The organism is Streptomonospora wellingtoniae (assembly GCF_031845375.1).
Classification (GTDB): Bacteria; Actinomycetota; Actinomycetes; order Streptosporangiales; family Streptosporangiaceae; genus Streptomonospora; species Streptomonospora wellingtoniae.
Genome location: NZ_JAVREK010000016.1, coordinates 56533 through 113846, shown reverse-complemented (window position 1 = coordinate 113846; position 57314 = coordinate 56533). Strand labels below are relative to the sequence as shown.

The following is a 57314-nucleotide window of genomic DNA, read 5'->3' as shown; positions in this document are numbered from 1 at the left end:
CAGTCCCAGCGTCTCCACCAGACTCCGCAGCGTGCTCGCGCGCGGCTGCTTCACCCGCCCCTGCTCGATGTCCCGCAGCGCCGCCACGCTCAGGCCGGCCCGGTGCGCCAGTTCCTGCTGGGTGAACCCGGCCTGCCGGCGGGACGTTCGGACCAGCGCTCCCAGGCCGGACACGTTCATCCATTCAATTCGCGAATCTCAAGATCCGCGCATCGATGACGCGGATTCCGGGGCAGCCGATTACGTCGGTTGGGTGCGCCCTGCCGACTCTCTCGGATATGCGGCGCGTCACCAGGGTGAATTTATCACCATGTGTTGATCCTGCGGTTCGCGCACACCAGGTGGGCTGATCCGTAGCGCGCCAGTACCACTCCCGTAGACCGCGCCATCATGAGCGGTTTGACCTGCAATGTCACCACATTCTGGACGAAGTGCTGCGATCACGACATATCAGCGGGGCCAACGAGACTTGAGGTGGCACAGCGCCACGCGCGCAGCGGGGGGCGTGGCGCAAGGGACATCGTGCCCCCGTGGCCGACCCGGCCACGGCTGCCCGGTGCGACCGGAGGTCATGTCTTGACCAGACACGGTTCCCACCAGGCAGTCGAATCCGCCGACGAGAAGGAGTGTTGATGCAGTCACAGAACCAGAGCACGCAGAAGGTGGACTTCGAGGTCGACGACCTCCCGATGGACGTGTTCTCACTGACCTCGAAGGGCCTCACGGTCGAGTCCCTGACGTCGGCGCACGGCCTCCCGGACAACGGCGCTTCGGGCCCCGAAACCGGTGGCTCGTGCAGCCCCGGCGGGTGCGTCTCCTCCTCCATCGGGTTCTTCGAATAGCGGTCTGACCGGTTGCGCCTGTACTGACGCAGCCCCATGACCCGCCCGCGTTGGTGCGGCTCCACGCCCACCAACGCGGGCCCCACCGGCAAAGAGGGAGACGGCCGCCATTCCCACCGAGAGCCCGCGCCTGATCACTCCCGCGTCCTCTGGGGCGGCCGCGCCAGGTACCGTGGCCTTTCACGCACAGACCCCACCGGCCGTCCGGGTCGCCGGGGTGGCGTTGTCCGCGCTGACCCGGCTGCGCTGCGACACCTCCCACGCGGAGATGCTCGCCTGCCTCGACGCGCGCGACGACCTGGCCGTCGCGGGCCGCCGGTTGTCGGATGAGCTGTACCCGGTGATCGGGGCGCTGGGGGACCACGCGTGCAAGCCGGGGCTGGTGGGGCTCCGCCGCGCCGTCTACCAACTGCGGGTGCCCGGTGAACGGGAGTGGAACCCCGAGATCAGGGCACGGTTGCCGGCTGCGCTCCGCAACCGCGTGACGGCATGGCTCGGCGCGCTGCACGACCACCACTCCCGCCTGGCGGGGCTGCCCGCCACGCTTGAGTCCGAGATCGCCGAAAAGCGGGAGCGGCTACGCGCCGTCACCGACGACCCGCACTTCCTGCGCGCCCTCTCGTTGTCGAGTCCCGCACTGTCCGAAGTACTGGGCAAGTGGCACGCGGACCCGCGGCGCCTTCCGAAACGGCAGAGCATCAGCCAGCTCGTCAAGTACCTTGCCCGTGCGACAACCAAGACCAGCCCGTACAGCACGTTCACGGTCAGCGGTCTCGGCCGGTGGGACCCCGGTGCGGCGGCCACGTGCTACCCGGCCCCCGGAGCCGCTCACTGCGTCCTCGAGCTCGATCGGCCGGCGTTCGAACGCGTCCGCGACGCGCTGGCGAACGCCCCCCGGTTGCTGCCCGAGCTGACGGTCCGCGTCAACCCGAGCGCCACCGTCACCGGTGACGACGTGCGGTTCTTGGCTCCCGACTCCGACGAGCCGGTCATCACGGTCCCGGCGTCGGCGGCCGTCTTGGAAGTGCTCCGCGCCGTACGCGAGCACGGCCCACTGACCGTTGCCGACTTGGGCGCGCTGCTCGGGCGGGACCACGGGAATCCCCAGGCGGCCCGCCGATTCGTCGACAGGCTCCGCACGGCCGGGCTCCTGGAGGCCCAACTGCCCGTGGCCGACCAGGCGGAGCGCCCGTTCGCGGACCTGGCCGGCTGGCTCGCCGAGCACGCCCCCACCGAGTTCACCTCCTGCGGCACGTTGGTCGGCCGCGTCGGTGAAGAATTGGGGCGCGCCATCCCACCGGCCGACCTCGACGGGCACCGCGCCCGAGAGCGCACGCTGCGCCAGGCGTACGCCGCGCTCGACGACGCCGTCCGGGACCTCACCGGGGCAGCGCCGGCCTCCCGGCCGACCGCCCTGCACGAGAGTGCGGTGTATGGCGGCGCTCCCGTGGAGTGCGCCAACCAGGAGTGGGCGCCCGCGCTGCACGACCTGAACATCGCCCGACGATGGCTGGCCCTGCACGACCCGGCCGCGCCACTGCGGCTGGTGCTGGGCTCGTTCCTGCGTGCGCGGTTCGGGCCGCACGCCCGGGTGCCGCTCCTCGACCTGCACCGTGCGGTGCAGGAGGCGATCGGCTCCGACGCGACCGGGTTCGGCCGGGAGCTGAAGTCCGCGATGGACCTCGCGTTCCGGGCGGACCAGTTCATGCGCTGGCCGAGCGGGCTCGACCGGGTGCGCGAGTTGCAGCTCCTTGCGCGGAAGGCGACCCAGGAGATACTCAGCAGCGGCGTCATGGCCGATGGGACGGTCGAAGCGGACCCCGCCCGGCTGGCCGCACTCGCCGAAACCTGGCCCGCGTGGGTGGTGCCTCAGCGTTCGCTGCTGTGCTACGCGCAACAAGTACCGGTGCACGGCGGCCCCCCTTGGCTGGTGATCAACTCGGTGACCACCGGCTATGGCCGGGCGCGCAACCGGATCCACCAGCAGCTGCGAGCGGCCGGTGAGACTCCGGTCCCCCTCGGCGTCACCGAGGCCGAGGAAGGCGTCGTGACCGCGGAGTTCGCCGGTGCCTTCGGTATCGGCCTCAACCGCAAGCAGCCCACGGCCGACTACGAGCTGGACTACCCGGGTGCGGTCACGGCTCGCCCTCAGAACGAGCGGCTCGCGCTCGGTGACCTGGTCGTCACCCTGGACACCGAGCACGACCTTCCCCGACTGGAGTCGGACGCGCTGGGCGCCCACGTCAGGCCGCTGCACCTGGGGATGATGGCCGACTCGCTGCTCCCGCCCGTGGCGCGGCTGATCACACACGTGTTCGGTGGAACGTTCCTCACCAACCCCGAGATGGCCCTGCGCGGCGACACACCGTACGCCGGAATCCCCGAGGAGGTCGTGCGCGGGCCCCGGGTGCGCCTCGGCAGCGTCGTACTGCGCAGAGCCAGTTGGCTCGTGCCCGTCGAGTCGGTCCCGGTGCGCGGCCCCCACGAACAGCACGCCGACTACCTGTGTCGACTGATCGGCTGGTTTCGGGAGCACCGGATCCCAGAGAGGTGCTTCGTGCGACCCCTGACCGCCGCGTTCTTCGACGCCGCTCAGGACCCGGACGCACTCCTGCCCTGGGTGTTCAGCAAGTCCCGCAAGCCGCAGTACGTCGATGCGGCGAACCCCTTCTTGATGGATCTCATTCCGAGGCTGGCCGGCGAACCGCAGACCGGTGCGCTGCTGGTCACCGAGGCCCTGCCCGACCCGGCGGACGCGCCGCACGACGCCGACGGCGAGCAACGAGTCACGGAGTTCGTCGTGGAGGTCTCGGATGCCTGACCACGCTGAGCTCCCCGACGCCGCAGCGGAACCCGGCACGCGCGGGACAGAGCGCCGGGAGACCGAGTGGTTGGCCGCGCACGTGTTCTATCACGCCCCCCTCGAACCCGTGATCACCGATGTCATCAGTCCCCTGGTCACGGAGCTGACCGGGCTCGGGCTCGCGGACGAGTACTTCTTCCTGCGGTACTGGGACAGCGGCCCGCATCTGCGGTTTCGCGTACTGCCACCGGACGGGCCCTCCCGGCACCGCTCGCGCACCCTGGTGGAACGGCGGATCCGGCGTTTCCTCGACACCCGTCCCGCCGCGACCACAATCGACGAGGCCGAGTACCGACGCACGGCGGAGCCCATCGCCCGGTTGGAGAACGAGCCGGGCTACTCCCCACTGCGGCCCAACAACTCCGTCGCGTTCTTGCCGTACCGCCGTGAACGGCTCCGCTACGGCTACGGGGCCGCGATCACTGCCGTGGAACGGCACTTCACCGAGTCGAGCCGGATCGCGCTCGGACTACTGGCCTCCGGTCCCGACCCAGACCAGCGGTTCACCGCGGCTTTCTCGATGCTGACGCTGGCCTGGCTGTGCGGCACGGACGATCCGGCCGCGCGATTGGGCGGCGCGGGCAAGGCGCGTACAAACGTGGGCGCCCTGGACGCGGGCGAACTGGAACGGCTCTGGCACGACCAGCGAGACACCCTGTGCACCCTGATCGAGTCGCTGCGCGCGGTGGTCGCGCGCAGCGACGCCCTCGGGTCCGGCGATCTCGCCGACTGGGTGCGCTCGCTCGATCGGCTGCGGCGCGTGCTCGACGCCGAGGCCGCGGCCGGCCGCTACGTGCCGCCGACCCCTGGAGGCGCCGGCGGGGCTCCCGCGGGCCCCGCCCCGGCGTCACTGCCCGCCATGGACATATGCGCGCACCTGTTCTGCAACCGGATCGGGCTGTCGCTGGCCGGCGAGAGCTACGTCCGGGCGCTGGCGATGCGCGCGATCCGCGAAACCGAAACAGAAACGGGAGGTGGGCCACGTGCCGTGGCAGGCGATTCATGTCCACTACAGTGACGACAACCAGGACCGGCTGATCCTCGACGCGGTGCGCCCGCTGTTCGAACGCGTGGCCGCGGACGTTCCCGAGGCGTACTTCACCCCGCACTGGCGGCGCGGCCCCCACCTGCGCCTGCTGTTCCGTGCCGGCGACGAGGTGTTCCACGACGTCGTGCGCCCCGCCGCCCGGGACGTCGTCGGTGCGTTCCTGCGCGACCGCCCCGCCACAACGAAGCTCGACGAGGCCCGGGTTCTGCCCCTGCACGAGCGGCTGGCCGAACGCGAGGGCGAGAAGGGGCCGCTGCGGCCGTTCCAGCCGAACAACACCCTCACCGTCGAGCGGTACGACCCGCGGCTGCACATGCTGGGAAACCGGGAAACCGCGGAGTTGCAGGCCCGCTTCTACGTCGCGGCGACACCGCTGGCGTTCGCCATGATCGAAGGCACGCCGGATCCCGGCGACCGCCGGCGGCTCGCTTTCGCATTGCTGATCGCGACCGTGCACGCCTTCACCGCGACCGGTCTGGCCCAGAGCTACGCGACCTTCCGCTCCCACGCCGAGGCGTTTCTGGCTACGACGCCCGGCGGTGAGGAGTACCGCAGCGAGTGGGACGCGCAGTACACCCGGTATGCCGAGCGATTCGAGACCGAGTTGGTCGAGGCGCTGGCCACGGTCGACGGGCACCGGGACTCGGTGCCGTTCCTGCGGCAGTGGGTCGACACGATGCGGCCGGTCGAGCGGGACGTCCGCGCCTTGCAGCACGTCGGCACGCTCCACATGCCCCCGGCGGACCTCAGCGCACCCCGTAGTGAGTTCCACCGTGCCCTGGCGGCCTCCCCCGGGGCGGCAGCCGTGTTGCAGGGTCCGGAGTTCACCGTGTTCCGGCAGCTCATCAACTACTTCTACCTGCACCTGACGCGGATCGGGCTGAGCGCCATGGAGCGGAACGCGCTGTGCCACATCGCGGCGAACACGGCCGAGCGGCACTACGGAATGACCGCCCTGGAGATGTTCGCCGCGTCCCTGACGGACACGCGGAGATGACGGTCGAGGTCGAGCTCCTCCAGCTGCGGGCCGGGGTGGACGCGGCGACCGCCGAGTCCGGTGAGACGCACCTCCTCCGCTGGCCCCATGCGGGTGCCCTCGGCACACTCTCTCCATCGCAATGGACCGCGTTGCGACACCTGTCCAGTCAGCAGTGCACCCGGGAAGGGCTACGCCGGCAGGCCGGCGCGAGCGCCGAAGAACTCGGCGAGCTGGTCGACCGGCTCCGGGACGGCGGATGGCTGCGCGTCACGGTCACCGAGGACGAGACCCCGCTCTACACCGTGGAACCGCTGCGCGCGGCGCGCCCGCGCGACGCGGACTACCGGCTCGCGCACGCGGCCCTGTCCCGGTTCGCCGCCTTGGCCCCGGACGGGCACCACCTGGTGCTCGCCGCGCCCGAAGGCGCCTGCGACGTCCGACTGCACGACCCCCGCGTCCTGGCCGTGGTGAGCGGACTCGCCGGGGGAGCGGAGGTCCCCGCGTTGGCCCGGCACTCCGGTGGGCTCACTGAACGCACTGTGCGCCGCCTGCTGGCCGACCTGGAATTCGCCGGTGTGCTCGACCGGGAGGACGACGCGGAACCCGATGACCTGCGGCTGCGTCAATGGAGCCCGCACGAGTTGTGGTTCCACGCGCACAGCCGGCAGGGAGACCGGCGCACGCTCGGAGCGGACATGGGCGCAACTCTGCGGTTCGCCGGGGCCGTCGCCCCGCTGCCCGCGCGACGGAACCCGGTCGGCTCGCCCCTCCCGCTGGACCGGCCCGACCTGGGCACGCTGCGCATGACGGACCCGCCGCTCACGGCGGTGCTGGAGGACCGGGCGTCCCAGCGGGAGCACGACCCCGAGAACCCGATCACGCTCCGCGCGCTCAGCGAGTTCCTGTACCGCTGTACCGGCATCCGGGAACGGGTGGCGCCGGGAGGGCAGGAGTACCTGGGGCGGCCGTACCCCGCCGGCGGGGCCCTGTACGAGCTGGAGTTCTACCCCCTGGTCCAGCGTGTGGACGGCCTCAGCCCGGGACTGTACCGCTACGACCAGAACGGTCACCACCTGGAATGCGTGGACGCGGCACCGGAGGTACTGCGCCGGATGGTGCAGGTGTTCCAGGCGTCGTCGGAGAAGTCGGAACCGCCGCAGGTCGTGGTGGTCGTCTCCGCCCGGTTCGGCCGGGTCATGTGGAAGTACGAGGCGATGGCGTACGCGCTGACGTTGAAGCACGTCGGGGTCATATACCAGGTGATGTACCTGGTGGCCACGGCCATGGGGCTGGCCGGGTGCGCACTGGGCGCGGGCACCGCCACCGACCTCAGCGAGGCGATCGGTGCGGATCCGCTCGCGGAGTCCGCCGTGGGTGAGTTCATGCTGGGCGCCAAGCCTTCATCGGCGGGAAGGGACGCGAACGGATGAAGCTGCTGCTGCGCCCCGACACGTACCGCGTGTCCACGCCGGACGGCCTCTGCGTACTGACCCACCACGGCCTGGTGACGTTCGACGGCGCCTCGATCGCGGCGTGGCTGGACCGGCTGGAACCCTACCTGGACGGGCGGTTCGGCGTCGACGACCTCGTCGCGAACCTCGACGGTGAGCGCGGGCGGATGCTGGAGCAGGTCATCCAGGCGCTGGTCGACGCCGATGTCGTGCGCGAGGTCGAGGACGTCGCGCCGGGCCCGGCCGTCCCGCCGGGGGCCAATGCCCCGGAGGTGCACTACCTCGGATACTTCCTGGACACCGCCACCGCCACCGCGACGTGGCGGCGCTACCGCGACTGTGGCGCGCTGGTGATCGGCCGCGGCGCGCTGGCCGCGGCCGCCGCACGCGCGTGCGAGCGCTCCGGCATCACGCGGGTGTACAGCGCGGGCCCCGACGAGCCGCCGGACGCTCTCGCGAGGGACCCCGGCATCGTGCTGCACGTGAGCGACGACGCCGACCTCACCACGGACCGCCGGTCGCGCGAGACGTGCTCGGGCCCGCAAACGGTCCTCGGGCACGCCGCGGACTTCGGCGACCACGCGGTGCTCGGACCGGTGGGAACCGGGCCGCAGGACCGGGAGAGCGCCCGGCGCCGGATGCTGGGCCTGCGGCGGGAGGTCCCTCCTGGCCGGCCGGCCGATGCCGCGGACCTCGCGGCGGTCGCGAACCAGCTCGTGCACCGCGCGTTCCGGGTGTTCGCCGGCATCGCCGGCGATACCGAACGCGACCGGTTGACCCGCGTCACCTACGACTTGCTGGACTCGACGCACCACGCGTTCCTGCCGCACCCGTACACGCGTCCGGCCACCACACCCGCCCGCGCGCGTTTCGGCGCCGACGTGGGCAAGCTGCGCCGCGGTGCGAAGCTCACCGTCGAGGAGATGTCCCGGCGCACCGCCCCGCTCGTGGACGACCGTGCCGGGGTGTTCGGCGAGATCGACCAGCGCGGCTTCGCGCAGTTCCCGCTGCATGTCAGCGAGGCCACCGTCGCCGACCCGGTGGGGTTGGGCCTCGGCCCGGTGCGGGTGGCGGGCGTCGGCCCGGATTACGCCACCGCCCGCTACCGCGCCGCGATGCACGGCTACGCGGCATACGGCTCGCTCTGCCTGGACCCGCGCCGGCTCTTGGGCCGCGGTGCCGGTGACCCGGACACGTCGCTGGCGGAGCTGCGGTCCGGGGAGGCCGCCGACCGGGTGTGGGGGTACCGGCTTGCCGACGGGCATGTCCTTGAGGTGGACGCCGCGCGCGCCTTTCCCGTACTGGCCGGTGCTGGCGCGGAGGGGTTTCCGGTGTGCGGCAGTGCAGCGGGCTACACCTGGGAGGACGCTGTCCGGACCGCCCTGCTGGACCAGTGCCGCGCGCTCGCGGTCAGCGGTATCGCCGCGTTGGACGAGCCGGTACCGCCGGTGGACGCGGGTGCGGTCGCACGGGATCCCGTCGCTGTCCGCTACCACGCGCTGCTGTGCGCCACCGGGCGACCAGTCGAGACCTACGACCTCACCCGGGTGCTCGATGTTCCCTGCGTCCTGGTCCGCGGCGCCGGGGACGCGGGCGCGGGCGTCTGCGGCGTCGGGGCGTCGACCGCCGAGGCGTTTCGCGACGGGCTGGAGAAGGCGCTGCTGGCCTACCAGTCCGCGGTGAACGCCGAACCGGCCTACGCGCCGCCGCAAGTGCCCGCGCCGCGGGAGCTCTTTCGCGGCACCCGTTCCAGCGCGCTCGACGACACCGCGCTGACCGTCGAGGGGATCGCCGCAGCGCTGCGCGCGCGTGGACGCGAGCCGGTGGTGGTGCCTATGGACCACGACCGCGAAGTGACACAGCGGGTTCCCTACCTAGTACAGGTGGTGCTCGACCATGGCTGACTCCCTCCCTGCGGCGTCGGACCGCGCGGCGGACACGGCGCGCGGTCCGGCCGGGCGTGTACGGGTGACCGGCGACGGGCTGCTGGCGGCGGTCATCGGCGCGGTGTGCGCCCCGGCCGGCGGTGAGCGTCCGGACCTCGCCTGCTTCGTCAGCGACGCCTGGCGGGAGGAATGGGGGGAACGCCAGGACTGGGGACGGCACCGCGGGGTGCCGCGGTTGCCGGTGCGGACCGAGCTCGGTGTCGCGGTCATCGGTCCTCTCGAACGCCCCGGCGTGCCCGGGTGCCTCCGCTGCGCCGACACCCGCCGGGAGCTGGCACGTGAAGACCCGGACGGCGAGCGCACCGTCCGGGCTGCGCATCGCGAGGCACTGTCCTGTACGCCCTCCTCGCTTCTCACCTCGCTGGCAGCGGGCACTGTGGCGGATCTGGTCGCCGCCGAAGCTGCGCGGCTCGCCGCCGAGGAGGAACCCCGTACCGCGGGTGCGCTGCTGCGGCTTGACCTGCGTACGCTCCAGGTCGGCCGGCACCGGTTCCTTCCCGACCCGCTCTGCCCGGACTGCTCTCCACCGGGCGACGAGGAGCCCGTCGCGCTGTGCCCGCGGCCGAAGCCGGCCCCGGACCGCTACCGGCTGCGGCCCGACCTCGATCCGGACGAGTTGCGCGCACGGTATGTGGACAGCGAGACGGGCCTGCTCCGCGGGCTGTGGTACGACACCGCCGCGGGGTTGCAAGTCGTGCACGCGCCGCTGCGGCTCCGAGGGAACCACACGATCCGGACCGAGTTCGGCTTCGGGCGAAGCCGGGACTACCGCACCAGCGAGACCGTGGCGATCTGCGAGGCGCTGGAACGCTTCGGCGGGATGCGGCAGGGCGCCCCGTCCCGGGTGGTGCGCGCACGGTACCGGGATGTCGCCGACCGTGCGATCGACGTCGAGACGCTCGGGATGCACCCCCCGGAGTCCTACGGGCTGCCCGATTTCCCTCTCCGTCCCTTCGACCCGGACCTGGAGTACGGGTGGGTGAGCGGGTACTCGTTCGGCCGGGCCGGCCCCGTTCTGGTACCGGAGCGCGTGGCCTACTACGGCATTCCGGGGCGGGAAGGCCAGGAGGACCCGCTCTTCGTGCTGGACTCCTCCAACGGCGCCGCCCTCGGTAGCTGTCTGGAGGAGGCCATCCTGCACGGCCTCCTGGAGATCGTGGAACGCGACGCGTTCCTGCTGTCCTGGCACGCCCGGATGCCGGTGCCCGCCATCGACCCGGAGTCCGCCGCCGACCGCACGGTCCCGCTCCTCGTCGCGCAGCTCAAGCACGAGCTGGGATACCGGGTGTCGATCTACGACACAACGCTCGACCATGGCATTCCCAGCGTGTGGGCTATGGCCACGCGCCTGGACGGCGATGTTTCACGGCCCCAGGCGTGCTGCGCCGCGGGCGCACACCCGCAGCCGGAACGCGCCATGGTCAACGCGCTCGCCGAGCTCGGCCCGATCCTGGCGAGCCTGGTCGGCCGGTTTCCCGGTCGAACCGAGCACGTGGAGAGCCTGGTGCGCGACTCGGACAACGTGCGAATGCTGGGGGACCACGTGCTGCTCTACGGCGATTCCCGGGTCTACGAGCGGTTCGGATTCCTCGCGGAGTCCCACACCGACGTCCCGATCAGCGAGGCGTTCGGCGCTGACAGGCCGAGGATCGCGGGAGCCGATCTCACTGACGATCTTCTCGCGCTGGTCGCGCGGCTGCGCGACAGCGGACTCGACGTGATCGCCGTGGACCAGACCGCCCCCGAGCACCGCGCCGCCGGCCTGAGCTGCGCCAAGGTGCTCGTTCCCGGGACGCTCCCGATGACCTTCGGCCATCGGTTCCGTCGCCTGCACGGCCTGCCGCGACTACGCGAGATGCCGGCGCGGCTCGGATACGCCCACCGGCCGCTGCTCGACTCCGAGATCAGCTCCCACCCGCACCCCTTTCCTTAGAGGCTCCCGAAGGGGCGTGCTGGGCGCTGCCACGGAGGCTCGAACAACCGCGCCGACTCCTCCATCCGCAAGAATGTCGCAACACGCGTCTTTCCGGCGGAGGCACCAGTGATCGGGGGATCCAGCTATGGAACCGGACGGAGTGGGTCGGCGCGTCAGGGAGGCGCGCCGGCGTGCAGGGCTGACCCAGCGGGAAGCGGCGCAGCTCGCGGACCTGAGCCTGGCGGGACTCCGCGACGTGGAACAGGGGCGCGTCACCCGGCCACGGGAGAGCACGCTGCGCCGGGTCGCTGACGCCGTGGGACTGCCGCACGCCGACGTCCGCGAACTGGTCCGGACCGACCTGAGCAGTGGCCCCCGTGTACGTGTCGACATTCTCGGCCCGCTACGCGTCACCGTCGACGGGCACGCCGTTGGTCCCAGGTCGCAGGCGCAGCGCGTGCTCCTGGGCCTCCTGGCGCTTTCCCCCAACGCAACGGTCGGCCGCGAAACGCTCGTCGAATCGGTGTGGGAGGCGCAGCCACCGCCTACAGCCACGGAGTCGCTCCAGTCACGCGTGTCGCGTCTCCGACGCCGGCTGCACCCACGGCGGCCGGTGCCGCAGGCCGACACCTTCCCGACGCTCGTCTCCGTCGACGGCGGGTACCGGATGGTCGTCCCTGAAGATCAGTTGGACCATCTGGTTTTTCGCCGCCTCGTCGCTCAGGCCAGGCATGCGCGCAGCACCGGGGACCGGCTCGGCGCTCACGGCCTCTACCAGCGTGCCCTGGAGCTGTGGCGCGGGGCTCCCCTCGCCGGCCTCGACCGGCTGAACAGCCACCCCGGTGTTGTCACGCTGACGCGGCAGTGGCACGCGGTCGTGGTCGAGTACGCCTCCAACGCCGCGGCACTCGGGCGCAACCAGGATGCGGTCCCCCTGCTCCTGAAGGTCACCGACGCCGAACCGCTGGACGAGGCGGCGCACGCCGCACTGATGATGGCGCTCGCCGGCAGCGGCCAGCAGGCGGCGGCGCTTTCCGTGTTCGACACGCTGCGGCGGCGCCTCGCCGACGAGCTCGGTACCGGCCCCGGAACGGAGCTCGACCAGGCACACCAGCGAGTACTGCGGCAGGACGTCGGGGCCAGATCCGAGCCGGTCGGTGCTCGTCACCAGCTGCCGCCGGACATCGCGGAGTTCACCGGCCGTTCCGCCGAGCTCGGGGCACTCCACGACGTGCTCGCGGGCCCGCCCGGCAGCGGCCCCGCCATCTACCGCATCTCCGGCATGGGCGGGGTCGGCAAGACCCGGCTTGCTGTCCACGCCGCCCACCGGCTCTTGGCCGCGGGCCACTACGCCGACGTGCAGCTCTACACGGACCTCGGCGGCCGTTCCAGCCGACCGCCCGCCGATCCGGCGACGGTGCTCGGCTCGTTCCTGCGCATGACGGGCGTTCCGGACGACCGGCTACCGCGATCGCTCGACGGGCGAGCGGCGCTCTACCGCGACCGGCTGCGCGGCAAGAACGCGCTGGTGCTGTTGGACAATGCCGACAGCGAGGAACAGGTAGCCCCGCTGCTGCCGGACGGGCCGACGAACTCCGCGCTCATCACCAGCCGGCGGGCCCTGGCGATCAGTGGTGCTCACGCCCTGACGCTGGGCTTGTTCACCCCCACGGATGCGCAGGCTCTGCTTTCGGCCGTCGCGGGAGGCGCCCGTGCGGCCGCGGAGCCGGCCCGCGCCGAGGCGATCGCGGCCCTGTGCGGTCGCCATCCGCTCGCCGTGGCCTTGGCGGCGCGACGCCTGCGCAACCGGCCGGCGTGGACCATGGCCGACGTGGCCGACCGGCTCGCCACCACAGCCGATCGGATCGGTGAGCTCGACATGGGAGGGCGGCTCACCACCACCTTCGACCTCTCGTACAACGCGCTCGGCGCCGATGAGCGGCGCATGTTCCGCCTGCTGGCCCTGCACCCGGGCCCGGATGTCAGCGAGCACACCGCCGCGGCGCTGGCCGCGGTTGCTCCGGCGTGTGCCGGATCACTGCTTGAGCGGCTGGCCCGTGAGCACTTCATCGTGGTGGGCGATCGGGGCCGGTACCTTCTCCCCGGCCTTCTTGCCGAGTACGCGCGGCGGGCCGTCGAGCGGGAGGAAACCGAGTCCGAGCGTGAAACCGCGGTCACCCGGCTGCTCGACTACTACCTCGACACCGCGGCCAGCGCCACCGCGCGGGGGTGAAGACGTCCACACCGACCACGGTGCGATTGGCCGAGGCCAGCGCGGCGTTGTTGCGGCGCGTGGGGAAGCGGAAGTATGAACCCTGACCCACTGGCCCAGGCCGACCAGAGGCCTATCAACGCCTACAGCGGCGCCCGGTGGTCGGAGCTGGTCGCTCTGGAGCCCCACGAGTACCACGAGGTCAACCACGCGATTCCGGTGCGTACCCCGTTACAGGAGACCGCCGGGCGGTTGAGGAAGGCCAAACGCGCCAAGACGCCGGCGGGCAAGCGGTGGGTGCAGTTGCCGCCCTTCGTCGACCGGCTCTACCGGGGGCTGCTGGCACACAGTGCGCGGGCCTACGTCTTCACCGGCCCGCACGGCGGGCATTTACGGCGCGGCAGTTTCCGCGTCCGGTTCTGGCGTCCGGCCTTCGACGGGCGGCCCGCAAGCGGGCAGGCGTGGCTGCGGTCGCCGATCCTTCCCGGGTCACCTTCAACGAGGGGCGCCGCACTCACCGCACCTGGCTGGCTGACGACGGGATCCCGGAAGTCGGGAGGGCCGCGCGGCTGGGGCATCGGATGCCGGGGATGGCCGATGTCTACGAGCACGTCACACCCGCGACCAAGTCCCGGATCCTTCAGGCGCTGACCCGCCGCTGGGAGGACAGCCTCACCGGGCTCGATCACGCAGAGCGACGAAAACTGGGGCCATTTTGTGCCGTAGCCGACCGATGTGCACTACCGGGACGAGGCCGCGTGAGGGTCTGAAACGACCCCCTGAAAAAAGATGATCTCCCAGATATCTCCCACGGCGGCTGACGCCGTCCGTGCAGAGATCTGAGAGACCCAACCTGACCTGCAGTGATGCTGGTGGGCGATACAGGATTCGAACCTGTGACCTCTACCGTGTCAAGGTAGCGCTCTAACCAACTGAGCTAACCGCCCCAAGGGTGGTGGCTGGAGGTGGAGACGGGATTTGAACCCGTGTAGACGGCTTTGCAGGCCGCTGCCTCGCCTCTCGGCCACTCCACCGGACTCATGAGGGGGCTGTGGAGGACCCCCGGATGTCTCCGAGCGGACGACGGGATTCGAACCCGCGACCCTCACCTTGGCAAGGTGATGCTCTACCAGCTGAGCCACGTCCGCGTACGATCGGGCGCCGATCCCTGTCGGGCCTGCGCCTTCGTTCGGTTAGAACTTTAGCGGAAAGTCGGCAGACGGCAAATCGGCGGGCGGGTTGACAGAGGAGGCGTCCAGGGCCGCAGATATACAGGGGGCGTGCAGGGGCGAGACGTCGGCGCTAGCCGGAGGAGTGCGATGGTCCGGTGCGGGAACGCTGTGATGCCGTGGGCGCAGGCGCGCGAGGAGGCGCGCCGGCTCGGGGCGCGGGGCGGGTGTTCCGGCGCGCGCGCCGTCCCGCTCGGCGGCGCGCTCGGCGCAGTGCTCGCCCGCGACCTGACCGCGCTCGTGGGCGTGCCGCCCCACGACGCGGCCGCCATGGACGGCTACGCGGTCGCCGGCCCCGGGCCCGAATGGACCGTGCTGGGGCGAGTGCTGGCCGGAGCCGTCGGCGCCGCCGAAGCGGTCGGCCGACTGCTGCACGGGCAGGCCGTCGAGATCGCCACCGGCGCGCAGGTGCCGGACGGAACGGACGCCGTACTGCCCTACGAGCACGCCGTCGTCTCCCCGGCCGGCGGCGCGCCGCCCGACGGCCGGGAGCGGGTGAGCGGTGAGATCGCGCCAGGCCGACACGTGCGGCGCGCGGGGGAGGACACCTTCGCGGGCGACACCGTGGTCCCCGCGGGGACGACCGTCACCCCCGCTCTGGTCGGTCTGGCCGCTTCGCTGGGCCACGACACGCTCCTGGTGCGCCGCCCGCGCGCGGACGTGCTGGTGACCGGCGACGAGATCGCCGTGTCCGGACGGCCGGGCGCGGGGCGGGTGCGCGACGCGATCGGTCCGATGCTGCCGGGTATCGCCGCTTCGTCCGGTGCCGAGCTGGTGGGTGAGCCGCGGTTACTAAAAGACGGGCTGGAGCCGATGTCGGCGGCGCTGCGCGCGGTCCGCGATGCGGGCACTGACGTCCTCGTGGTCTGCGGGGCCTCGTCCAAGGGACCGGCCGACCACCTCCGAGCCGCGTTGTCCGCCGTCGGCGCGACGGTGGTGGTGGACGGCGTCGCCTGCCGCCCCGGTCATCCGCAACTGCTGGCCTACCTCGGCCGTCCCGGGGTCACCGGTGGTCCAGGCGGGTGGCCGGGCGCCCCCGCCGGTCCGGGGGGCACCGACAATCCCGTCCCCGCATCCGCTGACACTCCCGGAACGGTCGTGGTCGGACTGCCCGGCAATCCCAACGCCGCACTCGCCGCCGCCGCGACGCTGCTCATCCCCGCTCTGCGCGCCATGGCCGGCGGCCCGGAGGCGGACACCGCGCTGCCGCCGTCGATGCGGGTGAAGGGCGCCGTGCAGCCGCACGCCCACGACACGCGGCTCGTGGCGGTGCGCGTGGCCGGCGGTCAGGCCGAGCCCGTCGGCTACGACCGGCCCGGCAGCCTGCGCGGCGCGGCCCTCGCCGACGCATACGCTGTGATCCCGCCGGGCTGGAGCGGACCGCACGCCGCACTCCTGTGGCTGCCGCGCTGATCGGCGGTCGGCTGCTGCGGTCCGGCCCGGGGACATGCCTGGCACTTCGGCTGCGGGGCCCGCTCCGCGAACCCCGCGCGCCGCGTAGCGCACCGTCGGGGGACTGCGCGCGTGCGGCCGCGGCCGGACCGGGATCGGCGCCGTCCGCGGGCGCGCTCCCGCACCTCAGCGGCTCGCGGCCGCCGGACGACCGTGCCGCGGGGCCCTCTCATGCGATTCGGCGCCCCCGACTGGCCTAGACTCGGACCCGAAATCGGTACTCGCAAGGGCTCCGACTTGTAGCCGACGAAAGCCGCGGACCAATGACCTCGTCCCACCTCGACAAAGGCGTGCTGGCCAATCCGGTGCAGCGGCCGGCCCCGCTGCGCGACAGCGTCTACGAGACGCTGCTGGAGCTCATCACGCGGCGGCGGCTGCCGCCCGGACGCCACCTCGTCGAGAACGAGCTCGCCGAGCAGCTGGGTGTCTCCCGCCAGCCGGTCCGCGAGGCGCTGCAGCGGCTCAGCAACGAGGGCTGGGTGGACCTCCGCCCGGGCTACGGCGCGTTCGTGCACCAGCCCAGCGAGAGCGAGGCCGACCAGCTGCTGGCCGTGCGCTCGCTGCTGGAGACCGAAGCCGCCCGGCTCGCCGCGGGCGCCGCCACTCCCGAGGGGGTCGAGCGGCTGCGCGAGCAGTGGCGCGCCGGCATTGAAGGCCTTGAGCGCGGCGACACCGACGCGATGGTCGACAGTAACGCTGCACTGCACCACGGCATTGTCGAGATCGCGGGCAACCAGGTGCTGGAAGGGCTGGCAGGACAGGTCGCGCGGCGGGTGCGCTGGTACCACGGGTTCGTGGTGCAGCAGCGCGGCCGCGAGTCCTGGAAGGAGCACGAGGCCATCATCGAGGCGATCGAGGCCGGCGACCAGGAGCGCGCGGCCGCCCTCATGCATGAGCACACCGAGGCCACCCGACTCGCCTACCACGACCAGGCGCTTGAGGGCGGTGACGGGCTCGAGGGCCTCGCGGAGGACAACGAGGACGCCGAGGCTGCAGAGAGCGAGACCGCCGGCGCCGCCGGGCACCGCTCGGCCGTCTGACCGCCGCGGGCGGGCTCGGGGCGGCGGCTGTCGGCACCGCGGGTGTCGCTGCCCGCCGAGCGCGGTGGGGTCGCCTCCTTGCGGCGCGTCCCCGCGCGTCCCCGCGTCTGCGAGCGCGGTGCGGCGCCGGCGCTGCCTCGCCGAAGACCGCCGCTCCGAGCGCGGCTCCGCCGGCCCACCGCTCCGGAAACTCGAGTGATTTCGGGCGCACGACTGGCGCGAATGTGGTCCAAGACACCACAATGTAGGGCGACCTCTCCGCTGGAGGGGTGGCGATGGCGCGCACGGTGCCGCATCGGTCGATGCCGGCCCCGTCGTCGACGCCGGGGCCGGACAACCCCTGGGTCCGGCCCCGGTCGGCATCGCATGCGGATGGGAACGGGGATGCTGATTCGGCAGTTCGAGTACCTCGTCGCCCTGGCGCGCGAGCGGCACTTCGCGCGTGCCGCGCTCGCCTGCCACGTCTCGCAGCCGGCGCTCTCGGCCGGTATCCGCAAGCTGGAAGCCGAACTGGGCGTGTCCATCGTGCGGCGCGGCCACCGGTTCGAGGGCTTCACCCCCGAAGGGGAGCGGGTACTGCTGTGGGCGAGTCGGATTCTAGAGGAGCGCGACCGCCTCACCGCCGACGTCGACACGGTCCGCGAGGGCCGCATCGGCACGCTGCGCATCGGGGTGCTGCCCGAGGCCGCCGCCGCGTTCGGCTGCGTCGCTGCTCCCTTCGGCGCCCGGCACCCGCGGGTGGCCCTGAGCGTGCGCACCATGTCCGCCGCCGAAATCCAGCGGGCACTCTCCGACGGCGCCCTCGACTGCGCCACGCTGCGCACTCCCCTGGACCCGGCGCGTTCGCGCGGGCGCACGGTGCTCTACCGGGAACGCCCGGTCCTGCTGACCTCCGGCAGCGGGCGCTTCGCCGACCGTGCGGCGCTGGACTGGGAGGAGGTCGCGCACGTGCCGCTGTGCCGCCTGCTGCCCGATCCGCTGTGGCCGCGCGCGGCCGATGCCGTGGCGGCGGCCACCGGCGAGGATCCGGCGGTGCGGGTCGAGGTCGACTCGCTGCCCGCGCTCTACGAGCACATCAGCCGGGGCGGCGGCTGCGCGGTGGTCACCCATTCCTGGCTTGCGCCCGGCGGTATGCCCGACGGGCTGCGCGCGGTCCCGCTGGCCGAGACCGGCGAGGCCACTGGGGTGGGGCTGGTGATCGCCGAGCACCACCCCGAGCCGCTGCTGGCCGCCGACCTGGCGGCCTTCGCCCGTTCGGTGCCGTTGCAGGGGCGCCTCGACGCCTTGCTGCCGGGGTCGGCTCAGGGCGGCCCGGTGCCGGCGCCCCGGGACTCCGGCGGCGGACTTCCCCTGCGGGAGGACTGAGGAGCGCCGGGCGGTGCGCCGCTGCTGGAACTCCGCTGATCATCGATATCGACGGTGGGTGCGGGGTGGGGTCGCTGAGGGCGCACGCCGGAGGGGCGGACGGGGCCTCCCTCGCCCCGCCTGCCCGGCCGCTGCGCCAGAGGTCTGAGTTTACTCGTGAGGAAGCCTGTGACCTGCAAGAACAACAAGTCATTCGGGCGTGTCCAGGGAGTGTCAAGGATCGACCACTATCGTGGTGTACATGGCTTCCAACGACCACCGCGCAGGAAAGAGTCAAAGCACCCTTGATCCAGGCCGGATCGAGCGGGGGTCGGGCGGTGAAGCGGAGTCGGCCAAGTCTGGCTCGGGCAGCAACGGGGCGCCCGTCCAGTCGGTCGACCGGGCGATCACTGTTCTGGAGATACTCGCTCAGCACGGCGAAGCCGGGGTCACCGAGATCGCGGCCGAGTTGGGCGTGCACAAGTCCACGGCGTTCCGGCTCGTCGGGGCCCTGGAGCGGCGCGGACTCGTCGAGCAGCCGGGGTTGCGCGGAAAGTACCAACTCGGGTTCGGCATAATCCGTCTGGCCGGAACCATGGCCGCCGGACTCGACCTCACCCAGCAGAGTCGGCGCGTCTGCGAAGATCTCGCATCCGAGCTCGGTGAGACGGTGAACATCGCCATCCCCAGCGGAGACATGGTCGTCAACATCGATCAGGTCCGCGGGGCCTCGGCGATCGTCAGCCAGAACTGGATCGGCCGGCAGAACCCCCTGCACACGACCTCCACCGGAAAAGTGCTGCTGGCCTACATGCGCGTCCCCGACCAGCGTCGGGTGCTGCGCGGGCCATTGGAGCAGCTCACCCCCCACACAATCACCGACGCCGACACCCTGCAGGCCGAGATCGACGAAATCCTCGAACAGGGGTTCGCCAAGGCGGTCGAGGAGCTGGAGGTGGGCCTCAACGCGGTAAGCGCGCCCATCCGCGGGCTCACGGGCGAGGTCATCGCGGCCCTCAGCGCGTCGGGCCCCTCCTACCGGATGGAGGAGGACAAGCTCCCCGCCATCGGTGAGGCGGTCTGCAGAGCCGCCGTGGAGATCTCGATCCGCATGGGGCACATGGAAACCGCCGACACCTGACCGCACCGCTGCGCCGCCGGACCTACCCCCGCGAGTCGATCTCGCAGCCCAGCGCGGCGGCCACGATCCGGGCGGCGCGCTCGACGACCTCCTCGACCGGAGGTGCGATATCGAGCGTGACGCCCGGTTCGTCGTCGGCAAGCGGCTCCAGGGTGGACTTCTGGGAGCGGAGCAGCGTCTCGGGCATGAAGTGGCCCTTGCGCTCGCGCAGCCGCGCGGCGATGAGCTCGGTGGATCCGTCCAGGTGCAGGAAGCGGACGTCGGGGGCCGCCGCGCGCAGCACGTCGCGGTAGCTGCGCTTGAGTGCCGAGCACGCCATGAGCGTCGACTCGCCGCGCCCGTCGTGCCCGGCGATCCACGCGGCCAGCGCCTCCAGCCACGGCTGCCGGTCCTCGTCGGTGAGCGCCGTGCCGGCCGACATCTTGGCGACGTTGGCGGCGGGGTGGAAGTCGTCCGCCTCGGCGAAGGGCAGGTCCAGGCGCCGCGCGAGGGGCTCGGCGACGGTGCTCTTGCCCGTGCCGGAGACGCCCATGACGACGAAGTGCGTGCCGTGTGCCATTCCTTGCTCCAACCGTGCGGATCTGTGAACGCGCGGTGTACGCGCCCTAATAGTGTTACCAATGAATCGCCGACGTGCTGCGGGCGCCCCCGTGCCCTCGCAGCCGCTGCAGGGCCGAAGGAGACACATGAGCGCCGCCGCCGACCACCGGACCCTGCACAACCGCGTCCTCGCAGAGGTCGGACCCGCGATCGCCGCGGGCGAGTACGAGCCCGGAGCCGTTCTTACCCTGGACCGGCTGGCCCAGAGCTACGGCGTGTCCCGGACCGTGGCGCGCGAGGCCGTGCGCGTGCTGGAGTCCATGCACCTGGTGGTCAGCCGTCCGCGCACCGGCGTGCGGGTGCGCCCGCCCGAGGAGTGGAGCGTCCACGACCCGCAGCTGATCCGGTGGCGGCTGGCCGGACCCGGCCGGATGGGCCAGCTGCGCTCGCTGACGGAGCTGCGCGCCGCCGTAGAGCCGCCCGCCGCCGCGTTCGCCGCCCGCCGCGCGGCCCCCGCCGACCGCGAGTTCCTGCTGGAGCTGAACGAGCGCATGGTCGCCACTGGGCGCAGCGGCGACCTGGAGGCCTTCCTGCGCCTGGACATCGAGTTCCACCGCAGCATTCTGGAGATGTCGGGCAACGAAATGTTCGCCGGTCTGACGGGCGTGGTGTCGGAGGTGCTGACCGGCCGCACCGAGTACGACCTGATGCCGCGCCGGCCCCGGCCCGAGGCGCTGCGCCTGCACACCCACGTCGCCGATGCGATCGGAGGCGGCCTGGCCGATGTGGCCCAGGCCGCCATGCGCGCGATCGTCGACGAGGTCGTTGCGGCCCTGGAGGACGAGGAGGCCGCGGACTGCGGCTGAGGGGGCGGAGCCGCCCTCCAGGGCCCCGGCCTACAGGACCAGGCTCAGCAGCGCCGCCAGCACGAAGCCGACGGTGCCGAGAAGCGTCTCCATCACCGTCCACGTGCGCAGCGTGGTCTTGACGTCCATTCCCAGGAACCGGCCGACCAGCCAGAACCCGGAGTCGTTGACGTGGGAGAGCACGGTGGAGCCACAGGCGATCGCCACCACGATCAGCGACAGGTCGACGGTGCTCAGGCCGCCGGAGGAGGCGACCAGCGGGGCGACGAGCGCGGCGGTGGTCGTCAGCGCGACCGTCGCCGAGCCCTGGGCCACCCGCAGGCACGCCGCGATCACGAACGCCGCCAGGATCACCGGCATGCCGGTGGACTCCAGGCTGCCGGCGAGCGCGTCGCCGATGCCGCTGATCTCCAGCACGCCGCCGAACATGCCGCCGGCCCCGGTGATGAGGATGATCGAGCAGACCGGCGCCAGCGAGTCGTTGGCGAGCTTCTCCAGGTAGTTGCTGGAGAAGCGGCCCGGAGCGAGCGCGACCATGGCCACGAGGGTGGTGATCAGCAGGGCGATGGGCGTCTGGCCGACCAGCACGAGCGCCTGGACCCACAGGGCGTCGCCGGGCACGGCGCCCGTGGCGCTCAGGGTGGTCAGGCCGGTGTTGGCGAAGATGAGCACCATCGGCAGCAGGAGAATGCCCAGCACCGTCGCCAGGCGCGGCGCGCCCTGGGGCACGGTGTCGGCGGCGGGCGCGGTCCGGGCGGCCGTCTTCGAGGCGGTACCGCCGCCCGTGCCGCCGGAGGTCCCCTCTTGGGCGGCGCCGTCCTCGGGCGCGGCGGCGCCGAACTCGGCGGGGGCGGGCAGGTAGAAGCGGCGCCCGGCGTAGAGCGAGTAGAGGTAGCTGGCGATGTACCAGGTCGGCACGGCCAGCACCAGGCCCACGATCAGAGTGACGCCCATGTCGGCCTCGATCTGGCCCGCGGCGGCCACAGGGCCGGGGTGCGGCGGAACGAAGGCGTGCATCACGGCGAAGGCGCCCGCGGTGGGCAGCGCGTAGAGCAGCACGGAGCCGCCGAGGCGGCGCGCGACGCTGAAGACGATCGGCAGCATGACGATCAGTCCGGCGTCGAAGAAGATCGGGAAGCCGAAGATCAGGGAGGCGACGCCCAGTGCGAGCGGCGCGCGCTTCTCCCCGAAGGCGCTGATCAGCGCCCCGGCGAGCACACCGGCGCCGCCGGTGACCTCCAGAAGCCGGCCGATCATCACGCCCAGGCCGACCAGCAGTCCGACGCTGGCGAGCGTATCGCCGAAGCCGTAGAGCATGGTGGGCACGACGTCGTCCAGCGGGATGCGGGTGGCCAGCGCGACGCCCAGGCTGACCAGGACGAGCGCGACGAAGGCGTGCAGCCGCGCCCAGATCACGAGTGCCAGGAGCACGGCGATCGAGGCGGCCGCTATCAGCAGCAGCGGCACCGTGCCGTATGCGGGGTCTATCGGTTCCACGGGTTCCTCCGGGAATGGGGATGAGGCTGGCGCGCGATGTGACGTGCGCCAAGACGGCTGGCGGCAATGGTAATACCATTTGTGAGGACGTGTGATCCTCCCCGTTCGGAATTGTTATCCGAACCGTGCGGCGGACGTCGCCGCCGGTCGCGGGGCGGTCGCCCTTCGACCGCCGGCATCCTCGGCGCGGCCGGGCTTTCAGGTCCGCGCCAGCCGCAGGGTGAGGATCTGGAACGGGCGCAGGGCGAAGGCCACCCGGCCGCCGGAGACTTCGATCGGGCCCTCGTCCAGCGGTTCCTCCAGCAGGTCCACCGCAGCGGCGCCGGCCAGCGGGAACGACGCGCGCAGCGCGCCGCGCACCCGGGCTCCGTGCGCCTCGTACAGACGCACCACCACGGCGCCCGAGCGGTCCTCGGCCAGCTTCACCGACTCGACCACCACGCCCGCGCCCTCCGCCGCCACCAGCGGAGCCACGTCGGCCCCTCCGGGCGCCGCCCGCTCGGGCAGGTTGAGGCGGTAGCCCTCGCGCACGGCGTCGGAGATGCCGGCGCCCGGCACCAGCGCGTAGGCGAAGACGTGCCGGCCCTGGTCGGCTTCGGGGTCGGGAAAGCGCGGCGCCCGCAGCAGCGACAGGCGGAGCACGGTCGTGGTTCCGCCGTCGCGGCGCACCGCGCGGTCCACATCGTGGCCGTAGGTGGAGGCGGTGGCCAGCGCGTGCCCGTAGCCCGGCTCGCCCGCGCGCACCCACCGGTGCCCGCAGGCCTCGAACCGGGCCGCGTCCCAGGAGGTGTTGGTGTGGGCCGGGCGGTGCACATGGCCGAACTGGATCTCGGCCGCGACCTCGGACGCGCGCACATCCAGCGGGAACGCCGCCTTGAGGAAGCGCTCGCGCTCGTGCCAGTCGACCTCGGCGGTGAAGTCCACCCGGACCGACCCCCGCTCCAGTGCGACGACCTGGCGCGCGGTGGAGGAGCCGAAGGAGCGGACCGCCTCCACCGCCGCGCCCTCGGGGGCCTCGCGCAGCACCCGCACCGAATCGGCGGCGGTGAGGTCGGCCAAGGTGCGGCGGTAGAAGGCGTCGACATCCCAGGCGTCCCACGCGTTGGGCAGGTCGCGGTGGAGCTGAAGCAGGTTGGCGGCCGCCCCCGGCGCCAGCGCCTCGCGGCCGCTCGCCGCCTCCACGACAGACGTGACCAGGCCCCGTGCGTCCACCGCCACGCGCAGCAGGCCGTTGTCCAGCACGTAGCCGCCGCCGTCGCGGCCGAGCGCGACCGCCGGCGCCTCCGGGGCCCCGCCTTCGCCCCCTGCGTTCGCGCGCGACCGCCCGCCCATCGCGGCCACGCCGCCGCGCTCGTGCGGACAGGCGTTGAACACGGTGACCGCGCCTGCGCCGCCGCGCTCCCCGGCGCCGGTCCCCCCGGCGAGCACCCGGCGGGCGCCGTCGGCGATCTCCTCCAGCTCCGCCGTGATCCGGACGTAGGCCCGCGTCGCCTCGCGGTGCACCCAGGCGATCGAGGAGCCCGGCAGGATGTCGTGGAACTGGTGCAGCAGGACCCGCTTCCACAGCGCCTCCAGCCGCTCGTAGGGGTAGCGGTAGGCGCCCGAACCCGCGTCCGCGGTGCGCACGGCCGCCGTTGCCGCCCACAGCTCGGCCTCGCGCAGCATGTGCTCGCTGCGCCGGTTGCCCTGCTTGGTGCGCGCCTGGCTGGTGTAGGTGCCCCGGTGCAGCTCCAGGTACAGCTCGCCCAGCCACACCGGAGCCTGGTCGGCGTACTCCGCCTCGGCGGCGGCGAAGAACTCCGCCGGGCTTTCCAGGCGCACCCGCGGCGAGCCCTCCAGGTCGGCCGTGCGCGCCGCCCGCGCCAGCATCTCCCGCGTGGGTCCGCCGCCGCCGTCGCCGTGGCCGAAGGGCACCAGCGAGCGCGAGGCCGGCCCGGCGTCGCGGAACCCGCGCGCGGCGTGCGCCAGCTCGTGCCCGGTCAACTCGGCGTTGTAGGTGTCCACCGGCGGGAAGTGGGTGAACACGCGGCTGCCGTCGATGCCCTCCCACCAGAAGGTGTGGTGCGGGAACGCGTTGTCGGCGTTCCACGACAGCTTCTGGGTGAGGAACCAGCGCGACCCCGACAGCCGCACCAGCTGCGGCAGCGCGGCGGAGTAGCCGAAGGAGTCGGGCAGCCAGACCTCGCGGGTCTCGACCCCCAGCTCGTCGCGGAAGAACCGCCTGCCGTAGGAGAACTGGCGGGCCAGCGCCTCGGAGCCGGGCATGTTGGTATCGGCCTCCACCCACATCCCGCCCACCGGTGCGAACCGCCCCCGGCGCGTGTGCTTGCGCAGCCGGGCGAAGAGCGCGGGGTGGCTCTCCTTGAGCCAGGCGTACTGCTGGGCCTGCGACATCGCGTAGACGAGGTCGGGGTGGTCCTCCATCAGCGCGGTGGCGTTGGCGACGGTGCGCGCCACCTTGCGCACCGTCTCGTGCAGCGGCCACAGCCAGGCGGAGTCGATGTGGGCGTGGCCCACCGCCGAGACGCGGTGCGCGCTGGCCTCGGCCGGGTCGGCCAGCACCGGCGCCAGCAACTCGCGGGCCGAGCCGGCCGTGGCGGCGGTGGAGGCCGCGTCGGTCGGGTCGAGCACGTCCAGGGCTCGCGAAAGGGCGGTGCGGATGCGTGCTCGGCGCGGCGACCCCTCGGGCAGCTCCCGCATCAGCTGGCCCAGCACCTCGGCGTCCATGCTCAGGCCCCACACCTCGGGGTCGAAGACCGCCAGGTCGGCCCGACGCAGCCGGTACAGCGGAGCGGAGCCGGCGGTGGCCGGATCGCCCAGCGGCGTCGGAGCGAAGCCGTCCGGCCCGAGGACCACCGGGTTGGCCGCGGCCTCCACCCGCAGGTCGACCCCCTCGCCGCCGCGCGCCGGCGCGGCGACCCGCACCCAGCGGTTGCGGGGGTTGAGCCCTTTGAGCGGTGTGCCGTCGGGGAGGTGCACCAGCCCTTCGGCGCAGAACCCGGGCCGGTCGGGGTCGAAGCCGAGGTCGAGGACGGCCTCCACAGTGCGGCCCGCCCACTCGGCGGGCACCCGGCCCGTGAAGCGGAACCAGGAGGTCCCCCACGGCGGTCCCCAGGCCTGGCCGACGGCGGCGGGGGAGTAGGGCGCCGCGACGCCCTCGGCGGCCGGAACCGGCCCGCCGGGAGCGTCCCAGCGCTCCACGGTCAGCGGGACGGCGGCGGCATAGACCGAGGCCCACAGGCGTTGGCCCAGCACACGGGTGAGTCGGCGGTCGAGTCGGGCGTGCTCGTCGTGCATGCGGCGCTCCGTCTGCCTGGGCGGCGGCCTTCCGGTACGCTCTCCGCCCCCGCCCGGGAAGTCAAGGTTCACGCCGTGCGGTTCGATACGTTGGACCGGCGCGGCGCGGCGCGCGGGTGGTGCCAGCACCACCGCCGGTTGAAGGGGCGGCCGGACTGACGCGGCGGTGCCCGGTCGAGCAGACTGAAACCGACGGGACACCGGCGTAGGAGAACGGGAAGAGCAGGGCGGATGCACAGGCTGATCAACCAGGTACGCCCGTACCCGTGGGGGGCGCGCACCGCCATCCCGCGGCTGCTGGGTATCGAGCCCGACGGGCGGCCCCAGGCGGAGCTGTGGCTCGGCGCCCACCCCGGCGCCCCCAGCACCGTCGTCACCCCCGAGGGACCCTCCTCCTTCGACGACGTCATCGCCGCCGCACCCGAGGAGATGCTGGGCGAGCGCACCGTCGAGCGGTTCGGCGAGCGCCTGCCGTTCCTGCTGAAGGTGCTGGCCGCCGAGGAGCCGCTGTCGCTGCAGGTCCACCCCGACTCCGCCCGCGCCCGCGCGGGCTTCGACGCCGAGGAGGCCGCCGGCATCCCGGTCACCGCCCCGCACCGCAACTACCGCGACCCCTTCCACAAGCCGGAGCTGGTCCTGGCGCTGGAGCCGTTCGAGGCCCTGTGCGGGTTCCGCGACCCGGCCGCCGCACGCGCCGACCTGGACGGGCTGACCGGCGACCTGGCCGGGCGGCTGCGCGCCGACCTGGGGGCCGCCGGCGTGCACGCCGCCCTGCGCGCCGCGCTGACCCGGCTGCTCACGCTGCCCGAGGATGTGCGCTCGGACCTGGTGGGGGGCTTCGTGGCGGAGTGGAAGCGTCTGGGCGCGGGCGCCCACCACGACACCATCGTGGAGCTGGCCGAGCGGTATCCGGGCGATCCCGGCGCGGTCGCGGCGCTGCTGCTCAACCGCGTCAGCCTGCGCCCGGGCGAGGCGCTGTTCCTGCCCGCGGGCAACGTGCACGCCTACCTTCGCGGCACGGCGGTGGAGGTCATGGCCGGCTCGGACAACGTGCTGCGCGCCGGACTAACCGGTAAGCACGTCGACACCGCCGAGGTGCTGTCGGTCGTGGACTTCTCCGTGCTGCCCATCCCTTTCACCGGTCCCGTGCCCGACCGCGGGCGCACCGAGTTCCGTCCCGGTGTCTCGGAGTTCGCGCTGGCCACCGCCGGGCCGGGGCCCATCAGCACCCGGCTGGACGGCGGCGCGCCGTCGGTGGTGCTGTGTCTGGACGGATCGGCCGACCTGGTCGCGGAGTCCGGCGAGGTCCTGGCGCTGGGGCGCGGCGAGTCGGTGTTCGTGCCGGCGTGCTGCGGGCGGGTCACCGTGCGCGGGGAGGGCCATCTGGTGGCGGCCACGGTCGGCGACTGAGCGGCCGCCGCGGAGGGGCCCGAGGGCGCCGCAGTGCGCGTGCGCCGGACCGCCGGTACGCTGAGACACCCGATCCGACCTTGGCGAGGAGTGCCTCATGACGCTCGAACGTCCCCGAGTCGACGTCGCGCCGGGCCCGCCGCCGGCCGATCTCGAGGTCGCCGACCTGACCATCGGAGAGGGCGCGCAGGCCGGGCACGGTTCCACTGTCGACGTGCACTACGTCGGCGTCTCCCAGTCCACGGGCGAGGAGTTCGACGCCTCTTGGAACCGCGGCGATCCGCTCAGCTTCGTGCTGGGCGGGCGCCAGGTGATCGAAGGCTGGGAGCAGGGCGTGCTGGGCATGCGCGTGGGCGGCCGCCGCCGGCTGGTCGTCCCGCCCCACCTGGCTTACGGCGACCGGGGCGCCGGCGGCGTGATCAAGCCCGGCGAGACCCTGGTGTTCGCGGTCGATCTGGTGGGCGTGAGCTGAGGGCTCGCCCCACCGTCGCGGCCGGCGCGGGTCGGCGCCCCGGCCGACGGGCGCCGCCCGCTCCGCCTGCGCGGGGGCGGATCAGCGCAGCGTCTCGCCGACCGTGACGCGGCCCTTGAGCAGGTCGCGGGCGATGGTTCGGCGCTGGATCTCGTCGGTGCCCTCGAAGATGCGCAGGAGCCGCAGGTCGCGGTACCAGCGCTCGATGGGCAGTTCGCGGGTGTAGCCCATGCCGCCGTGGATCTGCATCATCCGGTCGACGATCTCGTTGGCCTTGACACCGCCGAACAGCTTGGCGATCGACTGGGCGTGGCGGGAGTCGCGGCCCTGGTCGACCTGCCAGGCCGCGTGCAGTACGAGCAGCCGCAGCGCCTCGATCTCGGTCTCGGAGTCGGCGATCATCCACTGGATGGCCTGGCGCTCGGCGATGGCGGCGCCGAAGGTCCGGCGGGTCTGGGCGTAGTCGATGCTCATCTGGAGCATCCGCTCGCAGCCGCCCAACGCGCGGGCCGGCAGCAGGTAGCGGCCCTTGCCGATCCACTGCATCGCCAGTTCGAAGCCCCTGCCGACCTCGCCCAGCACGTTGGCCTCGGGCACGCGCACGCCGTCGAAGACCAGTGAGGCCGGGCGGCGCTCGCCCATGGTGTCGATGGGCTGGGAGGTCCAGCCGGACTCGCGGTCGGCCAGGAAGCAGGTGACGCCGCCGTCGGCGCCGAGGTCGGGGTCGGTCACGGCGAAGACCAGCGCGAAGTCGGCCTCGCAGCCGCCGGTGATGAACGTCTTCTCGCCGTTGATCACCCATTCTGAGCCGTCCTTGACGGCGCGGGCGCGGATCGCCTTGGCATCGGAGCCGGCGCCGGGTTCGGTGATGGCGAAGCACGAGCGGCGCTCGCCGGAGATCGTGGGCAGCAGGTAGCGCTTCTGCTGCTCCTCGTCGGCGTGGAAGAGGATGTTGTCGGCCTCGCCGCCGAACTTGAAGGTCAGGAAGGTGCGGCCGAGCTCGGCCTCGATGAGCGCGGCGGTGACCGCGTCCAGGCCCATGCCGCCGTACTCGACGGGGGTCTGCACACCCCAGAAGTCGGACTTGCGCGCCAGTTCCCGCAGGCCGCGCACCTCGTCGGCGTTCAGCCCCGGCGCGGCGCCTCCGCGTTCGCGGCGCAGCACGTCGTTCTCCAACGGCATGATCTCGCGCTCGACGAAGGTGCGCACCCACGCCCGGATCTCCCGCTGCTCCTCGCTCAGTCCGAAGTCGACCATCCGCCCCAGCTCCCCAATTTACCTAACAGTGTTCGGTTTTGAGCGTAGGCGCTGCCCGCGTCCGCGCGCAAGCCGCCCCCTCGGCCGCGCGGGCGGCACGGTCCGGGCGGGTGCTCGCGCCTGCGCGCACCCGTGCGGCGTGGCAGGATCGCCTCAGGCCCAGTCGCCGCGGACCGCGGCGCGAGCCGATGACGGGAGGAAACGGTGGCCCGACCCAGGACGCCGATGCTGAGCGTGACCGGCATCCGCAGTGCGGCGCTCGCACTCGTCGACCGCGACGGCCTGGAGAGCCTCTCCATGCGCAGGCTGGCCCAGGAGCTGGACGTGCAGGCGGCGTCGCTCTACAGCCACTACCGGACCAAGGAGGACCTGCTCGCCGACATCGCCAACGAGATCATGGCCGAGGTGGACGTCTCGGGGTTCGCGTACGGCGACTGGCGGCACGGCCTGACCGTGTGGGCCCGCTCCTTCCGCGCGGCGCTGGCGGCCCACCCCAACCTGGTGCCGGTCGTCGCCGCGGGCCCGGGCCGCCGCGAGGCCGCGCTGCGCCGCGCCGACGCCGTACACGGCGGGCTGGTCGCGGCGGGCTGGCCGCCGCGCCACGCCACCATGATCGGCGCCTCGACCAAGTACCTGGTGGTGGGGGCGGCGATCAACTCCTTCGCCCGCGGCTTCGACGCCGACGTGCAGGTCTACCGCGACCGCTACCCCAACCTCTCCCAGGCGCACCGCCTCGCCGAGCACGCCGCCGAGATCGACGATGCCAGCTTCGAGCTGGCGCTGTCGGCGTTCCTCGACGGCCTCGGCCACACCCTCGCCGCGCTCGACGGCGAAACCCGTTGATCTTGTAGCTATCGTGATGAAAAACGATTTCCAGTGACGATAGCTACAAGATCGACGGTGGCTTCGGCCGTGCGGCTACTCCAACCCCATGCGGGCGGCCGCGGCGTCCCACGCCGCGGTGCCGGTCGGCTCGTAGCGGCGGGGGCGCTCGGCGGCGTAGACCAGGCGCCTCAGGTCGGCGTGCGAGGCGCCCGGCAGGGCCGCGCGCGCCTGGACGACCAGGTTGCCGATCGCGGTGGCCTCGACCGGACCGGCCTCCACCGGCAGGCCCAGCGCGTCGGCCGTCCACTGGCACAGCAGTTCGTTGCGCGCACCGCCGCCGACGAGGTGGACGACCTCCATGTCCTGGTCCGCCAGCGTGCAGGCGCGCCGCAGCGCGTCGCGGTGGGCCAGGGCCAGGCTCTCCAGCACGCAGCGCAGCAGGCCGCCGCGGTCCCCGGGCACCGGCTGACCGGTCTGGCGCAGGTGGTCGGCGATGCGCGCGGGCATGCCGCCCGGCGCCAGGTAGCGCGGGTCGCCGGCGTCGATCAGGGCGGCGAACGCGGGCGCGGACGCGGCCTCGTTCAGCAGGCCGGGAATGGCGGATTCGTCCAGGCCCCAGTCGCGCAGGCACTCCTGCGCCAGCCACAGCCCCATGATGTTGCGCAGGAAGCGGGTGGTGCCCTCGACGCCCAGCTCGTTGGTGAAGTTGGCCGCGCGCGCGGCCTCGGTGGTCACCGGCGCGTCCAGCTCCAGGCCGGCCAGCGACCAGGTGCCGCACGAGACGTAGCCGAAGCGCTCGGTGCGCGCGGGCACCGCGGCCACCGCCGACGCGGTGTCGTGCGAGGCGACCGCCGCGACCTCGGTGCGGGCGTCGAGACCGGTGTGCTCGGCCGGCCCCGGAAGCAGGGTCCCGATGCGCTCTCCGGGGGAGCGCAGCTCGCCCAACAGGGAGACGTCGATACCGGCCGCCTCTGCGAGCTCCGCCGACCAGCGCCGGGTGGCGACGTCGAGCAGGCCGGTCGTCGAGGCGTTGGTGACCTCGGTGCCGCGCTCGCCGGTCAGCCAGTAGCCCAGCAGGTCGGGGATGAGCAGCAGCGAGCGCGCGGAGCGCAGCTGCGCCGTGCCGCCCGCGGCCGCGAGCTGGAAGACGGTGTTGAAGGGCAGGTACTGCAGCCCGTTGCGGGCGTAGAGCTCCGCGGCGCCGACCCGCTCGACGAAGGCGTGCGCCGTGTGGTCGGTGCGGGAGTCGCGGTAGTGGTGGGGAAGCCCGAGCAGCGCGCCGGACGCGTCGAGCAGGCCGTAGTCGACGGCCCAGGAGTCGACGCCGACCGAGCGCGGCGCGTGGCCGGCGGCCGCGGCCGCCCGAAGGCCGTCGAGCACGCCGTTGTAGAGCCCGCCGATGTCCCAGTGCAGCCCGCTGGGCAGGCGCAGCGGCCGGTTGGGGAAGCGGTGCACCTCGGTCAGCGCGAGCTCGTCGGTACCGACGCGGCCGACGACGACGCGCCCGCTGGAGGCACCGAGGTCGACAGCGGCGAAGACGTCGGAGTGGGACACGGCGGGGCCTTTCCGAGTTGGGGCGGCGGGAGCCGCCGGTCGGTCTGTGCGGGGAAGCGGAGGACGGGCGGGACCGGCGGGCGGGCGCGGCTGTCCCGCCCGCCTCCCCGCCCCCGATCAGCGCAGGAACGCCGCGGCGACCCCGGCGTCGACCGGGACGTGCAGGCCCGTCGTGTGGCTCAGCTCGCCGCAGGTCAGCGCATAGACCGCGTTGGCCACGTGCTCGGGCAGGACCTCCCGCTTGAGCAGGGTGCGCTGGGCGTAGAAGGCGCCGAGCTCCTCCTCGGGCACGCCGTAGACCGCCGCGCGCTGGGCGCCCCAGCCCCCGGCGAAGATGCCCGAGCCGCGCACCACGCCGTCGGGGTTGACGCCGTTGACCCGGATGCCCTCGCCGCCCAGCTCGGCGGCCAGTAGCCGCACCTGGTGGGCCTGGTCGGCCTTGGCCGCGCCGTAGGCGATGTTGTTGGGTCCGGCGAACACCCCGTTCTTGCTGCAGATGTAGACGATGTCACCGCCCATGCCCTGCCGGGTCAGCACCCGGGCGGCCTCGCGGGCCATGAGGAACGAGCCGCGCGCCATCACCCGGTGCTGGAGGTCCCAGTCGGCCTCGGTGGTCTCCAGCAGCGGCTTGGAGATCGACAGCCCGGCGTTGTTGACCACCAGGTCCACCCCGCCGAACGCGAGCACGCTGTCCCGCAGCGCCGCGGCGATCTGCTCGGGCTCGGTGACGTCGACCGCCACCGGGACGGCGGTGTCGGCGCCGCCGAGCTCGTCGGCCGCCTCGGCCGCCGCGTCGGCGTCGCGGTCGGCGACCACCACACAGGCGCCCTCTGCCGCCAGGCGCCGGGCCGTAGCCCGGCCGATGCCCGATCCGCCGCCGGTTACCAGTGCGACCCGGGTCGCCAGCGGCTTGGGCGCCGGCTTGCGGCGCAGCTTGGCCTCCTCCAGTTCCCAGTACTCGATGCGGAACTTCTCCGACTCCGGGATCGGGGAGTAGGAGGAGAGGGTCTCGGCGCCGCGCATCACGTTGATCGCGTTGGCGTAGAACTCGCCCGCGACCCGCGCGGTCTGCTTGTCGGCGCCGAAGGAGAACATGCCCACGCCCGGCACCAGCACGATCGCCGGGTCGGCGCCGCGCATCGCCGGCGAGTCCGGCTCGGCGTGGCGCTCGTAGTAGGCCCGGTAGTCCTCGCGGTAGGCGGCGTGCAGTTCGCGCAGCCGCTCCAGCGCGTCCTCGATCGGTGCGTCGGGTGCGGCGTCGAGCACCAGCGGGCGCACCTTCGTGCGCAGGAAGTGGTCGGGGCACGAGGTGCCCAGCGCCGCGAGCCGCTCCAGCTCGGCGCGGGAGACGAAGTCCAGGACCGCCTCGGAGTCGGTGTAGTGGCCCACCTGCGGCCGGTCGGTGGAGGCCAGCCCGCGCACCGCCGGCAGCAGCGCGGCCGCGCGCTCGCGCCGCTCGGCCTCGGGCAGCGGTTCGCGGCCCGCGACCACCGGGCCGAAGGGGTGGGCCCTCTCGGCGCCCCGTTCGGCGATGAAGCGTTCGGCGGTGCGGATGATCTCCAGCGAGTTGGCCTCGCACTCCCGGGCCGTCTCGCCCCAGGCGGTGATGCCGTGGCCGCCCAGCACCACGCCGACGGCCTGCGGGTTGTCCCGCTTGATCGCCGCGATGTCCAGTCCGAGCTGGAAGCCGGGACGGCGCCAGGGCACCCATGCGACCCGGTCGCCGAAGCACTCGGCGGTGAGCTTCTCGCCGTCGGCGGCGCAGGCCAGCGCGATGCCCGAGTCGGGGTGCAGGTGGTCGACGTGGGCGGCGTCGACCAGCCCGTGCATCGCGGTGTCGATGGAGGGCGCGGCGCCGCCCTTGCCGTGGGCGCAGTAGTCGAACGCCGCGACCATCTCGTCCTCGCCCTCGACCCCCGGGTAGACCCCGCTCAGGGCGCGCAGTCGGTCCAGCCGCAGCACGGCCAGCCCCGCCTCGGTGAGCGTGCCCAGGTCGCCGCCGGAGCCCTTCACCCACATCAGCTGGGTGTCGGCGCCGGTGACCGGGTCGGTGGCGGTCCCCTTGGCCGAGGCGTTGCCGCCGGCGTAGTTGGTGTTGCGCGGATCGGCGCCCAGCCGGTGCGAGCGCTCCAGCAGCGCTCCGACTTCCGGGTGGGTCGTCTGCTCGGTCATCTCATCCCCTGATCTCGGCTGTGTGTCGTGTGCGGCTCAGTCGACCGCGAAGTCGGCGACGTGAACGGGGGAGGGGGCCGCGCCGGTGCTCGGCTCCTGGTAGAAGACCGACAGCCGGCCCTCGTCCAGGCGCGAGTCGTCGACCAGGACCTCGCCGAAGGAGTCGATTCCCGAACCGTCGTAGACGGTGCGCCAGTCGCGCCAGCCCGAGGCGGCCGTAGCCGCCAGGATCTTCCCGCCGGGCAGCACGGCGTAGGCGTCGTCGTCGGGCCCAAGGACCAGGCGGGAGCGCCCGAAGGCCGCCACCCGCTCGGGCAGCTCGGTCTTGTGCCAGTCGCCGGAGCCGTCGCGGAAGATGTGGAAGGGGCGGGCCCACCGCTCGCGCTGGCCGACGAAGTCGGTCACGCACTGGGTGAACCGCCCCGGCACGTAGCTGACCATGATGTGCGGGTCGCCCGCGGAGTCCACGGCCTGGGACTCCTGGTTCATCAGGGCGTGGTCGACGTCCAGCGGGTCGACGACGTGACCGGGGGTGTCGATCGAGACGCGGTCGTCAGTGCCGGTCTCGGCGGCGGGCCGCCCGTCGTCGGTGCGCCAGGTGCGGCCCCGGTCGTCGCTGTACACATAGCCGGTGTCGTGGTTGGCGAGGCCGCCCGGGTCGCAGAGGATGTCGCCGCCGGCGGCGGTCTCGCGCCAGGTGAAGGAGGCGTGCAGCCGCCCGTCGGCGTCGTAGCCGATCCCGTGCAGGTACATGTTGCGGGTGCCGCTCGTGCTGCCGTTGGCGCTGTACTCGCCTTCGGCGGAGGACCAGGCGCCCAGGCGGCTCCAGCCGCGCCCGGTGTACTCGGCCAGGTGCAGGACGCCGTCGCCCGAACCGCCGGTGCGGTAGGTGAGCTGCAAGCCGCCGCCGGGGGCGGGCACGAAGCGGGGGTAGGTGATGCCGCCCGGGTCGAGCCCTTCGAAGCTGCGCTGCACCGCGCCGAAGGAGTCGGCCTTCCACGGGCCGCGGCCGTCGGCCAGGCCCGCCTGCGAGCGGAGGTAGTACACGGTCGAGTTGTGCGTGTCCATCGCAACGTGCAGTCGACCGTCGTCGGCCGATACCCCCAGCGCGATGACGTTGTGGGAGTCGTCGGCGCTCAGCTTGTGCGGCAGCCGGACCGTCTGCCAGGCGGCGGGCGTGCCGGCCGGGCGGCGGGCGATCACCGCGGTGCGGTCGGCGGTGTACCAGGCGGCGTACTGGAACCGGCCGTGGGTGAGGATGCCCTCCTGCTGGAAGGAGTTGTTGTTGACGATCCCGTCGTAGGAGACGAAGTAGAGCCCCCGCTCGTCGAGCACGCTGTCGCGAACCAGTTCGGCGCCGGAGGCCGCGTGCGGGCCGCCCGCGTCGGTGTCGGCGGCTGCGGGCGCCGACGCGGCCGCGAGGACCGATAAGGGGGTCAGCGCGGCCAGTCCGGCCGCGGCCAGCCGCAGGCGGGCGGGTGCGGTGCGGGGGGCGCTCCCTGCGCTCGCCATGCTCAGGCCCCCCATCCTGCCTGCTGACCGCCGATGCGCTCGGCGGCAATGGCCTCCATGTAGCCCGAGCGGGCGAACGCCGCCATGGGGTCGGGGTCGCGCCCGTCCTCCTCGCGCAGCTCGGCCAGCAGCGGGCGGACGTCGGTGTTGTAGGCGTCCATCAGCACCGCGTTGGCGCCGAGCACGTCGCCGGCCCGCTGCGCGTCGCCGAGCGCGTCGCCGTCGACCAGTAGCGCCTTGGCCGTGGCCTCCTGCGCGTTGAGCACCGAGCGGATCTGGGCGGGGATCTTGGCCTCGATGTTGTGGCACTGGTCGAGCATGAACGCGATGTTCTCAGCCGGGTCGAAGCCGCCGCCGCGTACCACCTCGTACATGATGCGGAACAGCTGGAAGGGATCGGCCGCGCCCACCATCAGGTCGTCGTCGGCGTAAAAGCGGGAGTTGAAGTCGAAGGCGCCCAGCTTGTGCTCGCGCAGCAGGAAGGCGACGATGAATTCGATGTTGGTGCCGGGCGCGTGGTGGCCGGTGTCCACGACGACCTGGGCCTGGTCGCCCAGCTTGAGGCAGTGGGCGTAGGCGGTGCCCCAGTCGGGGACGTCGGTGGTGTAGAACGCGGGCTCGAAGAGCTTGTACTCCAGCAGCATCCGCTGGTCGGGTCCCAGCCGGTCGCGCACCGCCTCCAGGGCCTCGGCCAGCCGGTCCTGCCGGGCGCGGACGTCGTCCTGTCCGGGATAGTTGGTGCCGTCGGCGAACCAGAGCTTCAGGTCGGCCGAGCCGGTGGCGTCCATGACGTCGATGCAGGCGAACAGGTGGTCCAGCGCCTTGGCCCGGATCCCGGGGTCGGGGTTGGTGACGCTGCCCAGCTTGAAGTCGTCGTCCTGGAAGACGTTGGCGTTGACGGTGCCCACGCGCACGCCCTGGTCGCGGGCGTAGGCTGCCAGTTCGGCGTAGTCGTCGACCGTGTCCCAGGGGATGTGCAGCGCGACGCTGGGGGCGATGCCGGTGTAGCGGTGCACCTGCGCCGCGTCGGCGATCTTCTCGTGGGCCGTGCGCGGGACCCCGGGCTGGCCGAACACCTTGAAGCGGGTGCCGCTGTTGGCGAACGCCCACGACGGCAGCTCGATGGCCTGCCCGCGCAGCGCGGCCTTGACGGCGCTGAGGTCGGTCATGTCGGAGGACTCCTTGGAGTTGTAACGATTTATAAGCGGGGTGGTCGTTCCGCGGTCCCGAAATGCAGGCGGTTTGCAGGATCGCCCCGTGGCCCGGAGGGGCAGCGGAGGGGCGCCGGGTGAATCGGTGGCGCTCAGTCCAGGTGGAACACCTCCGTCAACGGCACCATCCCCTCGTCCGGGCGTCCGTCGAGACCCTCGAAGAACGGGGCCATCTCCGCCTGCCATCGGGCGTTGACCGCGGTGGCGGCCATCGCCTCCTGGGCGGCCGCGAAGTTCGCGGTCTCCACGTAGCCCACCAGCAGGCCGTCCTCGCGGCAGAAGATCGAGTAGTTGTGCCAGCCGGCCTCGCTGAGCGCGGCCCGCATCTCGGGCCACAGCTCGGCGTGGCGCCGCCGGTACTCCTCCAGGCGGTCGGGCTTGACCTTGAGCAGGAAGCAGACCCGCTGCATCGCCGTCCTCCCCGGTTCGGTCGGGACCCGGCCGGGCGGGCCGGGCCGGGGGCAGGGGTGCCCCGGACCCGCCCGCCCGCGGGCCGGATCAGAAGTCGAAGTCGTCGATGTTGTCCTCGTTGAACACCGTGGGCGGGCCGAGGACGATCTCGCCGTCGGCGCCGATCTCGTACTCGCCGAGCCGTCCGGCCTCGAAGGTCTGGCCCTCCTCACCGGTGATGCGCCCCGCCGAATGCGAAGCCCCGGCGTAGGCCGCGAGATAGCCCAGGTCGCTGGGCTTCCACAGCGCGAACTCCTCGACGGTGCCGTTCTTGACGTACTCCCGCATCTGGTTGGGCGTGCCCAGACCCGTCAGGGCCACCTCGCCCTTGTAGTCGGAGGAGCCCAGGTACCGTGCGGCCGCGGCCAGGCCCACCGTGGTGGGGGACACGACGCCCGCCAGGTCCGGGTGGGTCTGCAGCAGGCCCTGCATCTCGTTGAAGGACTTCTGGTCGTCGTCGTTGCCGTAGACGGTGTCGACGACCTCGATGCCGGAGTACTCGTCCTTCTTCAGCTCCTCCTCCATCAGCTTCAGCCACGCGTTCTGGTTGGTGGCGTTGGGCGTGGCCGAGAGGAAGGCGATCTCGCCCTCGCCGCCGATCTGCTCGGCGACCATCTCCACCTGGGCCGTGGCGATGCCCTTGGCCGACGCCTGGCTGATGAACAGGTCGCGGCAGTCGGGGGAGGCGTCGGAGTCGAAGGTGACCACCACGCTTCCCGCCTGACGGGCCTGGTTCAGCGCGCCGCAGACCGCGTTGGGGTCGTTGGCGGCGGTCACGATCACGTCGCTGCCCTGCTGGCTGAGCGTGTTGATGTAGCTGACCTGCGAGGAGGCGTTGGCCTCGGAGGGGCCGACCTCCTTGAACTCCCCGCCCAGCTCCTCGACCGCCTCCTTGCCGCCGGAGTCGGCCACGGTGAAGTAGGGGTTGTTCAGCTGCTTGGGCAGGAAGCTGATCTTCAGGCCCTCGGGGATCTCGGCGTTCGGGTCGGCTTCGGCCTCGGAGCCGCCCGAGCCGGAGCCCGAACCGTCGCCGTCGCCGCGGGTGGTGCCCCCGCAGGCCGAGGCGGCCAGCATGACGCCGGCCAATGCGGCGGCCGTGACGCCGTAGCGGATGTGTTTTCTCATGGTCGGTTCTTCACTTTCCTTCTGCGCGGGGGAGAAGCGGGCCGGACCGGTCGGGGAGCGGTCCTAGGAGGGCGGAGCCGGCCGGGGCCGGCGCTCGCGCACGCGGGCCAGGGTGGTGGGCAGCACCACCGAGACCACCAGCAGCAGGCCGGTGACGATGTCGAGCACGTCGGAGGACACGTCGGCCAGCATCAGGGCGTTGCGGATCGTGCCCAGCAGCAGCACGCCGGCGAGCACGCCGGGCAGCGCTCCGCGGCCGCCGAAGATCGACACGCCGCCGAGCAGCACCGCCGCCACGACCGACAACTCCAGGCCGTAGGCGTTGTCCGCGCGGGCGCTGCCGTACTGCAGCGTCCAGAAGACGCCGGCGCCGGCCGCGACGGTGCCGGAAGCGACGAACAGCCACAGCTTGGTCCAGCGCACCGAGATCCCGGAGAACCGGGTCGCCTCGTCGTTGTTGCCGATCGCGTACAACGAGCGGCCGATCGGGGTGGCGTGCAGCAGCAGGCCGAAGAGGGCGGCCAGCACCAGGATCAGCACCGCGATCCAGGGGATGTCGGTGCCCGGCAGCCGCGAGGTCGCCCCGCCCGTCCAGGTGAACGGGAAGTCGGCCACCGCCCGGTCGCCCAGCACCGCGTAGGCCAGGCCGCGGTACATCGCCATCGTCCCGATGGTCACCGCCAGCGACGGCAGCCCCGCCACCGTCACCAGCACCCCGTTCAGGGCGCCGAGCAGCGCCCCGAACAGCACGCACAGCGGGACGATCGTCTCCAGCGGCAGGCCCAGGACCCACAGCTGGCCCATGAGGGCGCTGGTCAGGCCGAGCGTGCTCGCCACGCTCAGGTCGATCTCGCCGGTGATGACGACCAGGGTCATCGGCAGCGCGATCAGTGCGATCGCGGCGACGTCCAGGATCAGGAAGCCGGCGTTGCGCCCGGTGGCGAAGCCTTCGACCATGAACGAGGCGGCCAGCACCGAGACCGCCAGGGCGCCGAGGACCGACGCCTCACGGGTGCGCAGCAGCGACCGCAGCGCCGAGGGCTTGGGCCCCCGCTGCGGCTCGGGCGCCGACCGCGCCGCCGAAGGCGGTGCGCTCGTGCCCGGGGCGTCAACCTCAGGCCCCACGGGAACCACCTCCTCGGAGCCGGCGCGCGGCGCGCAGCGCCAGCAGCCGGTCCAGTCCGATCGAGACGAGGATCAGCAGGCCGACCACCGCCTGCTGCCAGAACGAGCCGACCTGCAGCATCGGCAGCGCTGCGTCGATGGTCGAGAGCAGCAGGGCGCCCAGAGCGGCTCCGTAGACGGTGCCGCTGCCGCCGAAGATCGCCACACCGCCGACCACGGCGGCCGCCACGACCTCCAGCTCAAGGCCGGTGCCCACCGTCGCGTCGAGCGTGCCGAACCGCGAGGCGTAGAGGACGCCGGCAATGCCCGCCAGCGACCCGTTGACCACGAACGGCATGAACACCCGCCGGTCCACCGGGATGCCGACCAGGCGCGCCGCCACAGGCTCGGAGCCCACGGCGTAGAGCTCGCGCCCGCTGCGGTAGTTGCGCAGATACCAGCCGGCGCCCAGCACCACTGCGAGGGCGACCACCGCCGGCAGCGGCATCCCCAGCAGCGTCACGCGGGACAGGCCCAGGAAGCCGTCGGGCATGTCGGCGGCGTTGATCTGCCGGCCGGAGGCCCACCAGAAGTCGATGCCGCGGAACATGTACAGCGTGCCCAGGGTGACCACCAGGGCGGGCACTCGCGCGGCGGCGACCAGAACGCCGTTGACCACGCCGCACGCCGCGCCCACGAGAACCCCGGCGCCCATCACGACCGGCGTGGGCAAGCCGGGGAAGGACACGAACACCGTGCCCACCGCGAACGCCGACAGGCCCATCACCGAGCCGACCGACAGGTCGACGTTGCGGGTGATCAGCACCATTGACTGGCCCACGGCCAGGATGGTCAGCAGGGTGGCGCCCAGCAGCAGGTCGCGCACGCTCTGCCCGGACAGGAAGCCCGGGTTGGCCAGGGTGGTCACGGCGACCAGAAGCACCAGGGCGAGCAGGATGCCCAGCTCGCGCGCCTGGGGGAGGCGCCGGCCCGTGCGCACGCCGCCACCGTGCTCCGTCCGGCTCTCCTGTCCGAGCCCCCGTGCCGCAGGCGGCGGGCCCGCAGCCGCGGCGGCGCCCCCGCCGCGGGCGCCGGTCTCGTCGGATACGCTCACGCCGCCCTGCCCTTCTGGCCCGTGGCCGCGTACATCACCGACTCCTCACTCGCCTGCTCGCGCGGAATCTCGGCGGCGACACGGCCTTCGCACATGACCAGGACGCGGTCGGCCATCCCGAGCACCTCCGGCAGCTCGCTGGAGACCATCAGCACGGCGATGCCCTGGCCGGCCAGCTCGGACAGCAGCCGGTGGACCTCCGCCTTGGTCCCCACGTCGATGCCGCGGGTGGGCTCGTCGACGATGAGCAGCCGCGGCCGGGTGGCCAGCCACTTGGCCAGCACCACCTTCTGCTGGTTGCCGCCGGAGAGCGTGGTGACCGCGTCCGAGAGCCGGCCGGCCTTGAGCTGGAGGCGGTCGGCCCATTCGGCCGCGGCGCGCTCCTCGTCCCGGCGGCGCAGCACGCCCAGGCGGCTCAGCGGCCAGCGCCGGGTCAGCGTGGCGTTGCGCTCGATGGACATCTCCATCACCAGGCCCTGCTGGCGGCGGTCCTCGGGCACCAGGGCGACACCGGCAGCCATGGCCGCGGCGGGGCGGCCGGGCGGCAGGCGCCGCCCGGCCACGCGTACCGCGCCCGTCTCGTAGCGGTCGACGCCGAAGACGGCGCGCACCACCTCGCTGCGCCCGGCGCCGACGAGCCCGGCCAGCGCCACGATCTCGCCGGCGCGCACGGAGAGGCCCACGTCGGCGAAGACGCCGGTCCGGCCCAGGCCCTCGACCTCCAGAACGGTGTCGCCGGCGGCGACGTCCTGCTTGGGGAAGAGCGTGGCGACCTCGCGGCCCACCATGCTGCGCACCAGGTCGTCGACGGTCAGCTCGGCGACCGGCTCGGTCGAGATGTAGCGGCCGTCGCGCATCACGGTGACGCGGTCGCACAGCCGGAAGACCTCGTCGAAGCGGTGCGAGATGAACAGCACCGCCGCGCCGTTGTCACGCAGCGAGCGCGCGACCGCGAACAGCCGGTCGACCTCCACGCCCGAGAGCGCCGCGGTCGGTTCGTCCATCACCAGCACGCGTGCGTCGAAGGACATCGCCTTGGCGATCTCGACGAGCTGCTGGTCGGCGATGGACAGGCCGCGGGCGGGCCGGTCGGGGTCGAGCCGCACGCCCAGGCGCGCGAACAGCGCGTCGGCCGCCTCGCGCATGGCGCGGCGGTCGATGCGGCGCCCGCGCGCCAGCGGCTGGCGGCCCATGAAGATGTTCTCCGCGACCGAGAGGTCGGGAAACAGGGTCGGTTCCTGGTAGATGACCGCGACGCCGGCGCGCTGGGCGTCGGCGGGGGCGTTGAACGCTGTCGGCTCCCCCAGGACCTCGACGTGCCCGGTGTCCGGACGGTGCACCCCGGCGATCGTCTTCACCAGGGTCGACTTTCCCGCCCCGTTCTCACCGCAGAGCGCGTGGATCTCGCCCGCACGCAGCTGTAGGGAGACGTCCTGGAGGGCGTGCACGGTCCCGAAGGACTTGGACACGCCCGCCAGAGACAGGAGCGGAGGAGCCGGTGGTGGGTGACGGTCCACGGCGTCCTCCTTCGGCAATCGAGCGCCGCGGGGGCGGCGCGCGCTGAAAAACGTTTCAATGAGGCTGGACGTTAGGTGGGTCACAGGATCTGTGTCAAGGGGGTTGTCAGCAAATTTCCCCCTTGTCACAGGGTTCTGCCGCGACGTGCCGGATGTGGTCGGTTTCCAACCGCTGCGGGTGCGGGAGAGTAGGGTGGAGGTAGGTATTGACACGTTTTAATAAACCTGTGATCATGAACGGCCTACGAGCCGTCCGAGTACCGCGGAGAAGCAGCGTTGTCCTCGACCGAAGGCACCAGACGCCCCGTCGGCATCAACGACGTGGCCGCGCGCGCCGGCGTTTCACCCGGCACCGTGTCCAACGTCCTGAACCGGCCCGAGCGGGTCGCCGAGTCCACCCGGCGCCGTGTCGAGCGCGCGGTGCAGGAGCTCGACTACGTGCGCAACTCCTCGGGCCGCAGCCTGCGGTCGGGGCGCAGCGACTCGGTGGGCCTGCTCGTCCTCGACGTCACCAACCCCTTCTTCGCCGAGGTGGCGCGCGGCGTCGAGGACACCGCCGGCGAGGAAGGGCTGGCCGTGGTGCTGCTCAACTCCGGCGAGCAGGCCGCGCGCCAGCAGCGCTCCATCCGGCTGCTGGCCGAGCAGCGCGCCGCCGGTGCGGTCATCATGCCCGTCGACGGCGACACCGCGGACCTGCTGTGGCTGCGCAAGCAGGGGGTGCCCGGCGTGCTGCTGGACCGCGGCGACGTCTCCGACGACATCGCCTGCAGCGTCTCGGTGGACAACCACGCCGGCGGCATGGCCGCCGGGCGGCACCTGATCAACCTCGGCCACGAGCGGATCACCTACCTCAGCGGGCCGGGCGACCTGGAGCAGTGCCGCACCCGCCTGGAGGGCCTGCGGGCGTCGGTCGCCGAGTCCGGCGCCGACCCGGACCAGGTCGTGCGGGTCATCCACACCGCCCAACTCAACGCAGAATCGGGTGAGAAGGCGGTCGAGGAGGTGCTCGCGGGCGGCCCCAAGCGGCGGCCGCAGGCGGTCTTCTGCACCAACGACCAGCTGGCTGTGGGCGTCATCAAGGGTCTGGGGGAGCGCGGCCTCAGCGCACCGTCGGACCTGTCGGTGGTGGGCTACGACGACGTGAACCTCGCCGCTCTGGTGCACCCGGGGCTGACCACCGTCGCCCAGCCCAAGTACGAACTGGGCCGGTCTGCCATGGAGCTGCTGCTGTCGGAGCTCAACGACCCCGACCACAGCCACGTGCGGCTGCGGTTCGCACCGGAGCTCACCGTCCGCGGGTCCACGGCGGCTTACCGCCCCTGAGCAAGGGCCCGGGCCACCCGGCCCGGCCCCGACGCCGACTTCTCCCGCCCGCCTGCGCGGTCGGCGCCCGGCTCGCCCCGGTCGGCTTCCGACCGGTCGCGGCGGCGCCCGCCGCGGGCACGGTGCGTTCGCGGCCGAAAGTCCCCAGTGGGATTAAAGGCCACCGACGGCGGCGAACCTCTTCTTCGGCGTATTGCGCCTGTTCCGTCGGAATTGACACGAAGCGGTCATCGCGCTCGCAGAAGCTCATTCGACGCGGAATGTACGCCGCAAGCATTCTCGCGGCGTTTTCCGGGATTCCCTGTTGCCGCGGATCCCCTTTGCTAGGCTCACCGTTGATTCGGTCGGCCATTGATCGGTCGGCCGAAATGCAACCCGTGCAAGTCCTGTTTCGTGCGACTATTCCGTCCGACCCGAGGGATTTCCTGTTCGGGGGTCCGGTGCCGCAGCGGCTGCCCGCCGCCGGTGCGGCCGCCGGAGTGAATTCCCAGGCAGGAGCGCTCCGAAAGGCGCGGTGGAGAGCGGCCGGGACACTGGTGCGCCCCGCCGCCGGCAGTGATCCTCCGGTGCATTTCCACCGCTGTTACGGGGCCGGCATAACTGGTACCCCCCCTGAATCGAGGAGGCGTGTTGTGGCCCAGCCGCCCTCACCCCCAGGCCGCGACGACCGTCGGTCGGCCATGACCGCAGACGACAACCGGCCCTCCACCGACGGGCGGTTCCGGCGGCTGCTCCGCCGCCTCGGGCTGAGCCGCAGAGATGTGCCGCCGGCGCGGCACGAGCCCCCGGCGGCGGCGCCCGCTCCCCACGCCCTGCCCCAGCCGCCCCCCGGCGCCGGGCAGTGGTATCCCGGATCCGGCGCCCACGTGGCGCAGCCCGCCCTCGTCCGCGAGGACGTGCGGTGGGGCGGGCAGAGCCCCGACGGCTTCGCTCACCGACCGCCCGTGCACGGACAACGCCAGGCGGAGTGGGTGCCCCCGGCCGAGCCGCACGAGCCCGTGCCCGACCCGAACCTGCTCACCGAGGCGCTCGCCGGTCTGGCGATGCGCGACCTGACCATGGTGGAGTCGCTGCTGGACATCGTGGGCAGCCTGGAGGACTCCACCGAGGATCCGGACCTGCTGGCCAAGCTGTTCGAGATCGACAACCTGGCCACCCGGATGCGGCGCAACGGCGAGAACCTGCTGGTCCTCGCCGACCAGGAGAGCGACGACTCCGGCATGGAGCCCGTGGCGCTGCTCGACGTGGCCCGCGCCGCCACCTCCGAGATCAAGAACTACAGCCGCGTGCAGATCGGCCGCCTGCCCGACCGGTTCATCGCCGGCGAAGCCGCCGACGACCTCAGCCACCTGCTGGCCGAACTGCTCGACAACGCCACCAACCACTCGCCCGACCACGCCCAGGTCGTGATCAGCGGCCAGATGATGCCCGACGGCGGCCTGCTGGTCATCGTCGAGGACGAGGGGATCGGTGTCCCCCAGGACCAGTTGGCCGACATCAACAGCCGATTGGCGGGCACCCCGGTCCTGGACAAGCGCGTGATGCGGCACATGGGGCTCTACGTCGCCAGCCGCATCGCCCACCGCCACGGCCTGCGCGTACAGCTGGAGGCGCGGGCCTTCCGCGGTGTCAGCGCCTACACCGTCGTGCCCGCCGAGCAGCTGAGCACGTCCGGTCCCACGCCCGTTCCAGGCGTCCCGACCCAGGCCGCACCCGCCATGGCGGCCGCCTCGCCGCAGCCGTCCGCCGGCTTCCACCGTTCCCCGCCCGCGCCCGGAGCGGTCTCCGGCCCCTCCGGCAGCGGGCAGAGCGCCCCTCAGCCGCAGAACGGTGCGACGTCGGCGGTCACCGCCGCGGGACTGCCCCGGCGCACGGCGCACCAGTCGCCGCTGCGCATGATGCAGGCCGAGGCCTCCGCACCCGAACCCGCCGCGGGCCCCGGTACCGATCCGGCGTCCGGCCCCGAACCCTCCGGCGGCCGGGCCGAGCGGATCCGCGACGAACTGGGCGGGTTCATGGAGGGCGAGCGCGCCGCCACCCGCGAGGGCGGCCGCGCGGAGGGGGATGCACCGTGATCCGCTGCGGCGCAGCGAACGTCCCGCGAACCGCGTCGGCGCCGACTTCCGCGAACCCCGCACGCCTAGCGAGAAGGCTGATAGAGCAATGAGCAACCCGAGCGTGACCGCAGAGAACTTCGCCTGGCTGATCTCCAACTTCGTCGCCGATGTCCCCGGCGTCGACCACGCCGTCGTCGTCTCTTCCGACGGCCTCGTCCTGACCTGCTCCGAGGACTTCCCCGAAGAGCACGCCGAGCAGCTCGCCGCCATCGCCAGCGGCATGCACAGCCTCGCGGTGGGCGGCGCCAAGCTGTTCGCCAAGGGCGAGTGCGAGCAGCTGATCGTGCGCATGCAGCGCGGCCACCTGTTCGTCATGTCGATCAGCGACGGCTCCTGCCTCGCGGTCCTCACCGCGCCGACGGCCGACATGAAGATCGTCGCCTACCAGATGATCCGGCTGGTGGAGAACGTCGGCCACGCGCTGACGCCGCAGCTGAGGTCCGAGCTGCGCGAAGTGATCGGAAACTAGTCGGCGGCCGGGCAGGCCGGGAGCGAATGAAGAGGTTGCCACAGTCATGAGCTACCGCAAGCGAAGGGGCTCGCGAATCCGCCCCTACACGTTCACGGGCGGGCGGACCAGATCACGCCACCCCCTCATGGTGCAGACCCTCGTCTCCACCGCCGATCCCAGCAACGACGCTCCCGCGAAACTCATGCCCGAGTCGCAGCGGATCTATCTGCTGTGCCGCGAGACGCGCTCCGTCGCCGAAGTGTCGGCCGAGCTCACGATCCCGCTGGGTGTGGTCCAGGTGCTGCTCAGTGATCTCGCCGAGCTGGGACTCGTCTACATCCATCCCACAATCACGGGCAACAGCCCGTCGGAAAACCAGGTTCTCGAGAGGGCGCTCCGTGGTCTCGAACGACTTTTCCAGTGACATCCCGAACAAGATGTCGACCAAGATCGTCATCGCCGGCGGTTTCGGAGCGGGCAAGACGACCCTGGTCGGCTCGGTCTCGGAGATTTCCGCTGTGACGACCGAGGCGGTCATGACAGAGGCGAGCGTCGGACACGATGACACCTCCGCCACCCCGCAGAAGGTCACCACCACCGTGGCCATGGACTTCGGGCGGATCACCGTCGATCAGCAGCTGATCCTGTACATGTTCGGCACGCCCGGCCAGACCCGGTTCTGGTTCATGTGGGACGACCTCGTGCGCGGCGCCGTGGGTGCGGTGGTGGTCGTCGACTGCCGTCGGCTGGCCGACAGCTTCGAGGCCGTCGACTACTTCGAGACCAACCGTCGCATCCCCTACGTCGTGGCGCTGAACAGGTTCGACGGCCAATTGGAGCACTCGGTCGAGCACATCCGCGAGGCGCTGGAGATCGGCGCCGACGTGCCGATCCTGGACTTCGACGCCCGCGACCGCTCCTCAGGCGGAACGGTGCTCAAGTCGCTGCTCCGGTACGCGCTGTCGACCAACGCCGCCGCCGCGCCGGTGGGGTGACCGCTGTGTCGGCGCTCCCCGGCCGGCGCTCATCGCAGACTTCCCGAGAAGGACAACGTTCGTCTACCCCGAGCCGTTCAACGTCTCGCTGCGGGAGGCCGCCGCAATGGACCCGCGCCAGCGGATCGCGCTGGAGCTGGTCTGGGAGGCCGTCGAGGACACGCGGCTCCCCGCCGAGCGGCTTCGGGGGGCGGTCGCTGCGGTCAACGGCGCGGAGTCGGCGGTGATCTCGGGCGCACACGGCCGCGGGGCTCGGCCACACCTCGCCCGAGACGGTCGAACTCCGCCGATCTTGTAGCTGTCGTGAATGCAAGCGATTGCCATTCACGATAGCTACAAGATCAACGGTGCTGTGCCGGGTGTTGCCGCGGCGCGAGCCTCCCGGTCACTGACCGCTGCGCGCCGGCCGGCCGGGCCACCACGTCCGCGGGCCGGCGTCCAAGGCGAGCGCGGGCACCAGAAGGGACCGCACGACGAGTGCGTCCAGCAGTACGCCGAACGCGACCAGGAACGCGAGCTGCACCAGGAACAGCACCGGGATCACCGCCAAGGCCGCGAAGGTGGCGGCCAGCACCACCCCCGCGGAGGTGATGACCCCTCCGGTGGCGGTGAGCGCGCGCAGCACCCCCTCCCGGTGGCCCGCGTGCACCGCCTCCTCGCGCGCCCGCGTCATGAGGAAGATGTTGTAGTCGATGCCCAGGGCGACCAGGAACACGAACGCGAAGAGCGGCACGACCGGGTCGGCTCCGGGAAACCCCAGAACACGGTTGAACACCAGCGCGCCGACGCCCAGAGCGGCCGCGAACGACAGCACGGTCGTCGCCACCAGCAGCAGCGGCGCGACGACCGACCGCAGCACCACGACCAGCACGGCCAGCACCACCGCCAGCACCAGCGGGACCACGACCACGAGGTCGCGCTGCGCGGTCTCCAGGGTGTCGAGCATCACCGCGCTGGGGCCGCCGACCAGCGCTCCGGCGCCGGGCACCGCACGCACCTCCTCCCGCAGCCCCCGGACGATCTCCACTGCGCGCGCCGACTCCGCGGGGGCCTCCAGGCTCGCCTCGACCAGAACGCGTCCGTCGGCGACCTTCGGCGGCCCCGCGGGGGCGTCCGGCCGCTCCTCGGCGCCCGCGGGCGGTCCGCCTCCTTCAGCCACCGGACGCGCACCGCTCACGCCGTCCACGCGCTGGGCGGCGGCCGCGATCTCGTCGGCCTTGTCGGCGTCGGCGACGATCACCGCGGGCGCCGATCCCGCGTCGTCGCCGAAACCGCGCTGCAGAACCTCCTGCCCGCGCACCGACTCCACGTCGGTGCGGAAGACGTCGGCGGTGGAGGTGCCCTCCGCCTGGAACGACGGGACGAACGCCGCGCCGGCCAGCAGCACCAGAGCGGTCACCGTCCACACGGCCCGCGGCCGGCGCCCCACCGCGCGGGCGACCCGCCCCCACAGCGGGTGCCGGGCCCGGCCGCCCTCCCCGCCGCCCGCGCTGTCGGCGTCGGCCACCGCGTACCGGGGCCGGGCCGGCCAGAATGCGGTGCGGCCGAGGAGCAGCAGGACCGCCGGCAGGAACGTCAGCGCCGTGGCCATCGCCGCGCCGATCCCCAGCGCCGCCACCGGCCCCAGGCTGCGGTTGGAGGCGAGGTCGCTCGCGAGCAGGCAGAGCACGCCCAGGACGACGGTGCCGCCCGAGGCGAGGATGGGGGCGGCGGTTCCGCGCACCGCGGAGGCGAGGGCGGGCGGTGCGCTGCGGTGCTCGGTGAGGGCCTCGCGGTAGCGCGCCACCAGGAGCAGGGCGTAGTCCGTGCAGGCGCCGACGACCAGGATGAACAGGATGCCCTGGCTCTGTCCGTTGAGGGTGAGCCAGTCCGCCGCCGCGGCGGCGTAGACCGCGGCGGCCGCCAGCGCGAGGGCCAGCACCGCCGCGGCGATCACGGCGACCGGGAGGATCGGCGAGCGGTACACGGCGACGAGGATGGCCAGCACGGCGGCCAGCGCGACACCCAGCAGTGTGCCGTCGATGCCGGCGAATGCCGCGGAGATGTCCGCGGCGAACCCCGCCGGTCCGGTGACCAGCACCTCGGTGCCGTCCTCGGTCGAGCTGTCCGCCACTTCCGCGCGCAGCAGGTCGACGGCGGCGGTCTCCTCCATCCCGGGATCGAGCGGAACGATCAGTTGGGCGACGCCGTCGTCCTCGGTACCGAAGAGCGGTCCGGCGATCCTCCCGCCGACCGCATCGGATTCGGCGATGGCCCGGGCGTCGGCGCGCACGGCCGCGGGGTCCACGCCGTCTTCATCGGTGTAGGCGACGAAGGCTGGCGCGGCGTCCTGCTCGGAGAAATCCTCCTCGATCTCGCTGACCTCGGTGGACTCCGCCCCCAGCGGAAGGAACGCCGACTGCTCGTTGGTCTGCACCTCCGAGAGCCGACCGACGTACGAGCCCAGCGGGCCCGCCCCCGCGATCCAGGCGAGCGCCACCACGATCGCGGCGCCGGTCCACACGCGCCGCCTCCAGGGCGATCGGGAGGCCTCCGTGCGATGGGCGGAACCGTGGACCATGGCCGACCTTTCGTTGAAGGGACAGGGAACGAGTCGGGAAGCACGATAGTAACTCGATAATCAAGTTATTTGGAAATCAAGACATCTGGCCTCTGGTTGCCCTCGTGCTGCGGTCCGCGGCCGGCATTCCTAGCGGAGACGGAGCACACTTCGGCCGCTATCCCGATGCGGGACCGCCTACCGCCTACCGCCGCCCGAGCCGCGACCGTCGGAACCGGCGTGCGCGAGCGCATCCGCCGGGCCGGGCTGCGGCCGAAGGCCTCCTAGACTCACCGGGGACGACAGACACGGGTCGGCCCGCCGCAGTGCAGGCAGAGCGTGAGGAGAACGATGGACGGTGCACCGGGCGAGGACGGCCGGGGGCACGGTGCGCCCGGACATCCGCGCGAGGCCCTCTACCACGCCATCCAGCACGACGGGCAGCGCCTGGCCGCCGGGCTGATCCGCCTCCTGCACGCCCTGTCGGCCGACTCCGACCTCAACCCGACCGACTTCCAGTGCTACACGCTGCTCAGGGTGGGCGGGCCGATGACACCCGGCGAGATCGCCCAGGGGCTCCGCCTGACCACCGGCTCGGTGACGATGGTCGTCGACCGCCTCGCCGAGCGCGGACTGGTCCGGCGCGAGCGCCACCCCGACGACCGGCGCAAGGTCGTCGTGGTTCCCGCGGTCTCCGGTGCCGTGCGCACCGGGACCCCGACGGGGCTGGGGGCGGCGATGAGCGCCCTGCACGACCGCTACACCGAGGCCGAGTTGGAGACCGTGGCGGCGTGGCTGGGGCAGGTGGCGGGCGTACTGGACGGGGTGGCCGCCGGCGTCGGCCCCGGGCCGCCCGGGGCCGCCTCCCGGGGCGGGCACGCGGACCGCGGCGGTCCGGGCGCGGAGTGAGCCGCGGCTCGCGGGGCGCCGCCGCGCGCTCGCCCGCTGAGCGCCGCCCGCGCCGAAGGGCGACTCAGTCCGGACCGCGCTCGGGCGCCTCCTCGGCGGGGGCCTGCGAGCGCTGCGTCTCCTTCGGTCCGGGCCGGCGGGTCGCGCCGACGCTGGCGGCGACGACGCAGCCGATCGCCAGCCACTGCCACGCTGACAGGAACTCACCCAGCAGGACCAGCCCGACCAGGGCGGCCGCCGCCGGCTCCAGGCTCATCAGGATTCCGAACACCCGCGGCGGCATGCGGCGCAGCGCCTGCATCTCCAGCGTGTAGGGCACCACCGACGACAGTAGGCCGATCGCCAGCCCGATCAGCAGCAGCTTGGGGTCCAGCAGCGCCGAGCCGCCCGCGGCGATCCCGGCCGGGGCGATCAGGACCGTACCCGCGACGCTGGCCACCGCCAGCCCCGACATGCCGTGGAACCGTCGCCCTGTCGCCGCGCTGAGCAGGATGTAGCCGGCCCAGGCAGCGGCGGCGAGCAGCGCGAAAAGCACGCCGGCCAGAGTGATGTCGCCGTCGCTGCGGCCCAGCAGCACCACGCCGGCGCCGGCCAGCGCCACCCAGAGCAGGTCGATCCTGCGCCGCGACCCGATCACCGCCACCGACAGCGGGCCCAGGAACTCGATGGTGACCGCGATGCCCAAGGGGATGCGCGCGAACGACTGGTAGATGGCGAAGTTCATGGTCGCCAGGCACACGCCGAAGCCCACGGCCACCATCCAGTCCGCGCGCGTGCGGCCGCGAAGCGCGGGCCTGGCGAGGGCGAGCAGTACCACCGCCGAGGTCAGCAGCCGCAACCACACCACCGCGCTCGGTGGGAGCACGGCGAAGAGCCGGCTGGCGACACCGGCGCCCGCCTGCACCGACAGGATGCCGACGAGCACGAACCACGTCGGCGGCACCGACTCCCCGGCCGCCCGCAGCAGGCCGGTCCCGCTGGACAGCCGCGCCCAGATGGGACCACCGGATGAATTCACCGCCGCGTTCGCGCTCACAGGCGCCCATCTTAGGCGCCCCCCGTCCGGCCGCGCCGCCCCGCCCGCCTCGATCCGCCCCGGCAGACCGCCGGTACGCCGCCGGTGCGCCGCCGGGCCGACCGGGACACGCCGAGGTTTCGGACACCCGGTTGCACGGAATGCTGACCTTCACCCCGCACGGCGCGGGCGGAGGCGGAACGAGAAGCGAGGAGCCCATGGCGTTTTCGGTGACCTCCGAGGTGGGACGGCTGCGGCAGGTGATCGTCCACCGTCCCGGCCTGGAGCTGAGCCGGCTCACCCCCTCCAACAACGACGCGCTGCTCTTCGACGACGTGCTGTGGGCCGAGCGGGCGCGCGAGGAGCACGACGCCTTCACCGCACTGCTGCGCTCGCGCGGGGTCGCGGTGCACCTCTTCGGCGACCTGCTGCAGGAGGTGCTGGCGCTGCCGGAGGCCCGCGCCTACGTGCTCGACTGCATCTGGGACCAGCGCTTCTTCGGCCCGATGGCGGTCGACGCGCTGCGCGCGGCGTTCGAGGCGATGGACCCCGCCTCCCTGTGCCGGTACCTCATCGGCGGCATCACCAAGCGCGAGCTGCTGGAGCGCATCGAGGAGCCCCGCTCGGTGTGGTTCCACACCCTCGGTCCGGACGAATTCGTGCTGACGCCGCTGCCCAACCACCTCTTCACCCGCGACACCTCCTGCTGGATCGGCGGCGGGGTCTCGATCAACGCGATGCGCAAGAAGGCGCGGCGCCGCGAGACCATCCACTACGAGGCGGTCTACCGCTGGCACCCGCTGTTCGCCGATGCCGCGTTCGAGCTGTGGAACCCCGGCCACGCCTGGGGGCCGGCCACCATCGAGGGCGGCGACGTCATGCCCATCGGCAACGGCTCGGTGCTGGTGGGCCTCAGCGAGCGAACCCAGCCCCAGGCGGTGGAGATGCTCGCCCACGAGCTGTTCGCCCGCGGCGGCGCGCAGCGGCTGCTGGGGCTGTGGATGCCCAAGGCGCGCGCCATCATGCACCTCGACACCGTGATGACGTGCGTGGACCGCGGCGTGTTCACCAAGTACGCGGGCCTGGGCATGCTGCCCTCCTACACCATCGAGCCCGGCGACACCGACAAGGAGCTGAAGGTCACCGACAACCCGCCCGAGCGCATGCACGCCGCCATCGCCGAAGCCGCCGGGCTGGACGAGGTCACCGTGCTGACCCCGACCCAGGACGTGTTCTCCTCCGAGCGGGAGCAGTGGGACGACGGCTGCAACGTCTTCGCCCTGGAGCCGGGCACGGTGGTCGCCTACGAGCGCAACGCCGCGTCCAACACCTACCTCCGCGACCGCGGAGTCGAGGTCCTGGAGATCAGCGGCAGCGAGCTCGGCCGCGGCCGCGGAGGCCCTCACTGCATGACCTGCCCCCTGGAGCGCGACGACTGAGCGCGGGCGGCGATCCAGGGTCTCAGATTGGGCTGATGGGTGAAAGTCACCATCTGCAGCGAGGATTCTCCGCATGCCTTACCGAGCAGAGTCTCCAGAAGAGAGAGATCGCTTCGCTCGAACTCTGTCAGCATCGAGGACGTGAGCCGACCCCTACCTGGCCCCCGAGCTGACGGCGCAGCGCCCCGATCCGGTGGCCCTGGACGTGTACGGCCTCGGCGTCGGCCGGACTGCTGGAACTCCAGCCGTGGCTGACTCGGTGGCACGACGAGTTTCGACATCACCTACAGCGGCAGTCCCGCAGCGTTCCTCGCCAACTACCGGCAGCAGATCCAGGGCGAGCACGGTCTGACCGACGACGACCTGCGTCAGTGGCGCCCCGCCAAGGCCACCCGCACCAAGCGCACCGCGAAGCGGTAGAGGGAGAAGCATCTGGGGGCCGGAAGCTGCGCTTCCGGCCCCCAGATCGGACATGGTCAGCGAACTTCAGCGGCGGTCACCCAACAGGCTGCGGCAATGGGGCGCGTGGGCGCGAAGCGCTGGGAGCCGGCTTGCCGCCGAGCGCACGCCGCATTTTCGGTGCAGAGCCGAAACCCCGGCGGGGCCCCGGCTGCAACGCTTCCGACCGGTACCTTCCGAACCACTCGATCGCCGCGGCCAGCTCTGCCGCATCGTCGCCGCACAGCAGTACCATCGCGCGGGTGTGCGCCGCCCAGTACTGACCGGTCGCCTTGCCGTACCAGATCGTCCAGCCCAGCGGTCGGCAGGTGCGGCGGAGACTGGCCAGCTCCCACCGGGTGGTCGCCTCGCGCTCTGCTGAGGTGCGTGTCCCCATCACGATTGCTCACCCTCCCGGCGCGGGTGCGGGCACGTGCTCGGCTGCCTCGACAGCTTGGTGCGCAGCGCTTCGGCATCGTCAGCGCGGACGACGTCGGCCGCGCCTTGCACCGCCGGGGGCGTGTGGGTAGCGATGAAGGTCGGCCGCCACTGCTCGCTGTGCAGTTCGAAGATGAGGTAGTCAGGGAAGTCGGCGCGCAGTTGCCGGAGCTCATCGCTCGGCCAGAGGTTGTATCCCGGCACGGCGGTCACCGGAGGCTCTCGGCCATCGGAGCGGGCGCGCTGTCGCGGCCCGGCTGGGTGGCCCAGCGCAGCTCGAAGAACATCCCCGGCCCGCGCCCGCTCTCGAAGCGTCCCCACCGGTCGGCGAGGACGCTGACGAGTAGCAGCCCGCGCCCGCGCTCGGCGTCGGGGTCCGGCGCGGCGACCGGGAAGGAGGGCGGGGCGCCTCCGGCGTCGCGGACCTCCACGCGGAGCCGGCCAGGGGAGAAGTAGGCCCGCACGTAGAAGGCTCCGCCGTCGTGACCGCTGGCCGTGTGGATCAGGGCGTTCGTGGCGAGTTCGGAGAGCAGCAGCCGCGCGGTGTCGGCGGTCTCCTCGGGGACGTCGGCGACGTTCATCCGGACGTCCAACCAGCCCCGAGCGGCCTTCACGCTCGGCGGCCGCCCGTCGAATCGAAAGGAACATCGCCGCACCCGGAACCGCCGCGGGGGCGGGGATGTGGGGGCGATAGCGTATGTCATGAGTCCTCACCTGCTCTTTCAGGTTGTGGGCTAAGGCCCTGGTTCGGTGTTCCAGCACCGGCCAGGGCCGCTTTTGTGCGGCGCGACTCGAAGTCCGTCCTGCACAACCAACACAGTGGACTTCACCGGACTCTATGGGCAATGCATTCCACTTGACCGGCGCATTTTGTGGAAAGTGGTGGTGGTGTGCGGAACGACCGGTGTAGTCTTGTGAACATGGTGGAGAAAGTTCACTCGACGTGGGCTCGGTTCGGGGCTGAAGTCAGGCGGTCACGCCGGATTGCAGGTGGTTCACAAGACCAACTTGCGAAGAGCATCAACATCTCGCCGGCGATGATGAGCTCACTGGAGCGAGGGACAAGAACACCGAAACGGGAGCATGCGGAAGCGATCGACGCGGTGCTCAACACAGGCGGGAGCCTCTCGCGTCTGTGGGTGAACCTCATGAACCAAGAGGATGTCCCTGAGTGGTTTCGTGAGGTCGTTGTTCTTGAACGACAAGCCACGGAGATCCGCGAGTATCAGATGGCCCTTGTGCCCGGCTTGGTGCAGACTGCGGACTACGCGCGGGCCGTGTTGCGTTCAGGTCGTCCTTGGTATCGCGACGCAGAAGTGGACCGTCTAGTTGAATCCCGGATGAACCGTAGCGATATCCTTGCCAAGGATGATCGGCCGCTATTCTGGACAGTTCTGGACGAGGTGGTGGTGCGACGTGTCGTCGGAGATGACCAGGCGATGCGGGGGCAGTTGGCCCACCTGCTGAAGCTCATAGGTGATCAGCAGATCCAGCTTCAGTTGGTGCCGCATGAGACCCGGTGCCATCCAGGGCTCTCAGGTCCGTTTCGCGTTATGGCCTTCCATGGCCGTCCGACAGTTGCCTATGCCGAGCATGCGATGGGCGGAGAGCTCATCGATGACGAAGACCAAGTCCGGGAGTCCACGACGATCTTCGGAGCTCTCCAAGCGGAGGCCATGTCGCCGACCGCGTCTGCTGATCTGATCCGAGTAATCCTAGGAGAACTCGATGCCTGATGGTTTGAGCTGGCACAAGTCCAGCTACAGCGGGGCTCACGGCGGCAACTGCGTCGAAGTAGCCGAGTGGTACAAGTCCAGCTACAGCGGCAACCAAGGAGGCCACTGCGTCGAGGTCGCCGACTGGCACAAGTCCACCCATAGCGGCGGCAACGCAGGCGCCTGCCTCGAACTCGCCAACACCCCCCGCCACATCCACATCCGCGACACCCAGCACCGCGACCTGGGCCACCTCACCTTCCCCGCCTCCTCCTGGCACGCCTTCCTCTCCACCCTCAAGGCCGAGGACATGTGACGACCAGGGTGTGGGCATCCAAACGATGTCCACGCTCGATACCGGAGGCAGGAACCCTCCGAGCCTCTCCGGCATCGGCCGCCACCGAGACTGTGCGATCCGGTCCGCGGCTGTGGCACAGTGAGCGTCCGGCCAGTCCGGTGGTGAATTTGCTGGAGGCGTGTGTGGGGTGGCGTCGAAGGTCGGTCGTGGTGCTGATCCTGCTGGTCGGCGGGGCCACGGTCGGCCTGGCATCGGTGGGCGCCGACCGGGTCCCGTTCACAGCGCGGGAGTCCGGGCTGGCGGACCATACGCTGCCGACCCTGCTCTACTGCGGCCTGCTCACGCTGCTCGACACCTACTTCGGATGGTGTGTGCTCCCTGTGCTCCTGGGTTATGGTGCCGCGCGTTCGGCGAGGCAAGCCGCGGGCGTCGGTGCGGCGTTCGCCGTCGTGGCGCTCACCGTCTACACGGTCGGGAGCCACCTCGCGCAGGTGGCCGATGCCCGGGCGTGGGCGGCCCGCGACCGGCCGTTCCCTTCGCCGATTTCCGAGCCGAGCGTGCTGGACACCGCTGTGGGGCTGGTCCTATCCCCGCTGCTCCCGATCGCCGTCGCCGGTGCCGTACTCGGTGCCCTCGCCGGCTACCGCGCCCGGCGGTGCCCGCTGCTGATGCTGGTCTTGGTCGCGGCGATCGCCCTCGACATGTGGCGGCGCGCGGACACCCCGTGGCTGAGCGTCGCCAACGGTCTTGCGAACGTGCTGCTGGTCGCGGCGGGGATCGCGGTAATCGCCTGGACGGTGGCCGCGGCGATCTCGACCAACCGCCGCGTCCCGGGAGCACCCTCCGGCGAGCCGGTAAAACCCGTTCCGGTACGCCTGAAGGACGCACGGGGCCGACGATCGTGCTGAAATGCCCGGATCCGGCGCTCTATCCGGGCGTTTCAGCAGTCTGCATAGCGGCGAAGCGCTGACGAACACGCGGGGTGAAGCTGCACGTAGCCGAGGAGGAGGCCGACGGCGAAACCCCTGTGTGAATTGACCGGTCGGCGTGGCCTGAGGCGGCCAACCCCGCCTTTGGACGTTTCCCCGCGTTCGTCACCGTCCGTGTGTAGCGTTCCAGCTCTCACCCCCCCCAGCGCCGAGGAGCAGGCCATGAGCTACGGCAACGTCCCCCCGCCTCCGCTGCCGATCCCCCCGACCGGCCCGCCCAGCAAGCCCGGCATGTCCACCGGCGCGCAGCGCGTGGTCCTCCACCAGCCTCATTTTCAAACCCACGGATAGGGAGCATCACGACGATGGACGTCACCCTCGGCATCGGCATCGGCAGCCTGGCCGCCGCAATCATTGCGCTGTTCGCCCTGGGCATCTCGATATACAGCGCTGTCATCAGCACCAAGAGTCTCGGAGCATCGACTCGTTCGGCCCACGCTGCCGAGCTTTCAGCCGGTGCGGTGCAGCGTTCCGCGGACGCCGACGAGGAGATGGTGCGGCTCGCGAAGTCCAACGCCGACCGCCCCGAGGTGCCGTGGCACTTGATCAAAGAAGGTCGGAGCTACCGCCTCATGAACAACAGCGACGAAGAGGCCAGAAACGTGGAGATCAGCGGGAGTGTGATGGCAAGCGACTTCGAGAACGGGGACGCCATACCCGCCCGATCGGCGATCCGGCTGCTCGATATGCGCACCTTGGCAAGCAGCGACCCCTTGTCCGTCACATGGTCGCGTCCAGGGAGGGATGAACGCCTGGGCCCATGGACCCAGCCACTGTGATGGCCCAGGCTCGAAATGCAGATGCGGCTACAGGGCCGGCTTGCTGTCGCGGGTCTCGTGCATCCACTCCAGCGACCCGCGGTTCAGGGCCTCCTGGGCGAGCCGCTTGGCCGAAGCCGTCTTCAACTGCTCCAGGGAGGTGTCGATCCACGCCTGCGTCTGCCCGCCCCGCTGCTCGCGGTATTCGACCGCTTGGAGCAGGCACTCCAGTTTGTCGGCGTCGCGCGCGCACACCGCTTCGGGGCTCTGCCGGTCCTCGTATTCGGCGACGGCGCCTTTCACCGCTGAGGCGACCTCTTCAGGCAGGCCCGCAACCTGGTCCGCAGTCACCTCGGGGTTGGGCGCAGCTTTCAGGTAGCGCTTACCGAGGTAGGGGATATCGGTAACGCGGGTTTCCTGGGAGTCGTGGAACGCGGCGAGGAACGCGGCGCGCTGGGGATCTGCTCCCTCCATGGCGGCGATGACGGCGGCGGCGATCGTGGTC

General features: G+C 72.2%; 48 protein-coding genes and 3 tRNA genes (2 of these 51 only partly in view). 29 read left to right on the top strand and 22 right to left on the bottom strand.

Annotation, left to right across the window (positions count from 1 at the left end; translation table 11 throughout):
* Positions 1-180: the beginning of a BTAD domain-containing putative transcriptional regulator gene (locus RM446_RS15875; protein WP_311546081.1), read on the bottom strand. Its footprint begins 1896 nt before the window's first position; 180 of the gene's 2076 nt are visible here — the first part of the coding sequence; the start codon lies at positions 178-180; its stop codon lies off the left edge, out of view.
* A 452-nt stretch (positions 181-632) separates the two neighbouring features.
* On the opposite strand from RM446_RS15875, the gene RM446_RS15870 reads away from it, so the two are divergent.
* The 8 genes from RM446_RS15870 (at position 633) to RM446_RS15835 (ending at position 13277) form a co-directional block, all read left to right on the top strand.
* Positions 633-842 (top strand): thiomuracin/GE37468 family thiazolyl RiPP peptide, encoded by a 210-nt coding sequence (locus tag RM446_RS15870; protein WP_311546080.1) that lies wholly within the window; start codon positions 633-635, stop codon positions 840-842.
* Between the two features lie 172 nt (positions 843-1014).
* Positions 1015-3663: a lantibiotic dehydratase gene (locus tag RM446_RS15865; RefSeq protein ID WP_311546079.1), complete on the top strand. Its 2649-nt coding sequence runs from the start codon at positions 1015-1017 to the stop codon at positions 3661-3663.
* Complete coding sequence (locus tag RM446_RS15860; protein WP_311546078.1) at positions 3656-4723, top strand: lantibiotic dehydratase C-terminal domain-containing protein; 1068 nt, start codon at positions 3656-3658, stop codon at positions 4721-4723. The genes RM446_RS15865 and RM446_RS15860 overlap by 8 nt, the downstream gene beginning before the upstream one ends.
* Positions 4689-5750, top strand: coding sequence for a thiopeptide maturation pyridine synthase (locus tag RM446_RS15855; RefSeq protein WP_311546077.1), 1062 nt, complete (start codon positions 4689-4691; stop codon positions 5748-5750). Before RM446_RS15860 ends, RM446_RS15855 begins: the two co-directional genes overlap by 35 nt.
* Positions 5747-7162, top strand: coding sequence for a SagB/ThcOx family dehydrogenase (locus RM446_RS15850; RefSeq protein ID WP_311546076.1), 1416 nt, complete (start codon positions 5747-5749; stop codon positions 7160-7162). Before RM446_RS15855 ends, RM446_RS15850 begins: the two co-directional genes overlap by 4 nt.
* Positions 7159-9087: a hypothetical protein gene (locus RM446_RS15845; RefSeq protein ID WP_311546075.1), complete on the top strand. Its 1929-nt coding sequence runs from the start codon at positions 7159-7161 to the stop codon at positions 9085-9087. The genes RM446_RS15850 and RM446_RS15845 overlap by 4 nt, the downstream gene beginning before the upstream one ends.
* On the top strand, positions 9080-11062 hold the full coding sequence (locus RM446_RS15840; protein WP_311546074.1) for a TOMM precursor leader peptide-binding protein: 1983 nt from the start codon (positions 9080-9082) through the stop codon (positions 11060-11062). Before RM446_RS15845 ends, RM446_RS15840 begins: the two co-directional genes overlap by 8 nt.
* 127 nt (positions 11063-11189) lie before the next feature.
* Positions 11190-13277: a BTAD domain-containing putative transcriptional regulator gene (locus tag RM446_RS15835; protein WP_311546073.1), complete on the top strand. Its 2088-nt coding sequence runs from the start codon at positions 11190-11192 to the stop codon at positions 13275-13277.
* A gap of 849 nt (positions 13278-14126) precedes the next feature.
* Here RM446_RS15835 and RM446_RS15830 read toward each other — a convergent pair.
* The 3 genes from RM446_RS15830 to RM446_RS15820 all read right to left on the bottom strand — a co-directional run bounded on the left by RM446_RS15830 (position 14127) and on the right by RM446_RS15820 (position 14404).
* A tRNA-Val gene (locus tag RM446_RS15830) sits at positions 14127-14203 on the bottom strand.
* A gap of 13 nt (positions 14204-14216) precedes the next feature.
* Positions 14217-14290, bottom strand: a tRNA-Cys gene (locus RM446_RS15825).
* Positions 14291-14331: 41 nt separating this feature from the next.
* Positions 14332-14404 (bottom strand) — tRNA-Gly (locus tag RM446_RS15820).
* Positions 14405-14599: 195 nt separating this feature from the next.
* On the opposite strand from RM446_RS15820, the gene RM446_RS15815 reads away from it, so the two are divergent.
* The 4 genes from RM446_RS15815 (at position 14600) to RM446_RS15800 (ending at position 19462) form a co-directional block, all read left to right on the top strand.
* On the top strand, positions 14600-15898 hold the full coding sequence (locus tag RM446_RS15815) for a molybdopterin molybdotransferase MoeA (RefSeq protein ID WP_311546072.1): 1299 nt from the start codon (positions 14600-14602) through the stop codon (positions 15896-15898).
* Between the two features lie 302 nt (positions 15899-16200).
* On the top strand, positions 16201-16977 hold the full coding sequence (locus tag RM446_RS15810; protein WP_311546071.1) for a GntR family transcriptional regulator: 777 nt from the start codon (positions 16201-16203) through the stop codon (positions 16975-16977).
* A gap of 384 nt (positions 16978-17361) precedes the next feature.
* A complete protein-coding gene (locus tag RM446_RS15805) occupies positions 17362-18342 on the top strand; it encodes a LysR family transcriptional regulator (RefSeq protein WP_311546070.1) in 981 nt (326 codons plus the stop codon).
* Positions 18343-18583: 241 nt separating this feature from the next.
* Positions 18584-19462, top strand: coding sequence for an IclR family transcriptional regulator (locus RM446_RS15800; protein ID WP_311546069.1), 879 nt, complete (start codon positions 18584-18586; stop codon positions 19460-19462).
* Between the two features lie 22 nt (positions 19463-19484).
* Here the strand turns inward: RM446_RS15800 and RM446_RS15795 are convergent, their stop codons facing one another.
* Positions 19485-20021 (bottom strand): gluconokinase, encoded by a 537-nt coding sequence (locus tag RM446_RS15795; RefSeq protein ID WP_311546068.1) that lies wholly within the window; start codon positions 20019-20021, stop codon positions 19485-19487.
* 127 nt (positions 20022-20148) lie between these two features.
* Between RM446_RS15795 and RM446_RS15790 the strand changes: the two genes are divergently transcribed.
* Positions 20149-20868 carry a FadR/GntR family transcriptional regulator gene (locus RM446_RS15790; RefSeq protein WP_311546067.1) on the top strand — a complete coding sequence of 240 codons (720 nt, stop codon included), beginning with the start codon at positions 20149-20151 and terminating at the stop codon, positions 20866-20868.
* A 30-nt stretch (positions 20869-20898) separates the two neighbouring features.
* On the opposite strand, the gene RM446_RS15785 is transcribed toward RM446_RS15790, so the two are convergent.
* Together RM446_RS15785 and RM446_RS15780 are read right to left on the bottom strand one after the other, a co-directional pair.
* Positions 20899-22365: a GntP family permease gene (locus tag RM446_RS15785; RefSeq protein WP_311546066.1), complete on the bottom strand. Its 1467-nt coding sequence runs from the start codon at positions 22363-22365 to the stop codon at positions 20899-20901.
* A 198-nt stretch (positions 22366-22563) separates the two neighbouring features.
* Complete coding sequence (locus RM446_RS15780) at positions 22564-25662, bottom strand: alpha-mannosidase (RefSeq protein WP_311546065.1); 3099 nt, start codon at positions 25660-25662, stop codon at positions 22564-22566.
* A gap of 231 nt (positions 25663-25893) precedes the next feature.
* On the opposite strand from RM446_RS15780, the gene manA reads away from it, so the two are divergent.
* Both manA and RM446_RS15770 read left to right on the top strand, forming a co-directional pair.
* Positions 25894-27072: a mannose-6-phosphate isomerase, class I gene (gene manA / locus RM446_RS15775; RefSeq protein ID WP_311546064.1), complete on the top strand. Its 1179-nt coding sequence runs from the start codon at positions 25894-25896 to the stop codon at positions 27070-27072.
* A gap of 97 nt (positions 27073-27169) precedes the next feature.
* On the top strand, positions 27170-27544 hold the full coding sequence (locus tag RM446_RS15770; RefSeq protein ID WP_311546063.1) for an FKBP-type peptidyl-prolyl cis-trans isomerase: 375 nt from the start codon (positions 27170-27172) through the stop codon (positions 27542-27544).
* 81 nt (positions 27545-27625) lie between these two features.
* Here RM446_RS15770 and RM446_RS15765 read toward each other — a convergent pair whose 3' ends face one another.
* Positions 27626-28801 carry an acyl-CoA dehydrogenase family protein gene (locus RM446_RS15765; protein ID WP_311546062.1) on the bottom strand — a complete coding sequence of 392 codons (1176 nt, stop codon included), beginning with the start codon at positions 28799-28801 and terminating at the stop codon, positions 27626-27628.
* A gap of 204 nt (positions 28802-29005) precedes the next feature.
* On the opposite strand from RM446_RS15765, the gene RM446_RS15760 reads away from it, so the two are divergent.
* Positions 29006-29644: a TetR/AcrR family transcriptional regulator gene (locus RM446_RS15760; protein WP_311546061.1), complete on the top strand. Its 639-nt coding sequence runs from the start codon at positions 29006-29008 to the stop codon at positions 29642-29644.
* A gap of 75 nt (positions 29645-29719) precedes the next feature.
* Here RM446_RS15760 and RM446_RS15755 read toward each other — a convergent pair whose 3' ends face one another.
* From RM446_RS15755 to RM446_RS15715, 9 genes are all read right to left on the bottom strand, one after another.
* A complete protein-coding gene (locus RM446_RS15755; protein ID WP_311546060.1) occupies positions 29720-31180 on the bottom strand; it encodes a rhamnulokinase in 1461 nt (486 codons plus the stop codon).
* A gap of 117 nt (positions 31181-31297) precedes the next feature.
* Complete coding sequence (locus RM446_RS15750) at positions 31298-33352, bottom strand: bifunctional aldolase/short-chain dehydrogenase (protein ID WP_311546059.1); 2055 nt, start codon at positions 33350-33352, stop codon at positions 31298-31300.
* Between the two features lie 36 nt (positions 33353-33388).
* Positions 33389-34864, bottom strand: coding sequence for a BNR repeat-containing protein (locus tag RM446_RS15745; protein ID WP_311546058.1), 1476 nt, complete (start codon positions 34862-34864; stop codon positions 33389-33391).
* 2 nt (positions 34865-34866) lie between these two features.
* Positions 34867-36033: an L-rhamnose isomerase gene (rhaI, locus tag RM446_RS15740; RefSeq protein ID WP_311546057.1), complete on the bottom strand. Its 1167-nt coding sequence runs from the start codon at positions 36031-36033 to the stop codon at positions 34867-34869.
* Positions 36034-36167: 134 nt separating this feature from the next.
* On the bottom strand, positions 36168-36485 hold the full coding sequence (locus RM446_RS15735; protein ID WP_311546056.1) for an L-rhamnose mutarotase: 318 nt from the start codon (positions 36483-36485) through the stop codon (positions 36168-36170).
* Between the two features lie 88 nt (positions 36486-36573).
* Positions 36574-37650, bottom strand: a complete 1077-nt coding sequence (rhaS, locus tag RM446_RS15730) for a rhamnose ABC transporter substrate-binding protein (RefSeq protein WP_311546055.1) — start codon at positions 37648-37650, stop codon at positions 36574-36576.
* Positions 37651-37713: 63 nt separating this feature from the next.
* Complete coding sequence (locus RM446_RS15725; protein WP_311546054.1) at positions 37714-38775, bottom strand: ABC transporter permease; 1062 nt, start codon at positions 38773-38775, stop codon at positions 37714-37716.
* The gene (locus tag RM446_RS15720) at positions 38765-39868 is read right to left on the bottom strand and encodes an ABC transporter permease (protein WP_398695279.1); all 1104 of its coding nucleotides are present in this window, start codon (positions 39866-39868) and stop codon (positions 38765-38767) included. The genes RM446_RS15725 and RM446_RS15720 overlap by 11 nt, the downstream gene beginning before the upstream one ends.
* Positions 39865-41385, bottom strand: a complete 1521-nt coding sequence (locus RM446_RS15715) for a sugar ABC transporter ATP-binding protein (RefSeq protein WP_311546053.1) — start codon at positions 41383-41385, stop codon at positions 39865-39867. Before RM446_RS15715 ends, RM446_RS15720 begins: the two co-directional genes overlap by 4 nt.
* Positions 41386-41661: 276 nt before the next feature.
* Here RM446_RS15715 and RM446_RS15710 point away from each other — a divergent pair, with 276 nt between their 5' ends.
* The 6 genes from RM446_RS15710 to RM446_RS15685 all read left to right on the top strand — a co-directional run bounded on the left by RM446_RS15710 (position 41662) and on the right by RM446_RS15685 (position 46569).
* Positions 41662-42708, top strand: a complete 1047-nt coding sequence (locus RM446_RS15710) for a LacI family DNA-binding transcriptional regulator (protein WP_311546052.1) — start codon at positions 41662-41664, stop codon at positions 42706-42708.
* 680 nt (positions 42709-43388) lie between these two features.
* A complete protein-coding gene (locus RM446_RS15705; RefSeq protein ID WP_311546051.1) occupies positions 43389-44783 on the top strand; it encodes a sensor histidine kinase in 1395 nt (464 codons plus the stop codon).
* 88 nt (positions 44784-44871) lie between these two features.
* A complete protein-coding gene (locus RM446_RS15700; RefSeq protein WP_311546050.1) occupies positions 44872-45294 on the top strand; it encodes a roadblock/LC7 domain-containing protein in 423 nt (140 codons plus the stop codon).
* Between the two features lie 46 nt (positions 45295-45340).
* Positions 45341-45700 (top strand): DUF742 domain-containing protein, encoded by a 360-nt coding sequence (locus tag RM446_RS15695; RefSeq protein WP_311546049.1) that lies wholly within the window; start codon positions 45341-45343, stop codon positions 45698-45700.
* 13 nt (positions 45701-45713) lie between these two features.
* Positions 45714-46271 carry a GTP-binding protein gene (locus tag RM446_RS15690; protein WP_311546048.1) on the top strand — a complete coding sequence of 186 codons (558 nt, stop codon included), beginning with the start codon at positions 45714-45716 and terminating at the stop codon, positions 46269-46271.
* Positions 46272-46302: 31 nt separating this feature from the next.
* Positions 46303-46569, top strand: coding sequence for a beta-ketoacyl synthase N-terminal-like domain-containing protein (locus tag RM446_RS15685; protein ID WP_311546095.1), 267 nt, complete (start codon positions 46303-46305; stop codon positions 46567-46569).
* An 87-nt stretch (positions 46570-46656) separates the two neighbouring features.
* Here the strand turns inward: RM446_RS15685 and RM446_RS15680 are convergent, their stop codons facing one another.
* The gene (locus tag RM446_RS15680; protein ID WP_311546047.1) at positions 46657-48831 is read right to left on the bottom strand and encodes an MMPL family transporter; all 2175 of its coding nucleotides are present in this window, start codon (positions 48829-48831) and stop codon (positions 46657-46659) included.
* A gap of 330 nt (positions 48832-49161) precedes the next feature.
* Between RM446_RS15680 and RM446_RS15675 the strand changes: the two genes are divergently transcribed.
* Positions 49162-49719: a MarR family winged helix-turn-helix transcriptional regulator gene (locus RM446_RS15675; protein WP_311546046.1), complete on the top strand. Its 558-nt coding sequence runs from the start codon at positions 49162-49164 to the stop codon at positions 49717-49719.
* A 64-nt stretch (positions 49720-49783) separates the two neighbouring features.
* On the opposite strand, the gene RM446_RS15670 is transcribed toward RM446_RS15675, so the two are convergent.
* Complete coding sequence (locus RM446_RS15670; RefSeq protein WP_311546094.1) at positions 49784-50716, bottom strand: EamA family transporter; 933 nt, start codon at positions 50714-50716, stop codon at positions 49784-49786.
* Between the two features lie 236 nt (positions 50717-50952).
* Here RM446_RS15670 and RM446_RS15665 point away from each other — a divergent pair, with 236 nt between their 5' ends.
* Positions 50953-52173, top strand: a complete 1221-nt coding sequence (locus tag RM446_RS15665) for an arginine deiminase (RefSeq protein WP_311546045.1) — start codon at positions 50953-50955, stop codon at positions 52171-52173.
* An 834-nt stretch (positions 52174-53007) separates the two neighbouring features.
* Here the strand turns inward: RM446_RS15665 and RM446_RS15660 are convergent.
* Together RM446_RS15660 and RM446_RS15655 are read right to left on the bottom strand one after the other, a co-directional pair.
* Positions 53008-53253, bottom strand: coding sequence for a hypothetical protein (locus RM446_RS15660; RefSeq protein WP_311546044.1), 246 nt, complete (start codon positions 53251-53253; stop codon positions 53008-53010).
* A gap of 5 nt (positions 53254-53258) precedes the next feature.
* Entirely contained in the window at positions 53259-53753 is a 495-nt protein-coding gene (locus RM446_RS15655; protein WP_311546043.1) for an ATP-binding protein, read from the bottom strand.
* Between the two features lie 216 nt (positions 53754-53969).
* Here RM446_RS15655 and RM446_RS15650 point away from each other — a divergent pair, with 216 nt between their 5' ends.
* The 5 genes from RM446_RS15650 to RM446_RS15630 all read left to right on the top strand — a co-directional run bounded on the left by RM446_RS15650 (position 53970) and on the right by RM446_RS15630 (position 56830).
* Entirely contained in the window at positions 53970-54785 is an 816-nt protein-coding gene (locus RM446_RS15650; protein WP_311546042.1) for a helix-turn-helix domain-containing protein, read from the top strand.
* Positions 54778-55080: a DUF397 domain-containing protein gene (locus RM446_RS15645; protein WP_311546041.1), complete on the top strand. Its 303-nt coding sequence runs from the start codon at positions 54778-54780 to the stop codon at positions 55078-55080. The genes RM446_RS15650 and RM446_RS15645 overlap by 8 nt, the downstream gene beginning before the upstream one ends.
* A gap of 188 nt (positions 55081-55268) precedes the next feature.
* Positions 55269-55970, top strand: coding sequence for a hypothetical protein (locus RM446_RS15640; RefSeq protein ID WP_311546040.1), 702 nt, complete (start codon positions 55269-55271; stop codon positions 55968-55970).
* Between the two features lie 243 nt (positions 55971-56213).
* Positions 56214-56342 carry a hypothetical protein gene (locus tag RM446_RS15635; RefSeq protein ID WP_311546039.1) on the top strand — a complete coding sequence of 43 codons (129 nt, stop codon included), beginning with the start codon at positions 56214-56216 and terminating at the stop codon, positions 56340-56342.
* A 14-nt stretch (positions 56343-56356) separates the two neighbouring features.
* Entirely contained in the window at positions 56357-56830 is a 474-nt protein-coding gene (locus RM446_RS15630; protein ID WP_311546038.1) for a hypothetical protein, read from the top strand.
* A 27-nt stretch (positions 56831-56857) separates the two neighbouring features.
* Here the strand turns inward: RM446_RS15630 and RM446_RS15625 are convergent, their stop codons facing one another.
* Positions 56858-57314: the 3' portion of an HD domain-containing protein gene (locus RM446_RS15625; RefSeq protein ID WP_311546037.1), read on the bottom strand. 131 nt of this gene lie beyond the right edge of the window; the window shows 457 of its 588 coding nt (coding positions 132-588); its start codon lies off the right edge, out of view; it ends in the stop codon at positions 56858-56860.

Coding starts and splice junctions, on each gene's coding strand:
- RM446_RS15705 (WP_311546051.1), top strand. CDS start 43,389: ATGACCGCAGACGACAACCGGCCCTCCACCGACGGGCGGTTCCGGCGG.
- RM446_RS15810 (WP_311546071.1), top strand. CDS start 16,201: ATGACCTCGTCCCACCTCGACAAAGGCGTGCTGGCCAATCCGGTGCAG.
- RM446_RS15800 (WP_311546069.1), top strand. CDS start 18,584: ATGGCTTCCAACGACCACCGCGCAGGAAAGAGTCAAAGCACCCTTGAT.
- RM446_RS15695 (WP_311546049.1), top strand. CDS start 45,341: ATGAGCTACCGCAAGCGAAGGGGCTCGCGAATCCGCCCCTACACGTTC.
- RM446_RS15690 (WP_311546048.1), top strand. CDS start 45,714: ATGTCGACCAAGATCGTCATCGCCGGCGGTTTCGGAGCGGGCAAGACG.
- RM446_RS15665 (WP_311546045.1), top strand. CDS start 50,953: ATGGCGTTTTCGGTGACCTCCGAGGTGGGACGGCTGCGGCAGGTGATC.
- RM446_RS15655 (WP_311546043.1), bottom strand. CDS start 53,753: ATGACATACGCTATCGCCCCCACATCCCCGCCCCCGCGGCGGTTCCGG.
- RM446_RS15780 (WP_311546065.1), bottom strand. CDS start 25,662: ATGCACGACGAGCACGCCCGACTCGACCGCCGACTCACCCGTGTGCTG.
- RM446_RS15635 (WP_311546039.1), top strand. CDS start 56,214: ATGAGCTACGGCAACGTCCCCCCGCCTCCGCTGCCGATCCCCCCGACC.
- RM446_RS15770 (WP_311546063.1), top strand. CDS start 27,170: ATGACGCTCGAACGTCCCCGAGTCGACGTCGCGCCGGGCCCGCCGCCG.
- RM446_RS15650 (WP_311546042.1), top strand. CDS start 53,970: ATGGTGGAGAAAGTTCACTCGACGTGGGCTCGGTTCGGGGCTGAAGTC.
- RM446_RS15745 (WP_311546058.1), bottom strand. CDS start 34,864: ATGGCGAGCGCAGGGAGCGCCCCCCGCACCGCACCCGCCCGCCTGCGG.
- RM446_RS15680 (WP_311546047.1), bottom strand. CDS start 48,831: ATGGTCCACGGTTCCGCCCATCGCACGGAGGCCTCCCGATCGCCCTGG.
- RM446_RS15735 (WP_311546056.1), bottom strand. CDS start 36,485: ATGCAGCGGGTCTGCTTCCTGCTCAAGGTCAAGCCCGACCGCCTGGAG.
- RM446_RS15805 (WP_311546070.1), top strand. CDS start 17,362: ATGCTGATTCGGCAGTTCGAGTACCTCGTCGCCCTGGCGCGCGAGCGG.
- RM446_RS15815 (WP_311546072.1), top strand. CDS start 14,600: ATGCCGTGGGCGCAGGCGCGCGAGGAGGCGCGCCGGCTCGGGGCGCGG.
- RM446_RS15840 (WP_311546074.1), top strand. CDS start 9,080: ATGGCTGACTCCCTCCCTGCGGCGTCGGACCGCGCGGCGGACACGGCG.
- RM446_RS15835 (WP_311546073.1), top strand. CDS start 11,190: ATGGAACCGGACGGAGTGGGTCGGCGCGTCAGGGAGGCGCGCCGGCGT.
- RM446_RS15750 (WP_311546059.1), bottom strand. CDS start 33,352: ATGACCGAGCAGACGACCCACCCGGAAGTCGGAGCGCTGCTGGAGCGC.
- RM446_RS15870 (WP_311546080.1), top strand. CDS start 633: ATGCAGTCACAGAACCAGAGCACGCAGAAGGTGGACTTCGAGGTCGAC.
- RM446_RS15630 (WP_311546038.1), top strand. CDS start 56,357: ATGGACGTCACCCTCGGCATCGGCATCGGCAGCCTGGCCGCCGCAATC.
- RM446_RS15845 (WP_311546075.1), top strand. CDS start 7,159: ATGAAGCTGCTGCTGCGCCCCGACACGTACCGCGTGTCCACGCCGGAC.
- manA (WP_311546064.1), top strand. CDS start 25,894: ATGCACAGGCTGATCAACCAGGTACGCCCGTACCCGTGGGGGGCGCGC.
- RM446_RS15700 (WP_311546050.1), top strand. CDS start 44,872: ATGAGCAACCCGAGCGTGACCGCAGAGAACTTCGCCTGGCTGATCTCC.
- RM446_RS15675 (WP_311546046.1), top strand. CDS start 49,162: ATGGACGGTGCACCGGGCGAGGACGGCCGGGGGCACGGTGCGCCCGGA.
- rhaS (WP_311546055.1), bottom strand. CDS start 37,650: ATGAGAAAACACATCCGCTACGGCGTCACGGCCGCCGCATTGGCCGGC.
- RM446_RS15765 (WP_311546062.1), bottom strand. CDS start 28,801: ATGGTCGACTTCGGACTGAGCGAGGAGCAGCGGGAGATCCGGGCGTGG.
- RM446_RS15860 (WP_311546078.1), top strand. CDS start 3,656: ATGCCTGACCACGCTGAGCTCCCCGACGCCGCAGCGGAACCCGGCACG.
- RM446_RS15850 (WP_311546076.1), top strand. CDS start 5,747: ATGACGGTCGAGGTCGAGCTCCTCCAGCTGCGGGCCGGGGTGGACGCG.
- rhaI (WP_311546057.1), bottom strand. CDS start 36,033: ATGACCGACCTCAGCGCCGTCAAGGCCGCGCTGCGCGGGCAGGCCATC.
- RM446_RS15795 (WP_311546068.1), bottom strand. CDS start 20,021: ATGGCACACGGCACGCACTTCGTCGTCATGGGCGTCTCCGGCACGGGC.
- RM446_RS15790 (WP_311546067.1), top strand. CDS start 20,149: ATGAGCGCCGCCGCCGACCACCGGACCCTGCACAACCGCGTCCTCGCA.
- RM446_RS15645 (WP_311546041.1), top strand. CDS start 54,778: ATGCCTGATGGTTTGAGCTGGCACAAGTCCAGCTACAGCGGGGCTCAC.